This window comes from Acuticoccus kalidii, assembly GCF_021556395.1.
Taxonomy (GTDB): domain Bacteria; phylum Pseudomonadota; class Alphaproteobacteria; order Rhizobiales; family Amorphaceae; genus Acuticoccus; species Acuticoccus kalidii.
Genome location: NZ_JAKGCS010000005.1, coordinates 1 through 56,913, shown reverse-complemented (window position 1 = coordinate 56,913; position 56,913 = coordinate 1). Strand labels below are relative to the sequence as shown.

Annotated in this window: 54 protein-coding genes, 1 tRNA gene and 2 pseudogenes (1 of these 57 only partly in view); 32 read left to right on the top strand and 25 right to left on the bottom strand. The window is 66.4% G+C overall.

What is annotated here, in order from left to right:
- The 6 genes from L1787_RS00530 to L1787_RS00505 all read right to left on the bottom strand — a co-directional run.
- Positions 1-33, bottom strand: the start of a protein-coding gene (locus tag L1787_RS00530; RefSeq protein WP_235706516.1) for a tetratricopeptide repeat protein. The gene continues 594 nt to the left of window position 1, outside the view; 33 of the gene's 627 nt are visible here — the first part of the coding sequence; its start codon is at positions 31-33; the stop codon falls past the left edge of the window.
- A gap of 1 nt (position 34) precedes the next feature.
- Positions 35-2,881 carry an EAL domain-containing protein gene (locus L1787_RS00525; protein ID WP_235706515.1) on the bottom strand — a complete coding sequence of 949 codons (2,847 nt, stop codon included), beginning with the start codon at positions 2,879-2,881 and terminating at the stop codon, positions 35-37.
- Positions 2,878-3,540: a GNAT family N-acetyltransferase gene (locus tag L1787_RS00520; protein ID WP_235706514.1), complete on the bottom strand. Its 663-nt coding sequence runs from the start codon at positions 3,538-3,540 to the stop codon at positions 2,878-2,880. Before L1787_RS00520 ends, L1787_RS00525 begins: the two co-directional genes overlap by 4 nt.
- Positions 3,537-4,811, bottom strand: a complete 1,275-nt coding sequence (locus L1787_RS00515) for a M16 family metallopeptidase (RefSeq protein ID WP_235706513.1) — start codon at positions 4,809-4,811, stop codon at positions 3,537-3,539. The genes L1787_RS00520 and L1787_RS00515 overlap by 4 nt, the downstream gene beginning before the upstream one ends.
- On the bottom strand, positions 4,811-6,208 hold the full coding sequence (gene thrC, locus L1787_RS00510; protein WP_235706512.1) for a threonine synthase: 1,398 nt from the start codon (positions 6,206-6,208) through the stop codon (positions 4,811-4,813). The genes L1787_RS00515 and thrC overlap by 1 nt, the downstream gene beginning before the upstream one ends.
- A gap of 71 nt (positions 6,209-6,279) precedes the next feature.
- Positions 6,280-6,870 carry a YqgE/AlgH family protein gene (locus L1787_RS00505; protein WP_235706511.1) on the bottom strand — a complete coding sequence of 197 codons (591 nt, stop codon included), beginning with the start codon at positions 6,868-6,870 and terminating at the stop codon, positions 6,280-6,282.
- A 128-nt stretch (positions 6,871-6,998) separates the two neighbouring features.
- Between L1787_RS00505 and L1787_RS00500 the strand changes: the two genes are divergently transcribed.
- From L1787_RS00500 to L1787_RS00450, 11 genes are all read left to right on the top strand, one after another.
- Positions 6,999-7,484, top strand: a complete 486-nt coding sequence (locus L1787_RS00500; protein WP_235706510.1) for a peroxiredoxin — start codon at positions 6,999-7,001, stop codon at positions 7,482-7,484.
- A gap of 364 nt (positions 7,485-7,848) precedes the next feature.
- Positions 7,849-10,827, top strand: coding sequence for an isoleucine--tRNA ligase (gene ileS / locus L1787_RS00495; protein WP_235706509.1), 2,979 nt, complete (start codon positions 7,849-7,851; stop codon positions 10,825-10,827).
- On the top strand, positions 10,824-11,318 hold the full coding sequence (lspA, locus tag L1787_RS00490; RefSeq protein ID WP_235706508.1) for a signal peptidase II: 495 nt from the start codon (positions 10,824-10,826) through the stop codon (positions 11,316-11,318). Before ileS ends, lspA begins: the two co-directional genes overlap by 4 nt.
- A gap of 130 nt (positions 11,319-11,448) precedes the next feature.
- Entirely contained in the window at positions 11,449-12,156 is a 708-nt protein-coding gene (locus tag L1787_RS00485) for a hypothetical protein (protein ID WP_235706507.1), read from the top strand.
- Positions 12,157-12,691: 535 nt separating this feature from the next.
- Entirely contained in the window at positions 12,692-14,044 is a 1,353-nt protein-coding gene (locus L1787_RS00480; RefSeq protein ID WP_235706506.1) for a M16 family metallopeptidase, read from the top strand.
- 21 nt (positions 14,045-14,065) lie between these two features.
- Positions 14,066-15,373, top strand: a complete 1,308-nt coding sequence (locus L1787_RS00475; RefSeq protein ID WP_235706505.1) for a M16 family metallopeptidase — start codon at positions 14,066-14,068, stop codon at positions 15,371-15,373.
- Between the two features lie 73 nt (positions 15,374-15,446).
- Positions 15,447-15,650: a YdcH family protein gene (locus L1787_RS00470; RefSeq protein WP_235706504.1), complete on the top strand. Its 204-nt coding sequence runs from the start codon at positions 15,447-15,449 to the stop codon at positions 15,648-15,650.
- Positions 15,651-15,691: 41 nt separating this feature from the next.
- On the top strand, positions 15,692-16,156 hold the full coding sequence (purE, locus tag L1787_RS00465) for a 5-(carboxyamino)imidazole ribonucleotide mutase (protein ID WP_235706680.1): 465 nt from the start codon (positions 15,692-15,694) through the stop codon (positions 16,154-16,156).
- Positions 16,153-17,241, top strand: coding sequence for a 5-(carboxyamino)imidazole ribonucleotide synthase (locus L1787_RS00460; RefSeq protein WP_235706503.1), 1,089 nt, complete (start codon positions 16,153-16,155; stop codon positions 17,239-17,241). The genes purE and L1787_RS00460 overlap by 4 nt, the downstream gene beginning before the upstream one ends.
- A 152-nt stretch (positions 17,242-17,393) precedes the next feature.
- The gene (rpsU, locus tag L1787_RS00455; RefSeq protein WP_075219855.1) at positions 17,394-17,618 is read left to right on the top strand and encodes a 30S ribosomal protein S21; all 225 of its coding nucleotides are present in this window, start codon (positions 17,394-17,396) and stop codon (positions 17,616-17,618) included.
- A 54-nt stretch (positions 17,619-17,672) separates the two neighbouring features.
- The gene (locus L1787_RS00450) at positions 17,673-18,515 is read left to right on the top strand and encodes a tetratricopeptide repeat protein (RefSeq protein WP_235706502.1); all 843 of its coding nucleotides are present in this window, start codon (positions 17,673-17,675) and stop codon (positions 18,513-18,515) included.
- Positions 18,516-18,709: 194 nt separating this feature from the next.
- Here L1787_RS00450 and L1787_RS00445 read toward each other — a convergent pair whose 3' ends face one another.
- On the bottom strand, positions 18,710-19,606 hold the full coding sequence (locus tag L1787_RS00445; protein WP_235706501.1) for a branched-chain amino acid aminotransferase: 897 nt from the start codon (positions 19,604-19,606) through the stop codon (positions 18,710-18,712).
- Between the two features lie 165 nt (positions 19,607-19,771).
- Here L1787_RS00445 and L1787_RS00440 point away from each other — a divergent pair, with 165 nt between their 5' ends.
- The 3 genes from L1787_RS00440 (at position 19,772) to L1787_RS00430 (ending at position 22,377) form a co-directional block, all read left to right on the top strand.
- Positions 19,772-20,263 (top strand): MarR family winged helix-turn-helix transcriptional regulator, encoded by a 492-nt coding sequence (locus L1787_RS00440; RefSeq protein ID WP_235706500.1) that lies wholly within the window; start codon positions 19,772-19,774, stop codon positions 20,261-20,263.
- Positions 20,263-20,988 carry a response regulator gene (locus L1787_RS00435; protein ID WP_235706499.1) on the top strand — a complete coding sequence of 242 codons (726 nt, stop codon included), beginning with the start codon at positions 20,263-20,265 and terminating at the stop codon, positions 20,986-20,988. The genes L1787_RS00440 and L1787_RS00435 overlap by 1 nt, the downstream gene beginning before the upstream one ends.
- An 87-nt stretch (positions 20,989-21,075) precedes the next feature.
- Positions 21,076-22,377 (top strand): ATP-binding protein, encoded by a 1,302-nt coding sequence (locus L1787_RS00430; protein ID WP_255720158.1) that lies wholly within the window; start codon positions 21,076-21,078, stop codon positions 22,375-22,377.
- Between the two features lie 6 nt (positions 22,378-22,383).
- Here L1787_RS00430 and L1787_RS00425 read toward each other — a convergent pair whose 3' ends face one another.
- From L1787_RS00425 to L1787_RS00400, 7 genes and pseudogenes are all read right to left on the bottom strand, one after another.
- Complete coding sequence (locus tag L1787_RS00425; RefSeq protein ID WP_369415040.1) at positions 22,384-22,623, bottom strand: GFA family protein; 240 nt, start codon at positions 22,621-22,623, stop codon at positions 22,384-22,386.
- 109 nt (positions 22,624-22,732) lie between these two features.
- Positions 22,733-22,816, bottom strand: a pseudogene (locus L1787_RS25900) (GFA family protein); the annotation flags it as partial.
- 123 nt (positions 22,817-22,939) lie between these two features.
- Positions 22,940-23,281 carry a tRNA-binding protein gene (locus tag L1787_RS00420; RefSeq protein ID WP_235706497.1) on the bottom strand — a complete coding sequence of 114 codons (342 nt, stop codon included), beginning with the start codon at positions 23,279-23,281 and terminating at the stop codon, positions 22,940-22,942.
- On the bottom strand, positions 23,278-24,063 hold the full coding sequence (locus L1787_RS00415) for a TetR/AcrR family transcriptional regulator (protein ID WP_235706496.1): 786 nt from the start codon (positions 24,061-24,063) through the stop codon (positions 23,278-23,280). The genes L1787_RS00420 and L1787_RS00415 overlap by 4 nt, the downstream gene beginning before the upstream one ends.
- 212 nt (positions 24,064-24,275) lie before the next feature.
- Positions 24,276-25,073 carry a pyrroline-5-carboxylate reductase gene (gene proC / locus L1787_RS00410; protein WP_235706495.1) on the bottom strand — a complete coding sequence of 266 codons (798 nt, stop codon included), beginning with the start codon at positions 25,071-25,073 and terminating at the stop codon, positions 24,276-24,278.
- 5 nt (positions 25,074-25,078) lie between these two features.
- Positions 25,079-25,582, bottom strand: a complete 504-nt coding sequence (locus L1787_RS00405; protein ID WP_235706494.1) for a type III secretion system chaperone family protein — start codon at positions 25,580-25,582, stop codon at positions 25,079-25,081.
- A 163-nt stretch (positions 25,583-25,745) separates the two neighbouring features.
- The gene (locus L1787_RS00400; protein WP_235706493.1) at positions 25,746-26,006 is read right to left on the bottom strand and encodes an accessory factor UbiK family protein; all 261 of its coding nucleotides are present in this window, start codon (positions 26,004-26,006) and stop codon (positions 25,746-25,748) included.
- Between the two features lie 148 nt (positions 26,007-26,154).
- Between L1787_RS00400 and lgt the strand changes: the two genes are divergently transcribed.
- The 6 genes from lgt to L1787_RS00370 all read left to right on the top strand — a co-directional run bounded on the left by lgt (position 26,155) and on the right by L1787_RS00370 (position 31,626).
- Positions 26,155-26,997, top strand: coding sequence for a prolipoprotein diacylglyceryl transferase (lgt, locus tag L1787_RS00395; protein ID WP_235706492.1), 843 nt, complete (start codon positions 26,155-26,157; stop codon positions 26,995-26,997).
- Complete coding sequence (locus tag L1787_RS00390; protein ID WP_235706491.1) at positions 26,994-28,073, top strand: class I SAM-dependent methyltransferase; 1,080 nt, start codon at positions 26,994-26,996, stop codon at positions 28,071-28,073. Before lgt ends, L1787_RS00390 begins: the two co-directional genes overlap by 4 nt.
- Positions 28,074-28,136: 63 nt before the next feature.
- Positions 28,137-28,892 carry a peptidoglycan editing factor PgeF gene (gene pgeF / locus L1787_RS00385; protein WP_439648252.1) on the top strand — a complete coding sequence of 252 codons (756 nt, stop codon included), beginning with the start codon at positions 28,137-28,139 and terminating at the stop codon, positions 28,890-28,892.
- 3 nt (positions 28,893-28,895) lie between these two features.
- A complete protein-coding gene (locus L1787_RS00380; RefSeq protein WP_235706490.1) occupies positions 28,896-30,047 on the top strand; it encodes a M24 family metallopeptidase in 1,152 nt (383 codons plus the stop codon).
- Positions 30,044-30,541 carry a hypothetical protein gene (locus tag L1787_RS00375; protein ID WP_235706489.1) on the top strand — a complete coding sequence of 166 codons (498 nt, stop codon included), beginning with the start codon at positions 30,044-30,046 and terminating at the stop codon, positions 30,539-30,541. Before L1787_RS00380 ends, L1787_RS00375 begins: the two co-directional genes overlap by 4 nt.
- Before the next feature lie 152 nt (positions 30,542-30,693).
- Positions 30,694-31,626: a ribose-phosphate pyrophosphokinase gene (locus L1787_RS00370; RefSeq protein WP_235706488.1), complete on the top strand. Its 933-nt coding sequence runs from the start codon at positions 30,694-30,696 to the stop codon at positions 31,624-31,626.
- Positions 31,627-31,727: 101 nt separating this feature from the next.
- On the opposite strand, the gene L1787_RS00365 is transcribed toward L1787_RS00370, so the two are convergent.
- Positions 31,728-32,102, bottom strand: a complete 375-nt coding sequence (locus tag L1787_RS00365) for a hypothetical protein (RefSeq protein WP_235706487.1) — start codon at positions 32,100-32,102, stop codon at positions 31,728-31,730.
- 361 nt (positions 32,103-32,463) lie between these two features.
- Here L1787_RS00365 and ctrA point away from each other — a divergent pair, with 361 nt between their 5' ends.
- Entirely contained in the window at positions 32,464-33,165 is a 702-nt protein-coding gene (ctrA, locus tag L1787_RS00360) for a response regulator transcription factor CtrA (protein ID WP_235706486.1), read from the top strand.
- A gap of 217 nt (positions 33,166-33,382) precedes the next feature.
- On the opposite strand, the gene L1787_RS00355 is transcribed toward ctrA, so the two are convergent.
- Complete coding sequence (locus tag L1787_RS00355) at positions 33,383-33,982, bottom strand: histidine phosphotransferase family protein (protein ID WP_235706485.1); 600 nt, start codon at positions 33,980-33,982, stop codon at positions 33,383-33,385.
- Positions 33,983-34,061: 79 nt separating this feature from the next.
- On the opposite strand from L1787_RS00355, the gene L1787_RS00350 reads away from it, so the two are divergent.
- Together L1787_RS00350 and L1787_RS00345 are read left to right on the top strand one after the other, a co-directional pair.
- Positions 34,062-34,754 (top strand): DUF1134 domain-containing protein, encoded by a 693-nt coding sequence (locus tag L1787_RS00350; protein WP_235706484.1) that lies wholly within the window; start codon positions 34,062-34,064, stop codon positions 34,752-34,754.
- 91 nt (positions 34,755-34,845) lie between these two features.
- On the top strand, positions 34,846-36,498 hold the full coding sequence (locus tag L1787_RS00345) for a coiled-coil domain-containing protein (protein ID WP_235706483.1): 1,653 nt from the start codon (positions 34,846-34,848) through the stop codon (positions 36,496-36,498).
- A gap of 238 nt (positions 36,499-36,736) precedes the next feature.
- Here L1787_RS00345 and L1787_RS00340 read toward each other — a convergent pair whose 3' ends face one another.
- Entirely contained in the window at positions 36,737-38,107 is a 1,371-nt protein-coding gene (locus L1787_RS00340; RefSeq protein WP_235706482.1) for a glutamate--cysteine ligase, read from the bottom strand.
- 187 nt (positions 38,108-38,294) lie between these two features.
- On the opposite strand from L1787_RS00340, the gene L1787_RS00335 reads away from it, so the two are divergent.
- A complete protein-coding gene (locus L1787_RS00335; RefSeq protein ID WP_235706481.1) occupies positions 38,295-38,453 on the top strand; it encodes a hypothetical protein in 159 nt (52 codons plus the stop codon).
- Here L1787_RS00335 and L1787_RS00330 read toward each other — a convergent pair whose 3' ends face one another.
- Positions 38,454-39,173, bottom strand: coding sequence for a 16S rRNA (uracil(1498)-N(3))-methyltransferase (locus L1787_RS00330; RefSeq protein ID WP_235706480.1), 720 nt, complete (start codon positions 39,171-39,173; stop codon positions 38,454-38,456).
- A gap of 63 nt (positions 39,174-39,236) precedes the next feature.
- Between L1787_RS00330 and xseA the strand changes: the two genes are divergently transcribed.
- A complete protein-coding gene (gene xseA, locus L1787_RS00325) occupies positions 39,237-40,805 on the top strand; it encodes an exodeoxyribonuclease VII large subunit (protein ID WP_235706479.1) in 1,569 nt (522 codons plus the stop codon).
- A gap of 58 nt (positions 40,806-40,863) precedes the next feature.
- On the opposite strand, the gene L1787_RS00320 is transcribed toward xseA, so the two are convergent.
- The 5 genes from L1787_RS00320 to aroA all read right to left on the bottom strand — a co-directional run bounded on the left by L1787_RS00320 (position 40,864) and on the right by aroA (position 47,602).
- Positions 40,864-41,730 carry an RNA polymerase factor sigma-32 gene (locus tag L1787_RS00320; RefSeq protein WP_235706478.1) on the bottom strand — a complete coding sequence of 289 codons (867 nt, stop codon included), beginning with the start codon at positions 41,728-41,730 and terminating at the stop codon, positions 40,864-40,866.
- A 234-nt stretch (positions 41,731-41,964) separates the two neighbouring features.
- A complete protein-coding gene (locus L1787_RS00315; RefSeq protein WP_235706477.1) occupies positions 41,965-43,563 on the bottom strand; it encodes an ABC-F family ATP-binding cassette domain-containing protein in 1,599 nt (532 codons plus the stop codon).
- Positions 43,564-43,728: 165 nt separating this feature from the next.
- Positions 43,729-45,432, bottom strand: coding sequence for a 30S ribosomal protein S1 (gene rpsA, locus L1787_RS00310; RefSeq protein WP_235706476.1), 1,704 nt, complete (start codon positions 45,430-45,432; stop codon positions 43,729-43,731).
- 191 nt (positions 45,433-45,623) lie between these two features.
- On the bottom strand, positions 45,624-46,262 hold the full coding sequence (gene cmk, locus L1787_RS00305) for a (d)CMP kinase (protein ID WP_235706475.1): 639 nt from the start codon (positions 46,260-46,262) through the stop codon (positions 45,624-45,626).
- Positions 46,259-47,602 carry a 3-phosphoshikimate 1-carboxyvinyltransferase gene (gene aroA, locus L1787_RS00300; protein WP_235706474.1) on the bottom strand — a complete coding sequence of 448 codons (1,344 nt, stop codon included), beginning with the start codon at positions 47,600-47,602 and terminating at the stop codon, positions 46,259-46,261. The genes cmk and aroA overlap by 4 nt, the downstream gene beginning before the upstream one ends.
- Before the next feature lie 121 nt (positions 47,603-47,723).
- Here aroA and L1787_RS00295 point away from each other — a divergent pair, with 121 nt between their 5' ends.
- From L1787_RS00295 to L1787_RS26195, 6 genes and pseudogenes are all read left to right on the top strand, one after another.
- On the top strand, positions 47,724-48,110 hold the full coding sequence (locus L1787_RS00295; RefSeq protein WP_235706473.1) for a TIGR02300 family protein: 387 nt from the start codon (positions 47,724-47,726) through the stop codon (positions 48,108-48,110).
- Positions 48,111-48,342: 232 nt separating this feature from the next.
- Positions 48,343-48,418, top strand: a tRNA-Ala gene (locus tag L1787_RS00290).
- A gap of 586 nt (positions 48,419-49,004) precedes the next feature.
- Positions 49,005-49,253: a site-specific integrase gene (locus L1787_RS00285; RefSeq protein ID WP_235706472.1), complete on the top strand. Its 249-nt coding sequence runs from the start codon at positions 49,005-49,007 to the stop codon at positions 49,251-49,253.
- A gap of 141 nt (positions 49,254-49,394) precedes the next feature.
- Complete coding sequence (locus L1787_RS00280; protein WP_235706471.1) at positions 49,395-50,993, top strand: type I restriction-modification system subunit M; 1,599 nt, start codon at positions 49,395-49,397, stop codon at positions 50,991-50,993.
- Positions 50,990-51,280, top strand: a complete 291-nt coding sequence (locus L1787_RS00275) for a restriction endonuclease subunit S domain-containing protein (protein ID WP_235706470.1) — start codon at positions 50,990-50,992, stop codon at positions 51,278-51,280. The genes L1787_RS00280 and L1787_RS00275 overlap by 4 nt, the downstream gene beginning before the upstream one ends.
- A 42-nt stretch (positions 51,281-51,322) precedes the next feature.
- Positions 51,323-51,403, top strand: a pseudogene (locus tag L1787_RS26195) (hypothetical protein); the annotation flags it as partial.
- A 567-nt stretch (positions 51,404-51,970) separates the two neighbouring features.
- Here L1787_RS26195 and L1787_RS26190 read toward each other — a convergent pair.
- The gene (locus L1787_RS26190) at positions 51,971-52,249 is read right to left on the bottom strand and encodes a hypothetical protein (protein WP_439648254.1); all 279 of its coding nucleotides are present in this window, start codon (positions 52,247-52,249) and stop codon (positions 51,971-51,973) included.
- 100 nt (positions 52,250-52,349) lie between these two features.
- Here L1787_RS26190 and L1787_RS00265 point away from each other — a divergent pair, with 100 nt between their 5' ends.
- Positions 52,350-55,655 (top strand): type I restriction endonuclease subunit R, encoded by a 3,306-nt coding sequence (locus L1787_RS00265; RefSeq protein ID WP_439648250.1) that lies wholly within the window; start codon positions 52,350-52,352, stop codon positions 55,653-55,655.
- 87 nt (positions 55,656-55,742) lie between these two features.
- Here the strand turns inward: L1787_RS00265 and L1787_RS00260 are convergent.
- A protein-coding gene (locus L1787_RS00260) for an IS3 family transposase (RefSeq protein ID WP_235706437.1) occupies positions 55,743-56,854 on the bottom strand; the annotation gives its coding sequence in 2 pieces (ribosomal slippage) (positions 55,743-56,599 and positions 56,599-56,854; 1,113 coding nt in all).
- Between the last annotated feature and the right edge of the window lie 59 nt (positions 56,855-56,913).

The following is a 56,913-nucleotide window of genomic DNA, read 5'->3' as shown; positions in this document are numbered from 1 at the left end:
GTGGGCCGAGGGACGGGCGCCTTTGCGCATCATGTCATTCGGCCGCGGCGGCTTGCTCGACCGCGAGGTTGGGGGCGGCCTGCGCCGTCACGGGGCGGCCGAAGGCGGGGCCGACCGCATAGCGGGCGCCGAGCGAATGGAGCTCGGTCGCCTCACGGGCGTTCATCACGCCCCCCACCATGACACGCGCTTCGAGCGCATTGGTCATCGCAAACAGCGCCGACAGCATCTTCTGCTGGCGAATGTCGCCGGAGACGGACGTGAGGCGCTCGTCGAAGCGAATGCCGTCGAGCGCGAAACGATAGAGATTCGGCAGCGCGCTGGTGCGGCGGGCGAAGTCGACGATCCACGTTCCCGCGCCGACATCGCGAAGGCGCGTGAAGAGCTGGACGGCGAACTCCGGATTGTCGGTCACGACGCTTTCGGGAACGCCGATCTGGAGGGCGCCATGATCGAGCCGGTTGCGGGCGATCACCGTCTTCACGTCACCGATCAGCTCGGAGCGGAAGGCGTCGGCGATCGGGAGCGTGAGGAGAAGGGTGAGCGGCTTGCCGCCGGTCCGCCATTGGGCGAGCGTCTGCGCGGCGCGTTCCATCGTCGCGATCGCGAGCTGGACGGCCATGCCCTCCTGCGCGGCGACGTCGAGAAGCTCGGCCCAGTTGAGCGGACCTTGCAGCGGATGGTGCCAGGACGGCATCGCCTCGTAGCCGACGATCCGCTCGTTGAGGAGATCGTGCACCGGGCGGTACTGGATCTTCACCTTGTCTTCGGTGATGGCGCGCTTGAGGTCGCGGGCGAGCGAGCGGCCGCTCATATTGAGGCGGCGCATCAAGGGGTCGAACACCTCGCCCCGATCGCCGCCCTGACGCTTGGCGCGGCGCAGCGCGAGGCCGGCATTCTCGAGGATCTCTTCCGGGCTGTCGGCCTTGAGGTCGATCCCGGCGATCCCGACCGAGACCTTCACCGAGAACTCGCCATCGGCAAATTGGATCGGTGCGCCGACCGTCTCGCGCACGCGGTTCACGAACTCCTCGAGCTTGGTCGGGTCGTGGTAGATGAGGAGGCCGAAACTGTCGCCGTTGAGGCGGGCGACGCTGTCATGGCGCTTCAGCATACGGCCGAGCCGCCGCGCGAGCGTCAGGAGCACCGAATCGCCGACCGACTGGCCGTAGGCGTCGTTGATCTCGGAGAAATCGTCCGGGTTCACGATGACGACGAAGAGGCGCTGCGCGGTCGTCTCGTTCGACCAAGCGCGCGCCATCTCGATCCGGTCGAGGAAGAGATAGCGGTTCGGCAGACCGGTCAGATTGTCGTAGACGCTGTCATGGAGGAGACGCTCCTCGATAGTCTTCGCCTCGGTCATGTCGTTGAGCGTGCCGACACAACGGATGATCTCGCCCGTCGAGCCGATCACCGGCCGGGCGCGCAGGCGGAACCAGCGATAGTGCCCGTCGACGCCGCGAAAGCGGAAGAGATCGCTGATCCGGCCGCGGCGGCGGTCGACCATCGAATCGAGCGTCGCGCGGAAACGGTCACGGTCCTGCGGATGGAGCACCGCGAACCAGTCCTGCGGCGGGCCCTGGAGATCGCCTTTATCGAGGCCGAGCCGATGCTCCGCCTCCGCCCCGCACGAGATGTGGTCGCGCGCGACGTCCCAGTCCCAGACGATGTCGCCGGCCCCCGCGAGGGCGAGCACATCGCGCTCGACGTCCTTTGCCAGCGAGGGGGCGATGGTGGCGCCGGCGAAGGCGTATTGCATCACCGTGAAGCCGATCAGGAGGACGAGCAGGATGAGCCCGCCATTCAGCGCAGGCTGCACGAAATCATTGTCGATCTCGCCCGAGACGGTGAGCGCCGCACCGACGATCCAGGCGATCAACAGCGCCCAGGTCGGCAAGATCAGAATGGCCCGATCATGGCCCCGGATCGCGGAGATCAGGATGGCGAGCAGGCCGAGCCCGGCGACCACCACCAGCGCGCAGCGGGCGATCGTCGCGGTGAGGACCGGATCGTGTACCGCGAGCCAGCCGGCCGCGGCCGCCAGCGGAACGAGAGTGAGGAGCGCATAGTTGTTGCGCACCCGCCAGCGGGTGAAATTCAGATAGGACAGGATGAAGCCCGCGAGCGCGAGGACCAGCATCGCCTCCGCGAAGGCGCGCAACACCGCCTCGTTCGATAATCGGGCCGCTATGACGTCGCCCAGGAAGGCGAAGTCGATGAGGACATAACCGAACGCCACCCAGGCGAGCACCGCCGCCGAGGCGAACATCATCGTGCCCTTGATGACGAAGATCACCAGGAAGAACAGCGCGAGAAGGCCCGAGATGCCGACAACGATCCCCTTGAAGAGGGTGTAGGCGTTCTGGCTGTCGCGATAGGTGCCGGGCTCCCACAGGCGCAGCGTCGGAAGCTGCGGCGAGGCGAGCTCGAGGACGTAGGTGACGGAGGCGCCGGGATCGAGCGTCAGGAGGAAGACGTCGGCGTCCGAACTCGGGATCCGGTTCGGCGGAAAGCCCTCGCTCGGCGTGATGGCGAGAATGCGCTCCGAGCCGAGATCGGGGTCGAGAACGCCCGAATCGGCGAGCCGATGATGCGGCGCGACGAGGAGACGGTCGATCTGCTCATCGCCGGGATTTTGCAGGCCGATCACCGCCCAATAGCGAGTGTCGGGGTTCGTTGCGCGCACTTCGATGCGCTGGACGACGCCGTCGAGATCCGGCGCGGTGGAGACCTGAAGGCTGCCCTCCTGGTCGAGATACATCTCCATGTGCGGCCGAAGGTCGACGACCTGGACCGTGCCGCCGACCGGAACGGCCTCGACCGCATGCGCGGTCGCGCCGCAAAGCGCGAGGATGATGAGAGCAAGAAGGGCGCGGATCATGCCGGTTCCCCGCCTTCCCGACTGACGGCGGCGGCCGCTTCCTTGCCGGCGGCCTCGCCGACCGCGTCACCCGCGCAGAGCGCGAAGAGGACATGGTCGCGCCAGGCCCCATTGATACACAGGAAGCGACGGGCATAGCCCTCTTCGCTGAAGCCGACACGACGCAATAGACGCATGGAACGCTCGTTGTGCGGCAACGTCGCCGCTTCGATCCGGTTGAGGCCGAGCACGTCGAAACAGAACGGAACGATCCGGCGCACCGCATCGCCCATCACACCCTGCCCGGCAAAACGCTCGCCCATCCAGTAGCCGAGCGAACACGACTGGGTGACGCCGCGCTTCACATGCGCAAGGGTCAACCCGCCGGCCAATTGACCATATTTCGCTTCGAACACAAACAGGGCATAGCCCTCGTCGGCGCGGATCTCACGATGATAGCGCCGGATTCGGCGGCGATAGGCCATTCGGGTCAAATCGTCCCGCGGCCAAGTCGGCTCCCAGGGCTTCAGGAAATGCCGGCTTTCGGCGCGCAACTGACTCCACTCGCTATAGTCGTTGGCGAGCGGCATTTTCAGAAAGCACGTCTCGCCGCGCAAAATCGTTCCCTCGTTGAGCGCGGCGGAGCCGCGCACGAGGGAGGAGCGCGGCAGCGCACTCATACACCGGCCTTCCGATCGCGCGGGGCGCCGAAGCGGCCGCGAATGGTGCCCATGGTCGGCATCGTCATCGACCCGATGCCGACGAGGGTCGGCGTCGTCGTCACCATGTCGGCGAGGATGTCGCGCACGTCCTCGGGCGAGACGCGCTCGATCTCGGCGATGCGCTCTTCCTTCGGCACGGGGCGGCCGAAGACGATCGCCTGACGCGCCGCCTGTCCCATCCGGGCATTGCAGCTCTCACGCGACATCAAGAGGCCGGCCTTGAGCTGTGCCTTGGCACGGCCGAGCTCGTCCTCGCTGACGCCGGCGAGCGCGCTCTCGAGCTCGTCGAGGACGACGGTCTCCGCCTCCTCCACCTCGTCGGCCGTGGTCGCGAGGTGGATCGCGAAGACACCGGAATCGGCGAACGCCCAATGAAATGCCGAGGTGTCGTAGACGAGGCCGCGATCCTCCCGCAGCGCCTGGAAGAGGCGCGAGGAGAGCCCGCCGCCCATCACCATCGCGGCGAGGTGCGCCGTCACCGCCTTCGGATCGGTGGCCGGACGCCCTTCGAAGCCGAGGATCCACTGACATTCCGACGAATCTTGCGCCTCCGTCGCGATGCCGCCGGTATAGTGCGCGCCGGGCGGCTCGGGCGCGACGCGGCGCGGCAGCACCTCGAAGGCGCGGGAGACATCGTCGACGAGCCGGTCATGGTCGACATTGCCGGCCGCCGAAACCGTCATTGCGGAGGCGGTATAATGTCCCTCGAAGAAGCGGCGGAGCGAGTCCGCATCGACCGCGCCCACACTGTCGCGCGTGCCGAGAATGCGCCGGCCGAGCGGCTGGCCGTGATAGGCGGCCTCGGGAAAGGCGTCGAACGCGCGGTCTTCCGGCACGTCCTCGGCGGCGCCGATCTCCTGCAGGATGACGTTGCGCTCGCGCTCGACGTCGGCCGGATTGAAGGTCGGCACGGTGAGGATGTCTGACAAAATGTCGAGCGCCAGCGGCAGATCCTCGGAGAGCATCCGCGCATGATAGGCGGTCGTCTCGACGCTGGTCGCGGCGTTGATTTCGCCGCCGACACTCTCGATCGCCTCGGAAATCGCGCGGGCGGAGCGCTTAGCGGTGCCTTTGAAGGCCATATGCTCGAGGAAGTGGGCGATGCCGTGCTCGCCCTCCCCTTCCGAGCGCGCCCCGGTCTTCACCCAGACGCCGAGCGCGGCGGAATCGACGTGGGCCATCGCGTCGCTGACGACGGTGAGACCGCTATCGAGCCTGGTGAGCCGCATCAGGCCGTGACCGCCCGCGAGCGGTCGACGATGTGGCGCGCGACGGCGGCCGTGTCGGCGGCGATCTTGGTCATGCGCTCGGGCGCGTGCATCACCTCGTCGAGCCGTTCGGGCCGGACCGGGCGAACGCCGCAACCGGCCTCCACCGCGTCGGGGAACTTCGCCGGATGGGCGGTGGACAAGGTGATCATCGGCACGCCCTCCGGCAGCGTCGTCTCCCGCGCGGCCTTGAGGCCGACGGCGGTGTGCGGATCGACGATCATGCCGGTCTCGGCGTAGATCTCGCCGATGGTGCGGCGGGTGTCCTCGTCGTCGGCGCGGGCGGAGGAGAACAGCTCGGCCATGGCCGTGCGCTCGCTATTGGTGAGGGCGAAACCGTCGGACAGGTCGGCCATGCGGGCGGCGATCGAGGCGGCGTCACGGCCGGACATGTCGAAGACCAGCCGCTCGAAATTCGACGAGACCTGGATGTCCATCGACGGTGAGGTCGACGGCATGACCCGGCCCGGCGCGTAGCGGCCGGTTTTCGCGGTTCGATCCAAGATATCGTTCTGGTTCGTTGCGATCACGAGGCGCTCGATCGGTAGCCCCATCCGGTGGGCGACATAGCCCGCGAGAATATCGCCAAAATTTCCCGTGGGAACAGAAAACGCAACCTTACGCTCCGGCCCGCCGAGCGCCAGCGCGCCGAACAGATAATAGGTGATCTGCGCCGCGACGCGCGCCCAGTTGATCGAGTTGACGCCGCTCATCGCGACGCGCGTGTTGAAGTCGCGATCGACGAAGAGCGCCTTCACGATGCGCTGACAGTCGTCGAAATCGCCCTCGACGGCGAGGGTGTGGACGTTATCGTCGGCGATCGTCGTCATCTGACGGCGCTGCACCTCGGAGACGCGGCCGTCGGGATAGAGGATGAAGAGGTCGATCGCCGCGCGGCCGCGGAACGCCTCGGCGGCGGCGGCGCCGGTGTCACCCGACGTGGCGGTGACGATCGTCGCGCGGCGGCCGCGTGCGGTGAGGATCCGGTCCATCAGCCGCGCGAGCGTCTGCATCGCGACGTCCTTGAAGGCGAAGGTCGGGCCGTGGAAGAGCTCCATCACATAATCGCGCGGGCCGACCTGGACGAGCGGCGTGCGTGCGGCGTGATTGAAGGTCGCCATGGCGGCGTCGATGTCCGCGCCGAGGGCGTCGGCGTCGAGCTCGTCACCGGCGAAGCGTCTGAGGACGGCGCGTGCCATCGCCTCGAAAGGCTGGGTCGTCAGCGCCGCGAGCTCACCGGGCGCGAAGCGCGGATAGGTCTCGGGGACGAACAAACCGCCATCGGGCGCCAAGCCCGCCAAGGTCGCGTCGCAAAAGCCGAGCGGCGCCGCGCCGCCGCGTGTGGAGATGTACTGCACCCGGTGTCTCCTCCCGTCGAACCGTCACAAGCGCTTCTGGTGGCGCCCTGTCAACAACTCTCCCGCTTCTGTCAGGCATGCCCGGCCGCGGATGAGAGGAGGAGAGGGTCGATCCCCAGCTTCTGAATCGCCCTCTGATATTTCGCTTCGAGGTCTCCATTGAAGAGCAAATCGTGATCGGCCTCGCAATGGAGCCAACCATTGTTCGAAATCTCCTGCTCGAGCTGGCCCGGCGCCCATCCGGCATAGCCGAGCGCGAGGAGCGCCTGGGACGGCCCGTGGCCATTCGCGATCGCCCGCAGGATCTCGACCGTCGCGGTGAGGCAGACGTCGTTTCCGGTCACGAGCGTCGCCTCCTTCAACATGAAATCGGACGTGTGGAGGACGAAGCCGCGACCGGTCTCGACCGGCCCGCCATTGTGGACGGGGACGTTCCGCGCCGATTCGGGAAGGCGAATCGCATTTTCCTCGTCGATCACGTTGAGCTGGGTCAGGAGATCGACGAACGAGATGTTGCGCGCCGGCTTGTTGACGATGATGCCCATCGCCCCCTCCGCCGAATGCGCGCACAGGAAAACGACGGCGCGTTCGAACCGGGTGTCCCCCATCTGAGGCATCGCGATCAGACACTGTCCCTCGAGGTAGCCCTCCATCCGCTCCATCGTCCGCCCTCCTCAAGGTTGGTGATCAGCCTAGCATACCATCAGATAAGACAAAGTCGGGGCTCGTCACCGGCTCCATCGTGGACTAAAACGCCGCGACTATTCCTCCCGATCCCGGAGACCCACCGATGACGATTGCCGTTGGCGACAAGCTTCCCACCGCAACTTTCAAGGTCATGACGGCGGATGGCCCGTCCGAAGTGACGATCGAAGAGCTCACGAAGGGCCGCAAAGTCATCCTGTTCGGGGTGCCCGGCGCATTCACGCCGACGTGCGATCGCAATCATCTTCCCGGCTTCATCGAGAATCTCGACGCCATCAAGGCGAAGGGCGTCGACGAGGTCTGCGTCGTGTCGGTCAACGACATGTTCGTGATGAACGCCTGGGCGAAGGCCTCGGGCGGCGAAGGCAAGATCACCTTCCTCGCCGACGGTTCGGCCCTCTTCACCCGCGCGATCGGCCTCGAGCTCGACGCCTCGGGCTTCGGCATGGGCGTGCGCTCCAAGCGCTATTCGATGCTCGTCGAGGACGGCGTCGTGAAGATCCTCAACATCGAGGAGACGCCCGGCGAGGCGAAGGTTTCCGGCGCGACGGCGATCCTCGAAGCCGTCTGATCGGCGCGCCACAGCGTCACATCCTGGAAAGGGGCGCCTCCGGTCGCCCCTTTTCGCACGCGGACCGGCGGCAATCACGTCTGGGTGCTTTCCGTTCCGCCTCCAATCGTCTAAGCGAACTCGGATCATGAGACGCACGACCTCATACGGCCTGATCGGGATGGCGACCGGGCGAATTTTGGGCCCGTCCGCCGGTGTGAAGCCGTCGGCGGGACGGGGTTCATTCCGCGCCTGAGCGCGTCCCTCGGCTTCTGCAATTTGCGTGCCTGACCCGCACGGGGCGTCCCGTGCGCGCCGTCGGGCGCGATGTCCGTTTCCATGGCACGGCCACCGGGTGCGTGCCGCAATGGCGAAAGTCGATCCGATGAGCGATGTCCAGACGACCCCGAAAGAGGACGAAGCGCGAGACTATTCCGCGACGCTATATCTGCCGAAAACCGAATTCCCGATGCGCGCGGGTCTGCCCAAACGCGAGCCGGGCTGGATCGCCAAATGGGCCGACGAGCAGCTCTATGAGACGCTGCGCGCCGACAGCCGGGGCCGCGAGAAGTTCATCCTCCACGACGGACCGCCCTACGCGAACGGCCACATCCATATCGGTACGGCGCTCAACAAGATCCTGAAGGACTTCGTCGTCCGCTCCCACCAGATGCTCGGCTACGACGCCAATTACGTCCCCGGCTGGGACTGTCACGGCCTGCCGATCGAGTGGAAGGTGGAGGAGAATTTCCGCGCCCAGGGGCGCAACAAAGACGCGATCCCGATCAACGAGTTCCGCCGCGAGTGCCGCGAGTTCGCGACGCACTGGCTCGGCGTCCAGAGCGGCGAGTTCCAACGCCTCGGCGTGATCGGCGACTTCAAGGATCCGTATCTTACGATGAGCTTCCTCGCCGAGGCGCAGATCGCCCGCGAGTTGATGAAGTTCGCCGTTTCTGAGCAGCTCTATCGCGGCTCGAAGCCGGTGATGTGGTCGGTCGTCGAGCGGACCGCCCTCGCCGAGGCCGAGGTCGAGTATCACGACTATCAGTCCGACACGGTGCTCGTCGCCTTCCCGGTCGCCAATGTGAACACCCAGGCGATCAACGCCGTCCGCGACAATCCGTCCGAGCCCGGTTCGCCGGAGGACGACGCGATCGTCACCGACCTCCTCGAGGCCCGGATCGTCATCTGGACGACGACGCCCTGGACGCTGCCCGGCAACCGCGCCATCGCCTACGGCCCCGGTATCTCCTACGGCCTTTATGAAGTGACCGAGGCGCCGGCCGAGAACTGGGCGAAGCCGGGCGAGCTCTTCGTCGTCGCCGATTCCTTGGCCGAACAGGTCTTCAAGGAGGCCCGCGTCGACGCCTATCGGCGGCGTGACGATGTGCCGGCCGCCGTCCTCGCCGGTGTCACGGCGCGCCATCCGCTGCACGGCAAGGGCTATGACTTCGCCGTCCCGCTCCTCGCCGGCGACCATGTGACCGACGATGCCGGTACGGGCTTCGTCCACACCGCACCCGGCCACGGCGTCGAGGACTTCGAGGTGTGGATGGACAACAAGCGCGCCCTCGAGGCCGCCGAGATCGACGCCACGATCCCCTACACCGTCGGCGCCGATGGTCGGTACACCCGCGAGGCGCCGGGCTTCGAGGGGCTCGCCGTTATCACCGACGAGGGCAAGAAGGGCGACGCCAACAAGACCGTGATCGACGCACTGGTCGCGGCCGGCGCGCTGATCGGGCGCGGGCGGCTGAAGCACCAATATCCGCACTCTTGGCGCTCCAAGAAGCCGGTCATCTTCCGCAATACGCCGCAATGGTTCATCGCGATGGACACCGACCTCGGCGACGGGTCGACCCTGCGCACGCGGTCTCTCAAGGCGATCGGCGACACGCAGTTCGTCCCCGCCACCGGCCGCAACCGGCTGCACGGCATGATCGAGCATCGGCCGGACTGGGTCGTCTCGCGCCAGCGGGCCTGGGGCGTGCCGATCACCGTCTTCGTGCACAAGGAGACCGGCGACGTCCTGATCGACGAGGTGGTCAACGAACGGATCGCCGCCGCATTCGAGGCGGAGGGCGCGGACGCCTGGTTCGCCGAAGGCGCGGCCGAGCGCTTTCTCGGTGCGGAGCATGACGCGGCCGACTATGAGAAGGTCGACGACATCCTCGACGTCTGGTTCGATTCGGGCTCGACGCACGCTTTCTGCCTCGCCAAGCGGCCCGACCTCAAATGGCCGGCCGACGTCTATCTCGAGGGCTCCGACCAGCATCGCGGCTGGTTCCACTCCTCGCTCCTCGAATCGTGCGGCACGCGCGGTCGGGCGCCCTATGACACCGTCATCACCCACGGCTTCACGATGGCCGAGGACGGGCGGAAAATGTCGAAATCGCTCGGCAACACCGTCGCCCCGCAAGACATCATCGACCAGTTCGGCGCCGACATCCTGCGCCTGTGGGTCGCGAGCCAGGATTATACCGACGATCAGCGCATCGGCCCGGAAATCCTGAAGGGTGTCGCCGACGCCTACCGCAAGCTGCGCAACTCGATCCGCTGGATGCTGGGCACGCTCGCCCATGACGAGGGCGAGCCGCTCGACGCCGCGACGGCGCCCGAGCTCGAACGGCTGATGCTCCACCGCCTCGCCGAACTCGACGTCGAGGTGCGCGAGGCCTATCGCAAGTTCGATTATGGCCACGTTGCGCACACCCTGATGACGTTCGCCAATGTCGAGCTGTCCGCCTTCTATTTCGACATCCGCAAGGACGCCCTTTATTGCGACGCGCCGTCGAGCGAACGGCGAAAGGCCGCGCTCGCCGTGGTGCGCACGCTGTTCGACGCGCTCGTCGGTTGGCTCGCCCCGCTCCTGCCCTTCACGATGGAAGAGGCGTGGGAAAGCCGGGGGCACACGCGCTCGATCCACCGCGAACCGTTCGCCGCGATCGATCCTGCCTGGCGCGACGATGCGCTCGCCGAGCGGTGGGAGCGGGTGAAGAAGGTCCGCCGCGTCGTCACCGGCGCGCTGGAGGTCGAGCGGCGGGACAAGCGCATCCGCTCCTCGCTCGAAGCCCATCCCGTGGTCCGCATCGCCGACGATTCCCTCCGCGCGGCGGTGGAGGCCGTGCACTTCGACGACGTGGTGATCACGAGCGCCGTCACGATCGAGGCCGGCGCGCCGGACGAGAGCGCCTTCACCCTTCCCGAGGTGCCCGGCGTCTCTGTCCGCATCGGCAAGGCCGAGGGCAAGCGGTGTGCGCGGTCCTGGAAGGTGAGCCCGGACGTCGGCACCGACCCGCGTTATCCGGACCTGTCGCCGCGCGACGCGGCGGCGATGGCCGAGATCGACGCCGGCGCCGCATGAACGATACGGACCGGCGCGGCCGGGGGGCGGCGATCATCCTCGCCGTCACGATCCTCCTCCTCGATCAGGCGACGAAGCTCTTCGTCCTGCACCGGCTCGACTTGTCGCAGGGGCCGATCAACGTGTTGCCGGTGATGGATCTCACCCTCGTCTGGAACAGAGGCATCAGTTACGGCCTCCTTCAGTCGGAGGGGCTGGGGCGGTGGCTCCTCGTCGCCTTCACGGCGGTGGCCGTGGTCGCGCTTTCGGTCTGGCTGTGGCGCACGCAGCGGCCTCTCGTCCAGATCGCGGTCGGGCTGATCATCGGCGGGGCGATCGGCAATCTCATCGACCGGGTCGCCTACGGCGCGGTCGTCGATTTCGTCCACCTCTATTATGCGGGCTTTTCCTGGTACGTCTTCAACGTCGCCGACGCAGCGATCGTGGTCGGCGTGGTCGTCCTGTTGATCGACAGCCTGTTTCCCGGACGAACAGCCCAAACGGATCCTTAACGACGTCCGTGCAAGTGTGCCATTTCGGCATCAGTCTTCATCTGTGCGACGCGTATGGTTGACTGTCGCCTTCGGGCGCGAGAAGGCTGGTGGTTGGTGGCTCAGGCCGCCGAACTGTGGAGTTTGTCCGATGGTCCGTCTCGCCTTGGTGTTGACCGTGCTCGCCCTGACCCTGGGCGGCTGCAACACGGCCTACAATTATTTCGAGGAAGAGAGTGACGCATCCGAGCAGGGTGGCGACTCGACGGCGTTCGGCGCCATCCTGTCGATGACCGGCATGGTCGAAGAGAAAAAGCGTCCGATCCAGTACAAGCCGCGCGCCCCCCTCGCGATCCCCGGATCGACCGACCTTCCGACGCCCGAAGAGACGTCTGCCGCCGAGGCCGCAGTGAACTTCCCCGTCGATCAGGACGAGCGGATCCGCCAGCGCCAGGCCGAACTCGATGCGCGCGGCGCCGAGGCGGCTTATGAGCGCAACGCTGTCGGCGAGATCGGCGTGGCGCGTGTCGGTCCCGATGGCGTCGCGGCCGCGCGGCGCGCGGGCGGCGGGCTCGACCACAAGAAAGATTATCTCCTCGAGGACAGCCGACCCCAGGACTTCCGGCTGACTCGGGAGCAGATGCGCCAGACCTTCACCGGCCGGTCGCAGGAACGCGCCCTCCTCACCGAGGACGGCAAGCCGGCGCCACGCGCCTATCTGATCCAGCCCCCGGCGGATTATCGCACACCGGCCGATTCGGCCGCCCTGCCCGACAAGGGCGACATCGAAAATTCCGAGTGGGCCGAGAAGCGTCTCTATGGCGTGAACGATCGCCGCCCGCCACGCGCGCAAAAGTGACCTGAGCCGTTGGCCTAGCGCCAACCCGGCGAAATCGACAGGCCGTCCGCGTTCTTCCGACGCGGGCGGCCTTTTCGTTTCGGCCCCCAGGCTGACCTTTTGCACAGCGCGGCGCGCCCGCGCCCGGATATTACAAAATCTTCAGTGGCCGCATCGGCCGCCCTCGGCGTAGCGTCCAGCAGCCGAAGTGGGGCGCCGCGCGGCGTCCTTGGCCGAACGCCCCGATGCGGCGTGTCCGGCTGGCGTGCCGCACCCGGCACATGCCCCCTCGGCCACCATCCGGGCAAGGCAGCGGCGCGCTCCAGGCCGCCGGCCCGTCCGGGATCGAAACGACCGCCGCTTTCGCCCGGCCGGGTGGAACGCGCTCGGCCTTCGCCGTCCGTCATTTCGCGCGGCGACGGTCTAGCATATTGATTCAGGGTGGTTTTTCGCCGTCATTATTTCCAAATGATGGCGGGCTGCTCTAGGAATGACAGGGTCACTGCGAATGAAGCCGCTCCGAACCTCTCTCGCCGCGTTAGGATTAGCCGTGCTGATGACGCTACCCGCCGCCGCCGAACCCGTTGATCTCGGCGAACTCACACTCGCGCCGAACGCGTCGTCCTTCACGCTCGATAACGGCCTCCAGGTGGTCGTCATCCCGGACCGGCGGGCACCGATCGTGACACACATGATCTGGTACAAGGTCGGTTCGGCGGACGAGCCGGCCGGCAAATCCGGCATCGCCCACTATCTCGAACACCTGATGTTCAAGGGCACCGAGACGCATCCCGGCAGCGAATTCTCCACGACGGTGGCCCGCGTGGGCGGCAAGGAGAACGCCTTCACCTCGAACGACTATACGGCCTATTTCCAGCAGGTCTCGAAGGAGAACCTCGCCGAGATGATGGGCTTCGAGGCCGACCGGATGAAGAATCTCCAGCTCACGCCGGAGGTGAGCGCGCCCGAGCTCAACGTCGTCCAGGAAGAGCGCCGCGCGCGGATCGAGACGCGCCCCTCCGCCGAACTCGGCGAAGCGCTCGATGCGACACTCTACGTCAATCACCCCTATGGCGACCCGGTCATCGGCTGGCCGGACGAGCTTGCGAACCTCACCTTTGAGGACGCGCTCAACTTCTATCGCTCCTTCTACCGGCCCGGAAACGCCGTTCTCGTCATCGCCGGCGACGTGACGGAGGACGAGATCCGTTCTCTCGCGCAGGACACGTACGGCCAGATCGCCGACGATCTCGGCACCTTCGATCGCGACCGTCCGAAGGCGCAGCATCTGCGAAGCGACCGGCTCGTCGAGCTGCGGGATCCGCGCGTCAGCCAGCCCTCCACGCAGACCGCTTGGCTCGTGCCGAGCTACGCGACCGCAGAGCCCGGTGAGGCCGAAGCCCTCGACATCCTGTCGGAGATCCTCGGCGGCAACAACACGAGCCGCCTCTACACCTCCCTCGTCCGCGAGGAGCCGCTCGCGACCAATGCCGGCGCCTGGTATCAATCGAGCGCGATCGACGACACGCGCTTCATCGTCTACGCGGTGCCGCAGGACGGCGTCCCCCTCGACACGATCGAGACGAAGGCCCGCGCCCTCATCGCCGACATCGCCGAAAACGGCGTCGGTGACGAGGAGATGGCCCGCGCCCGCACGAGCCTCCTCGCCTCGGTGATCTTCGCGCAGGACAGCCAGTCCTCACTCGCCCGGATCTTCGGATCCGCCCTCACCACCGGATCCTCGGTCGAGGACGTGCAGGAATGGCCCACCCGCATCGCCGCGGTGACGGCCGAGGACGTGCAGAACGCGGCGCGGAAATTCCTCGTCGGCGGCGGCGCCGTCACGGGGCGTCTCCTCGTCGCCGATACGGCGCCCGATGCGGCCGCCGCCGCGAACCCCACCGAGTAGCGTCAGGGCAGGGAACAGATCATGTATTACGCACTGAACCGTGCCATCGTCGCCGTCGCATTTTTCGCGGCATCCATTGGGAGCGCCTCCGCCATCGATATTCAAGAAGTCACCACCCCCAAGGGGGTGAGCGCCTGGCTCGTCTCCGACGACACCGTTCCGGTGGTCGCGGTCGATATCGCCTTCAAGAATGCCGGTTCCTCGCAGGATCCGGCGGAGAAGGCGGGCCGGGCGAACCTCCTCGCCGCGACGCTCGACGAAGGCGCCGGCGACCTCGATTCGGTCGCCTTCCAGAACGCGCTCCTGGAAGGGGCCGTGCAGCTTTCCTTCGATTCGAGCCGCGATCACCTCTATGGCGATCTCAGCACCATTTCTTCGAGCGTCGAGCGCGGCTTCGATCTTCTCCATCTCGCCCTCACCCAGCCGCGTTTCGACCAAGAGGCCGTCGACCGGATGAAGGGTCAGATCATCGCCGGCCTGCGCCGCGAGGAGAAGGATCCCGACACCGTGGTCGCCCAGCTCTGGGCCCGGACCGCCTTCCCCGACCATCCATACGGCACGCCAAGCAACGGCATCCCGGAGACGGTCGCCACTCTCACCCGTGATGATCTCGTCGCGGCGACGCGCGGTCTCGCGAAGGACAATCTGATGATCGCCGTCGTCGGCGACATCGACGCCGAAACGCTGATCCCCCTCCTCGACCGTGCCTTCGGCGACCTGCCCGACACGGCCGAGCTGACCGACGTGCCGCCCGTGGAGCCGGAAACCGGCCTCACCGTGTCGGAGACCATCGACACGCCGCAGACCGCGATCCGCTTCGGCGGTCCGGGCCTTGCGCGCGAGGATGACGATTTCATCCCCGCCTTCGTGATGAATCACATTCTTGGCGGCGGCTCCTTCTCCTCCTGGCTCTTTTCGGAGGTTCGGGAGAAGCGCGGTCTCGCCTACTCGGTCTATTCCTACCTCGCCCCGTTCGAGCACGCCGCGATCTTCGGCGGCGGGACGGCAACGCGCAACGACCAGGCCGACGAAGCGCTCGACGTCATCCGCGCCCAGTTCGAGCGGATGGCGAACGAGGGGCCGACCGAAGAAGAACTCGCCGACGCGAAGGCCTACCTCACCGGCTCCTATGCGCTGCGATTCGACTCCTCGAGCGCGATTGCCCGCCAGCTCCTCTTCATCCAGCTCGAAGAGCTCGGAATGGACTATATCGACAAGCGCAACGCGCTCATCGAAGCGGTGACGCTCGACGACGTGAAACGCGCGGCGACCCGCATTTTCGGCGAGGGCGTGCCGACCGTCGCCGTCGTCGGCGCACCAGCCGGCTGAGGATCACGATCCGCCGGCCCTCGACAGCGTTCCGCGGTTCGATGTATTCCGCATCGAACCGCGGTGCATTTTGATGGACAACGAAAACGAAATCCTGCTCGAGCGGCTGAACACGTTGCGGCAAGAGCATCGCGACCTCGATGCCGCCGTCGCCGCCCTCGAATCCTCCGGGTCGACCGATATGTTGCAGATCAAGCGTCTGAAGAAGCGCAAGCTTCAGCTCAAGGACGAGATCCGCCATCTGGCCGACACCATCCTACCGGACATCATCGCGTGACCTTCACCCTCCCCTCGCCCGCCGCTCCGGTCGCGGTGATCATGGGCAGCCAGTCCGACTGGCAGACCATGCGCCACGCCGTCGAGGTGCTCGAAACGCTCGACATCACTCACGACAGGGCGATCGTGTCCGCCCACCGCACGCCGCAGCGGCTCTACGACTTCGCGTCGACCGCCGCCGAGCGCGGCGTCAAGGTGATCATCGCCGGCGCTGGGGGCGCGGCGCACCTTCCGGGCATGGTCGCCTCGCTGACGACCTTGCCGGTCTTCGGTGTTCCGGTCGAAAGCCGGACGCTTTCGGGGTGGGACAGCCTTCTTTCGATCGTTCAGATGCCCGCCGGCGTGCCGGTCGGAACGCTCGCGATCGGCCGCGCGGGGGCGACGAATGCCGGCCTCCTCGCCGCATCGGTCCTCGCTCTCTCCGACGAAGCGCTCGCCAGCCGCCTCGCCGCCTGGCGCGCCGCCCGCACCGACGCCGTCGCCGACGCGCCGGTGGACGAGGCATGAGACTGTCCCCAGGCGACACCGTCGGCATTCTGGGCGGCGGCCAGCTCGGCCGGATGATGGCACTCGCCGCGGCCCGGCTCGGGCTCGAGGTCCATATCTACGCGCCCGACGCCGATTCGCCCGCCTTCACCGTCGCCGGCCGTCACACCGTCGCCCCCTATGACGATATCGCCGCCCTCACCGCCTTCGCGGAAACGGTCGACGTCGTCACCTACGAGTTCGAGAACGTCCCGGTGGAGCCGGTGCGCGCGCTCGGCGCCAAGGTCCGCCCCGGTCCCGACGCACTCGCCGCCGCACAGGACAGGCTCACCGAAAAGTCGTTCCTCGCCGAATGCGGCCTTCCCGTGGCCCGCCATGCCGCGATCGACGGGCCCGACGATCTCGCGGCCGCGCTCGCCGCGATGGGGGCCACCGGCATCCTGAAGACCCGCCGCATGGGCTACGACGGCAAGGGCCAGCTCCGCCTCGACGGTGGAGAGGATCCGGCCGACGCCTTCCGGGCGATCGGCAGCGTCCCCGCGATTCTCGAAGAATTGATCCCCTTCTCGGCCGAGACGTCGACGGTGCTCGCCCGCGCGGCGGATGGGACGGTCGCCGCCTATGATGCGCCGGCCAACGTCCATTCGGCGGGGATCCTGCGCCATTCGTCGCTTCCCGGCCCGATCGATCCGGCGCTCGCCGACCGCGCGAAGGCGATGGTCGCCGATGTCGCGGCGCGGCTCTCATATGTCGGCGTTCTAACCATCGAATGGTTCGTCACAGGCGACCCCGATCGCCCGCTGATCGCCAACGAGATGGCCCCGCGCGTCCACAATACCGGCCATTGGACCGAGGACGGGGCGATCACCAGCCAGTTCGAGAACCACATCCGCGCCGTGGCGGGCTGGCCGCTCGGCGCGACCACGCGACTCGTCGACATCAGGATGGACAATCTGATCGGCGACGATGTCCTCGATTGGCCGCGGCATCTGGACAATCCGGCCGCGCGCCTTCATTTATACGGAAAGCGAGAGGCGCGGCCCGGTCGTAAGATGGGGCACGTAAATTTCGTGGGCCGTCCAGTGGACTCTCCACGCAAGGCCTGATAGCGAGCAACACTCGTGTTTTATCCGGAAGGCTGGTGGGCTTTTGGTCGCCGACCAGCCTATACGCGTATTGGCTCGTGATGGTTCGCCGTCACGAACCCGGCACGACGGTGCAGCCGCAATGCGCCGTGCAACAGAAGGAAGTGAGCCAAGTGCAGGTTCTCGTTCGAGACAACAATGTCGACCAGGCGCTCAAGGCGCTGAAGAAGAAGATGCAGCGTGAAGGCATCTTCCGCGAAATGAAGATGCGTAACCACTACGAAAAGCCCTCCGAGCGCAAGGCGCGCGAGAAGGCCGAGGCCGTTCGCCGCGCTCGTAAGCTTGCGCGCAAGCGCGCTCAGCGCGAAGGTCTGCTTCCGGGCAAGAAGCGCAGCTGATTCGCGCCGATCTTGCATCGTCGCCAGTTGTAAGTCGTGTTGGTGATTATGCCTGTGAACCTCTCCCGTGCGGTGATTCCCGGCGTCGTTCTCTTGGCGACGCTCGTCAGCGGGTGTGTGGTTGATCAGGCCGTCAACACGCCGAGCCGGTTGATCGACCCGAAAGCGGGCTCCTCCACCAACATCGCGTCACTGACCGAAGTTGTGGAAGCCAATCCGTCGGATGCCAGCGCGTTCAATATGCGCGGCACCGCCTACGGTCGCGCGAACAAACTGCGCGACGCTCTCGCCGACTTCGACCGGGCGATCGAGATCGATCCCAATTTCTACCAAGCCTATGGCAATCGGGCGCTCGTCCATCGCCGGATGGACAATCTCGACGCGGCGCTGACCGATTATTCGCAGGCGATCCGGGTCAACCCGAATTACGAGTCCGCCCTCGTCGGACGCGGCAATATCTACCGCCTGAAGGGCCAGAACGAACGCGCGTTGGAGGACTTCAACGCCGCGATTCGCGTCAATTCAGGCGATGCGCGCGCCTATCACAACCGCGCGCTGATCTACCAAGTTCAGAATCTGCACTCTTTCGCGGTCGAGGATTTCGGTGTCGCCATCGGCCTCGATCCGAAAGCGCCCGAGCCCTATAATGGGCGCGGCGTGAGCTATCTCGCGACCGGCGACGTGCAGTCCGCGCTGGACGACTTCAACCAGGCCCTCGCCCTCGATCGCGACTATGCGGACGCCTGGGCCAATCGGGGTCTCGCGCTGGAGACGCAGGGCGATTCCAACAAGGCGCGTGCGGCCTATAACCGGGCCATGCAGCTCAGCCCCGGCTTTCCTCCGGCCAAAGAAGGCATCGCGCGGATCGATTCCGGCAAGCCGCCGGTTCGGATCTGATTCGCCGCCATCGCGGCCGCGGTAAACCCGCCTCCCCCACACAACGCCGCCACGTCCATGGATCCCCTCCGGGCGCCATCGCGGCGGCGTACGGCCGCTCTTCGGGCTCGGCGGGGTTATCCACGAAAAAAGGCGCTGCCCGCGGCAGCGCCTTTCGTTCATCCGGCGGGCATTGCGGCCCGCTCGCTCAACACTCAGGCGACGTGGCGCAGGCTCGCGCCGGCCGGGCGGACCGCCACGGCATATTCGTCGATCAGCGCACGGGTGATCGGGCCGACGGTGAAGTTGTACGGGCCGATCTCACCGACCGGCGTCACCTCAGCGGCAGTACCGGTCAGGAAGCACTCCTCGAACGTCGCGAGCTCGTCCGGCATGATCGCGCGCTCGACGACCTCGATACCGCGCGAGCGGGCGATGCCGATCACGGTGCGGCGGGTGATCCCGTCGAGGAAACAATCGGGCGTCGGCGTGTGCAGCTTGCCGTCCTTCTGGAAGAAGACGTTGGCGCCGGTCGCCTCGGCCACCTGACCGCGATAATCGAGCATCAGCGCGTCGGCATAGCCCTTCGATTCGGCGGCGTGCTTCGACAGCGTGCAGATCATGTAAAGGCCGGCGGCCTTCGCATGGCAGGGCGCGGTCTTCGGATCGGGACGGCGCCAGTCGGCCATCGTGAGGCGGATGCCCTTCTCCCGCGCCGACGGATCGAAATAGCTCGGCCAGGCCCAGGAGGCGATCGCCACATGAATGGTGTTGTGCTGCGCCGAGACGCCCATCATCTCGCTGCCACGCCACGCGATCGGGCGGACATAGGCGTCGGTCAGGCCCATGCGCTTAACCGTTTCGCGCTTGGCCTCGTTGATAACCTCTTTGCTATAGGGGATCTCGAAACCCAGCGTTTCCGCTGACGCAAACAAGCGATTGGTATGCGCCTCGCATTCGAAGATCTCACCGCCATAGGCACGCTCGCCCTCGAACACCGCGCTTGCATAATGCAGCGCGTGCGTGAGGACATGAGCCTTCGCATCCTTCCAAGGCACGAAAGCGCCGTCGTACCAGATCTCACCCTCATGCTGATCGAACGGGACAGCCATCTCATCCTCCTCCCCCGAGACAATTCGCCGGGGGTTCACTCCGTTGCGGCTTCTTCGAATGATTATGCGCCGAAACGAAATATTGTTACGTTAGAAGAGCATATCGCGACACAAATAAGCGACTTGCAGGGTCAAGACGTATGCCTCCTTTCGTGATACGTCAATATGGTTGACGTAAAAAATTCCTCAGCCCCGGATGAGGAGCTTGCGTTCGACCTCATCGAGCGCATTTTCTTCGGCTATCGGGACTTTGTCGGCATCGCCGACGAGGCGCTGGTCAAGACCGGATACGGGCGGGCCCATCACCGCGTTCTGCATTTTGTGGATCGCAATCCGGGCCTGACCGTGGGCGAATTGTTGGCGATCCTAAAGGTCACCAAGCAAGGAGTGGCGCGCGTGTTGCGAACCTTGGTGGATGATGGACTGATCGAAGTGCGACCCGGCGAGCACGACCGGCGCGAGAAGCGCCTCAGCGTGACCACGACGGGGCACGAACTCGCCGTGGAACTCGCCCGGCTCCAAACCAAGCGGATCGAGACGGCGCTCGCCCCGCTCCCGGAAGGATCGCGCGCGATCGTCGCCGCCTTCCTCGCCGGCCTCGTCGACGACAAGGAGCGCAATGCCGTGCTGACGCGCATCCAGGCGGGCCGTTCCTGATGGCCCTCGCCCAACGGATCGACGCGAGCGAGCCGCGTGACGACGACGACGCGCCGCATGTCCTGATCGTCGACGATGATCAGCGGATCCGCTCCCTCCTCGAGCGCTTCCTGCGCAAAGAGGGCTACCGCATCAGCTCGGCCGAGAATGCGAACCAGGCGCGGCGCAAGCTCGAAGGCTTCGTGTTCGACGCCCTCGTCCTCGACGTGATGATGCCCGGCGAAGACGGCTTCTCTCTCCTCGAGACGTTGCGGGCCGACGGCAATGCGACGATGCCGATTTTGATGCTGACCGCCCGCACCGAGCCGGACCAGCGCATTCACGGGCTCGAACTCGGCGCGGACGACTATCTCGGCAAGCCGTTCGAGCCGCGCGAGCTCGCGCTCCGCCTCTCCAATCTGATGCGGCGGCGGCCGGAGACGCATCGTTTCGTCCGCTTCGGGCGCTTCGTGTTCGATGTCCGCCGCGAGGAATTGTCGGCCGACGGCGATCTCGTCCGCCTCACCGATCGCGAGCGGCGCCTGATGCGGCTCTTCGCGAGCCGTCCCGGCGCGACGATCCCCCGGCATGAGCTCGTCGCCGACGAGGATCTCGGCGACCGTGCGATCGACGTTCAGATCAACCGCCTTCGCCGCAAGCTGGAGGACGATCCGGCCGAGCCGAAATATCTGCAAACCATGCGCGGCCTCGGCTACCGCCTTCTTGCCGATCCCGGCGAGACCTGAGGGGCCGTGACGGTCGCCCTCGACGAACAGCGCCCGCGCCGCCCACTGTGGCGGCGCATTCTGCGCTGGATCGGATTGCCGCCGCCGATGGAGCGATGGCTGCGCCGGCGGCTGCCACGCCGTCTCTTCGCGCGTTCGATCCTCATCATCGTCGTGCCGATGATCGTGCTGCAATCGGTCGTCGCGTTCGTCTTCCTCGACCGCCATTGGGAGAACATGACGACGCGCCTTTCGGTCGCGACGGCATCCGAGATCGCGACGATCGTCGACCTGTTGGAGACGCTGCCGGCCGACGCTCGGCCCCAGATCCTCGCCGCGGCGTCCAACAATCTCTTCAGCGATATCAGCCTTCTCGACGGGGACCGGCTGCCCGCGCCGCATCGCAAGTTGTTCTTCTCGCTCCTCGACCGGACCTTGAGCCGTCAGATCTCGATCGCCGTCGGGCGGCCCTTCTGGATCGACACGGTGGAGAGCACCCGCTTCGTCGAGATCCGCATCAAGACTAAAGTCGGCATTCTTCAGATCATCACCCGGCGCAGCCACACCTACGCCTCGAACGCGCATATCACGCTCGTCTGGATGGTCGGCACGTCGCTGGTGCTGATCGCCGTGGCGCTCCTCTTCCTGAAAGGCCAGGTGCGGCCGATCCAAGAGCTCGCCGCCGCCGCCGAGCGCTTCGGGCGCGGCCGTCCGGTCGGCCACTTCCGCCCGCACGGGGCGATCGAGGTGCGGCAAGCGGCCTGGGCGTTCCTCGAGATGCGGCGGCGCATCGAGCGGCAGATCGAGCAGCGCACCGCGATGCTCGCCGGTGTCAGCCACGACCTTCGCACGATGCTGACGCGCTTCCGCCTCGAGGTCGCGCTCCTCCCCGAAACCGAGGACACCGCCGCCTTGGTCGCCGATGTCGACGAGATGCAGGCGATGCTCGAGGATTATCTCACCTTCGCGCGAACCGACACCGACGAGCACGCCGACAATGTGGTGGTGCGCGATCTCGTGACCGAGGCGGTGCGCGGCTATCCGATGGTGAGCGTGCGGGTGGAGCCCGGCCTCACCGCGAACCTACGCCCGAACGCGACGCGCCGGCTCGTGACCAATCTCGTCGCCAACGCCACGACCCACGCGGAAACCGTGGGCGTCGAGGCGACGGGCGGCGACGGCCGGCTCCTCATCCATGTCGACGATGACGGGCCCGGTATTCCCGATGAGGAACGCCATGCGGTGTTCCAGCCATTCTACCGCCTCGACAGCGCCCGCAATCGCGATCATGGCGGCACCGGTCTCGGCCTCACGATCGCGCGGGACATCGCGCGCCGTCAGGGCGGCGAAGTCACCTTGTCCACGAGCCCGCTCGGCGGCCTCAGGGCCACCATTCGCCTGCCGCTCTGACCGGCCTCAACCGCGCGCGGCGGCCAGGGCCGCGTCACGCCGCGCGAGGCTCTCCGCCGGCCAATAGACCTTGCGGTCATAATATTCCGGAACGACCGGGACGCCGGGCGGCAGCGTCAGCCAAGGCTGCTTCGATTGGGTGAAAATGTGGATGTCCGGCCCGAAATGGTCCGGCTCGTCGAGCGAACCGACCCGCACGAAGCGGATCAACGCGCCGGCGCCGGCATAATTGCTCCACAGCGCCACCTGACAGTGCGGACAGCGGGTGATGCGCTGCCCTCTCCCCGCTGGCGCTCGGCGTGTCGACGACATGCGGCGCGCCGGAGAGGAGCCGCACGCGGTCGGCCTCGATCATCGCATTGAGGGCGAAGGCGGTGCCACTTTCGCGCTGGCACCACCGACAGTGACACGCGTGCACGAAGAGCGGCCGCGACGTCATCACATAGCGCACCGCGCGGCACGTGCAGCCGCCCGAAAATCCGTCCATCGCACAGCACCTTCGCCCATCGAGAGCGCGAGGGTGGCGCAACACGGACGACCGCGCAATCCGCGCGGCAGAGGCTCACATCAGGCGGGAGCCGTTCGGCACGTCCTTGTCGGGCACGGCGAGGACGATGGCGCCGTCATCGTCGGCGAAGCCGAGCGTCAGCACCTCGGACATGAACGGGCCGATCTGGCGCGGCGGGAAATTCACGACGGCCATCACCTTCCGGCCGACGAGCGCTTCCGGCGTATAATGCACGGTGACCTGGGCCGAGGAGCGCTTCTCGCCGATTTCGGGGCCGAAATCGATGCGCAACTTGATCGCCGGTTTGCGCGCTTCCGGGAAAGGCTCGGCGGAGACGACGGTGCCGACACGGATGTCGACCGCCAGGAAATCGTCAAAACTGATGGTATCGGTCACGGAGTGGGATTTCGGTTCGCTTGATCGTCGGAGGGTGTGTCCTCGCCGGTAGCATGATCCGCGCCGCCTGGCGACATCCGATCGGCCTCATCGGCCGGCCCGTCTGCCGCGCTATCCGCCGCGGCGGCGTCCTCGGGCCATCGATCGGCGGACGCCGAGGCGATGTCAGGGGCGGCCTCCGCCTCAGCCGCGGGCGATTGGGCGACGGCGCTGCCGAACACACGGGCGAACCGGCGATGCCGGCGCTCGGCCTCACGCAGCTCCTTGTCGAGCACCGCCATCGTCCGCGGCAGCCCGGCATCGTCCTCCTCGACGAAGGTGCGCAGGACGCGCGCGAACGCCACCGCGAGGCCCTGGAGAACCACGCGGCCGCGCCACCCGGTCGCCTGGATGCCGGCGGCGGCGAGCATCCACGACTGGGAGCGGACCTCCATCGCGTTGAGCCCCATCGCGAGCGAGGGATCGCGCAGCGCCGAGCGCATCAGCGACTTCATCGCGGCCCGATAGGGGCGCAGCGCGTCGAGACGGCTCATCAAAACGTCGAACAGGCGCTCGCGCGGCGGCTCGTCCGCCATATCGGAGAAATCGCCGGCCAGCACCGCGCGGTCGATGCGGCGGGCAAAACCGTCGAGAATCTCGCCGCGGGTGCCGAAATGCTCGGCCATCTCGGCAAGGCCGACGCCCGAGGCATCGGCGATCCGCCCCACCGTCACCTCATCGAACGGATGCTCGGCGAGGAGGCGCATGGTGGCATCGATGATGCGATCGGCGGCTTCGGCCAAAACGGCGTCCTCCTTCACGGGGCGGCGGCCCCGGTTCCCGCCGGCGCGCGTTTCGCGGCCGACATCGATCCAAATGGCGACGAGAGCCGCCCAAATCCAGTGCCGCGGAGCGGACGCCGCCGGAGTGGAGCGCGACGTCACGACCCGCACGCCGCCAGCCGCCAGCCGCCAGCGCGAGGCGCCCGGCGGGCCGGTGCCGCGTCGGCGCTTTGCTAGCTGCCGAGCTCGTCGGAGCGGACGCGGGCGGCGTGGACCGCGCGTTTCATCAAGGCTTCGAGCGCGCCCTCCTCCATCAGCACGTCGAGCGCGGCGGCGGTCGTCCCGCCGGGGGAGGTCACGTTGCGCCGCAGGGTCGCCGGATCGAGCGAGCTGCGATCGAGCAGCGCGCCGGCGCCGATGATCGTGTTGCGGGCGAGCGATGCCGCGACGTCGGCCGGCAGGCCCTCGGCGATCCCCGCTTCGGTAAGGGCCTCGACCATCAGGAAAACATAGGCCGGGCCGGAGCCGGAGACCGCCGTTGCGGCGTCGATCAGCGCCTCGTCCTCGACCCATTCGACGGCGCCGAAGCCGCGCAGGAGCTTGTCGGCGAGCCCGAGCTGGGCTTCCGAGAGCCCCGAGCCGACCGCCGCCGTCATCCCTTTGCCGACCGATGAGGGCGTGTTGGGGATCGAGCGCACGATGGGACCGGGCCCAAGCGTGCCGAGCGTTGCGATCGTGATCCCCGCGGCGATCGAGACGACGAGCGTCTCGCCGTCCCGCAAGCGGGAAAGGCTCGGCAGCACGTCGCCGAACATCTGCGGCTTGATCGCGAGGACCAGCGTATCGGCGACGAGCGCCGGCGGTTCGGAGACAACGCGCAAGCCCGGCGTCTGCAGCGGCTGCGTGTCGGACGGGTTGGGCTCGATCACGACAATCGTGCGGGGGTCGATCCCGGACGCCAGCCATCCCTCGAGCATGGCGCCGCCCATCTTGCCGGCGCCCACGAGGACGAGCGGCCGATCAGGTGTCATGTGGTTCAAGCCTCTCCGGCGGTTTCAAACAGCGCACTCTCCAGCGCGTCGGCCGCCGACTTTCCGGCCCAGACGACGAACTGGAACGCCTGATAGTGACTGTCACAGGTCTCGACCGCGTGGGAGAGCAATGCCTGGACGTGAGCCGTCGCCGGCACGTCGTCCCCCGCGAGAAGCTGGGTGTGCCGGAAGATGACGACGCCCTCCTTGCTCCACAGGTCGAAATGCCCCATCCACATCCGCTCGTTCACGAGTGCGAGAAGACGGACGACCTCTGTATAACGCGGCTCGGTCACCTTGAGGTCGAAGGCGACGGCGATATGAAGCGAATCGAACTCCTCCATGTGCGTAAACGCGACATGATAGGCGCTCCAGCGGCCGGATACGGAAATGGTGATTTCATCGTCGCCGGCGCGCTCGTACGTCCAATCGTTGCCGTTGGCCACCTCTTCGATACGGTCGATGGGATTGGCGGAGACAGTGAATTCGTCGTAGTCGATCAAGCTCATCGCTGATCCTTTCAGGCCCGCAGGTGCGTGCCCCCGGAGAGGCACCCCGCGCTTGCGACGACGCTGTTACGCCAGACTGGAACGAATCCGGCGGCGCCGCCGATAGGAGATCAAATAAGGTGCAGGGAGAAAAGGTGCGGCGGCGCGCGGTCCACGGCCGGCTTCACACGTTTTCCTTCGCGCGCTCGGCCTCCAGCGCCTCGACCCGCGCCCTGAGGCGCTCCGCCTCGTCGGCCGCGCGCGTCGCAATCGCTTTCACGGCCTCGAATTCGTCCCTATGGACGACATTCGCCTCGGACAAGAGGTTTTCGATTTGAGAGCGGACGACGGTCTCCACTTCACGGCGGGCGCCTTGCGCGACGGCGGCAGCGTCCGTCGCGAGGCGTGCGATTTCATCGATGAGGCGATTGTTCGTTTGGGTCATAACCCTCTCCGTCTAGCACGGCGACAACACAAGCCATGCATAGCAATCACTATGGTTCCGCCAGGCGAGCCACACAAGTGAGGCTGCCGGTTCCCCTCTCTTCGCCCGCAAGCGATAGAGGATCCTCTTCCTTCGAGCGAGTCGCCCGATGTCCCTCGTCCTGACCTTCCCGACCTTCGATCCGGTGGCGATCTCACTCGGTCCCGTCGCCATCCGGTGGTACGCGCTTGCCTATATTGCCGGCATCCTGATTGGCTGGATGCTCGCCCGGCGCATCGTTTCCCGACCGAGTCTGTGGGGCGCCCGCCCCCATCCCACGGTCCGCGACATCGACGATTTGGTGACCTGGGTCACGGTTGGCGTCGTGATCGGCGGGCGACTCGGCTTCGTTCTCGTCTACAACCCCGCGTACTATCTCGCACATCCCGGTGAAGCTTTGATGCTATGGCAGGGCGGTATGTCCTTCCATGGCGGGCTCACCGGCGTCGTCGTCGCGGTGCTCCTTTTTTCCCGGGTGCGACACATTTCGCCGGTCGCTGTCCTCGATGTTCTCTCCGGCGTCGTACCAGTTGGTTTATTTTTCGGACGAATCGCAAATTTTATCAACGGCGAGTTGTGGGGGCGCCCGTCCGACGCGCCTTGGGCGATGGTGTTTCCGGGCGCCGGCCCCGAACCGCGCCATCCGAGCCAGCTTTATCAGGCGCTTCTCGAAGGGTTGGTCCTTTATATCGTGATTGCGATCGCGATTCGTATGGGGGCGCTGCGTCGGCCCGGCCTCGCACTGGGGCTGTTCGGCGGGGGCTACGGAATCGTGCGGATCATCGGCGAGTTTTTCCGTATGCCGGATGCGCAAATCGGTTTTCTCTGGGGCCACGTCACGATGGGCATGATCCTTTCGCTGCCGATGGTGCTGATCGGCGCGGTCATCGTGGCGATCGCACTGATGCGGCCCGCCGTGCCACCGGCCCTTGAGGGCGAGACGAAGGCGTGACGCCGGTTGAGGAACGCCTTTTGCGGCGGATCGCGATCACCGGGCCGATCACGATCGCCGAGTTCATGGCCGCCTGCCTCACCGACCCGGACGGCTATTATGCGACGAACGAGCCGTTCGGCGTCGCCGGCGACTTCATCACCGCGCCGGAAATCTCGCAGATGTTCGGCGAGCTGATCGGCGCCTTCCTGCTCGACCGCTGGCACGCCGACGGCCGGCCGGATGCGGTCGATCTCGTCGAGCTCGGGCCGGGTCGCGGCACCTTGATGGGTGACATCCTGCGTGTCGCCGCGCGCGATTCGGGCTTCCTCGCCGCGAGCCGGGTGGTCCTCGTCGAGGCCTCGCCGCGATTGCGGGAGCGGCAGGAGGCGGCGCTCGCCCCGCTCCACCCCCGCATCGAGTGGCGCGAGGCGATCCCGTCCGACCGGCCGATCTATCTCGTCGCCAACGAGTTTTTCGACGCGCTGCCGATCCGTCAGTTCGTCCACCAAGGTGGCCGCTGGTTCGAGCGCACCGTCGGGCGTGACGGCGACCGCCTGACATTCGGCCTCAGCCCCTTCCCGGCGGCGATGGCCGCAGAGGCGCCGGACGGCGGCGTGCGCGAAATCCGCCCGGCGGCGAGCGCCGCGATCGGCGAGATCGCCTCCACGATCGCCCGGCACCGGGCCGGGACCGCCCTCGTGATCGATTACGGCTATGCGACCGACGGTTTCGGCGAGACGCTCCAGGCCGTCCGCGATCATCGCCCATGCGACGTTCTGGATCGCCCCGGCGAGGCCGATCTGTCCGCCCATGTCGATTTTCGCGCGCTGGCGCAAGCGGCGAAGGCGGCCGGCGCGTCCGTCCATGGGCCGATCGGCCAGGGCGACTTTCTCCTCGGCCTCGGCCTTCTGGAACGGGCCGGCAGCCTGGGCGCCGGGGCTTCGCGCGAGGTGCAGGCCCGCCTTCATGGCGAGGTCTCGCGCCTTGCCGGAGACGGGCCGAACGAGATGGGCGAGCTCTTTAAAGCGCTCGCGATCACCGCAAACCCGACTACGCTACCGGGATTTGATATTGTCGGACGCGATTGCGGCTGATAATCGCGAAGCCGGGTTCGTTATTCGACGGGGTCGCCTATCCTCGACCAATCGCCAAATGCCATCGCGGCGGACGCACTCACCCGTCAGGGTCTGCGTCACGCCTTCTTCACCCGGCAAGGCGGCGTGTCGGATGGCATCTATCATTCGCTGAATGCCGGCCGCGGCTCCGCCGATGCCCCGGATAAGGTGGACGAGAATCGCAAGCGTATCGCGAGCGCGATGGGCGTTGCGGTCGATCGCCTCGTCACGATGCATCAGGTCCATTCGCGCGACGTCCTCACCGTGACCGACATTCCGGCCGAGCGGCCGAAGCTCGATGCGATGGTGACGGCGCGGCCCGGTCTCGCGCTCGGCGTTCTGACGGCCGATTGCGCGCCGATCCTCTTCGCCGATCCACAGGCCGGGGTGATCGGTGCGGCCCATTCCGGGTGGCGCGGCGCGACGTCCGGCATCCTCGAGGCGACGCTCGAGGCGATGATCGCGCTCGGCGCGCGGGCGAGCGACACGATCGCGGTCATCGGGCCGACCATCGCCCAGGCCTCCTATGAAGTCGGGCCCGAGTTCATCGACGGCGTGGTCGCCGCGCGGCCCGACACGGCCGACCTCTTCCGCCCCTCGACCCGGCCCGACCATCATCTTTTCGATCTGCCGGCCTATATCGACCGGCGGGCCCACGCCGCCGGGATCGGCACGGTCGTGGACCTCGCCCTCGACACCTATGCCGACGAGGCGCGTTTCTTCTCTTATCGCCGGGCGACGCACCGCGGCGAGCCGGACTATGGCCGGTTGATTTCAGCGATCGTTCTGGAGGGTTGAGCCATGGCCATTCATTTCGAGCGTGACGAATATGAAGCGCGCATGGACCGCCTGCAGGAGGCGATGGCCGAGCGCAAGCTCGACGCGATGCTCCTCTTCTCCCAGGAGAGCATGTACTGGCTGACGGGCTACGATTCGTTCGGCTTCGTCTTCTTCCAGTGCCTCGTGGTGTCGAACAAGCGGCGGATGGCGCTGATCACCCGCTCGGCCGACCTTCGCCAGGCGCGCGCCACCTCCATCATCGATGAGATCATCGTCTGGGCCGACCGGGCCGACGCCAATCCGACCAAGGCGCTGAAAGAGCATCTGTTCGAGATGGACCTTCTCGGCTGCCGCATCGGCATCGAGTACGACACGCCGGGTCTGACGGCCGCGAACGGCCGCGCCCTCGACGACCAGCTCACGAGCTTCGCCGCCGCGGAGGACGCCTCGCAGCTCGTCCCGCGCCTGCGCAGCGTGAAGAGCCCGGCCGAGCTCGTCTATGTGCGCGAGGCCGCACGGCTCGGCGACGCCGCCTGGCACGCCGGGATGGAGCGCGTCGGCGCCGGCGCGGACGAGGGCGAGATCCTCGCCGCGATGCAGAGCGCCGTCCTCGCCGGCGGGGGCGACTATCCGGCAAACGAGTTCGTCATCGGCTCCGACAAGGACGCGGTGCTGGTGCGCTCGCACACCGGACGGCGCACGCTGAGCGTGGACGACCAGCTCACGCTGGAGTTCGCCGGCGCCTATCGCCGCTATCATGCCGCGATGATGGAAACCGTGGTGATCGGCACCCCGCGCCCGCGCCATCAGGAGATGTACGAGGCCGTCGGCGAACAGCTCGCCGTGGTCGAAGAAGCGATGCGCCCGGGCAACACCTTCGGCGATGTGTTCGCCGCCTACGCCCGCGTGGCGCAGGAGCGTGGTATGAACACCTGGAAGCTGAACGCGTGCGGCTATTCGCTCGGCGCGTCGTTTCAGCCGTCCTGGATGGAATGGCCGATGTTCTACCAAGCCAACCCGGCCGAAATCGTGCCGAACATGGTGCTTTTCGCGCACATGGTGCTGCTCGATTCGGAGACCCACACGGCGATGTCGCTCGGCCGCACCTATCTGACCACCGAGGGCGCGCCCGAAATGCTGTCCACCATCGCGCCGTCCTTCCTCACGCGATGATCAAACGCGCCGGCCTCCTCCTTCTCCTGCCCCTCGTCCTCGCGGGTTGCGACGCGCCGCAGCTCACCGGCATCGCGGCCGGCTTCGAGAAGAACATGTCGGCGCCGCAGCGCCCGTTGACCGATCCGGCGACGGCGACCTTCGCGTTCGAGCCTTTCCCCGGCATTCCCGGCAATGTCGGCGACGATCTGTTGCGCCGGATCTGGCTCCATGCGGAGCGCGAGGGCATCCAGGTCGTCAAGCGGCCGGGCGGACCGGCACGCTTCCATGTCCAGGGGACGCTGACCGCGGTGTCGAACGACACCAACTCGCTCGTCATCTATGTCTTCGATATCAAGGACGTGACGGGCCGCAGGCTCCACCGCATTTCCGGCCGGCAACGCTCCAATGATTCGCAAGGCGATCCGTGGTCGAGCATCGAGTCGGGTGATCTCGACCTGATCGCGGTGCGGCTCACCGCGTTGATCAACGCCTGGCTGCACGCCGACGCCTGATCGGTGTCGTGTGCGTCCGTCCGTGACACAAAAGTCGCGTAATCCGGCCCAAAGGCGTCACAAGGCTGTGGCATCGGGCATCGTCTTCACGCTAAGGACAGGGCGTTAACGCCTCAGGCGCTCCCTCAAATGCCGTTCCCAGGACGTAAGCCATGAAGCTCGTTGCCGGAAACTCCAACCGCGCGCTGGCGGAGGCGATTTCCTCCTATCTCGACCTCCCCCTCACCCAGTGCGTCGTGCGCCGCTTCGCCGACCAGGAGGTCTTCGTCGAAATCAAAGAGAATGTCCGTGGCGCGGACGTCTTCGTCATCCAGTCGACCAGCTATCCGGCGAACGACAATCTGATGGAGCTTCTCATCATCATCGACGCGCTGGTGCGCGCCTCGGCGCGGCGCATCACGGCGGTGATCCCCTATTTCGGCTACGCCCGGCAGGACCGGAAGATGGGCGGGCGCACGCCGATCTCGGCCAAGCTCGTCGCGAACCTCATCACCCGCGCCGGGGCCGACCGCGTCCTCACGCTCGACCTCCATGCCGGCCAGATCCAGGGCTTCTTCGACATCCCGACGGACAATCTCTACGTCGCCCCGGTGATGACGCGGGATATTAAAGAGCGCTACTCGCTCGAAAATCTGATGGTCGTGTCGCCGGACGTCGGCGGCGTGGTCCGCGCCCGCGACCTCGCCAAGCGGATCGACGCCCCGCTCGCGATCGTCGACAAGCGGCGCGAGCGGCCGGGCGAATCGGAAGTGATGAACATCATCGGCGACGTGTCCGGGCGGGACTGCCTGCTGTTCGACGACATCGTCGATTCCGGCGGGACGCTCTGCAACGCGGCCGAGGCGCTGCTCGCGGCGAACGCCAATCGCGTGTCGGCCTATATCACCCACGGGGTTTTGTCGGGCGGCGCGGTCGCGCGAATCGAGGCCTCGAAGCTCGACGAGCTGGTCATTTCGGACTCGATCGAGCCCACCGAGGCGATGGTCGCCGCAAATACATTGCGTGTTGTGTCAATTGCGCCACTCATCGGCGAGGCGATCGCCCGAACGGCACTCGAAAAATCGGTGTCGAGCCTGTTCGACTGAACAAAAAACGCCGCAAATTGCGGCGTTTTTTGTTGAACTGTCCCACCAAAAGCGGGCTTCGACAGCGGCGCCCCGCCCGAAGGCGGAGCCGCCAGATCGGATCAAGCGTGGGCGTGGCGCAGATGGCGTGCGCCCTGGTCGGTCTCCACCATCAGATCGCCGGCATTCGTCAACGCGTCGAAGAAGCCGTCGATTTCGTTGAGCGATTCCACCACTCGGGCGCGGCGCTCGCTCATATCGGCGATTGTCGCGCTCAAATTCCGACGGCGCTCGCGGGCGGCCCGCGCGACTGTGGAATAGGCGTAATTCGCCGGGTCGTTCACGCCGCTGCGGCGCTCTTCGCCCTCGATCTGCTTACCGAGTTCGACCCGGATCACCTCGAGATCCGCGATCATCCGATCGAATTGCGCCAACTGGCGTCGCAGGGCGCTCGCTTGGAATTCCTTGGCTTGGATCGTGCTCTCGCGCGGCTTCATAACGCATGCCTCTCATCGCTTGTGAGGCCACTCTAACGGCGAGGCGTTGCAATTTGGTTCGACCGGTCTCGGCAACTGACATTCCGTCGTTAACCAAAAACGGGCAACCTCTTACCCACCTCTTTCGCTCACCAGCGAATCACATACGGGCGTTCTTAAACAATCGTTTACCGCCTCCGCTCATGTTGGTTACCAGCTCATGAGGGCGACGGGCGAAACGTGAGGACAACCGCGTGAGCCGTCTCCGAGCCGTCTGCCGATTTGGTAACAATAGCTTTGCTGATTCGCAGACACCGTTGGGTCAAATGACCGTCAGACGAGACAGAATCCGCCGCTTTGCGGATCGCATGAGAGGAAACGCATGCGCGTTCTATTGATCGAGGACGACAGCGCCACCGCACAAAGTATCGTGCTCATGCTGCACTCGGAACGGTTCAACGTCTATACGACGAACCTTGGCGAGGAAGGCATCGACCTCGGCAAGCTGTACGACTACGACATCATCCTCCTCGATATTAACCTGCCGGACATGTCCGGTTACGAGGTGCTTCGGGCGCTGCGCGTGTCGAAGATCGAAACGCCGATCCTGATCCTGTCGGGTCTCGGCAATATCGAGGACAAAGTCAGGGGTCTCGGCTTCGGCGCCGACGACTATCTGACCAAGCCGTTCCACAAGGATGAGCTGGTCGCCCGGATCAACGCGATCGTCCGCCGCTCCAAGGGGCACGCGGAATCGATCATCCGCACGGGCGAGCTCGCGGTGAACCTCGACACCAAGACCGTCGATGTCGACGGGCAGCGTGTCCACCTCACGGGCAAGGAGTACCAGATGCTGGAACTCCTCTCGCTGCGGAAGGGCACGACGCTCACCAAGGAGATGTTCCTCAACCATCTCTATGGCGGCATGGACGAGCCGGAGTTGAAGATCATCGACGTCTTCATCTGCAAATTGCGCAAGAAGCTGTCCGCCGCCACCGGAGGGCGCAACTATATCGAGACCGTCTGGGGTCGAGGCTATGTGTTGCGTGAACCGGACACCGAGGCGCGGCGGGAACTCGCCTGAGACGGTGCGCTCCGGCGCATCGGCCCGTCGGGGCGTTCGTCCCGGCGCCGGAATGGATTCCCGTCTTTCCATCGAGATGACATGCGCGTCCGGGGCCTCTCGCTCCGGCGCACGTCGTTTTGCCCGGACGCGGCGCAGCCTCGCGCCGATCCGGACGATCGCGTCCCCTGAACAGGCCGACGCCGAGCGACCATGCGGCCGCTCGCGGCCGTCCGCCCTAGCGGGGCTCGGTGCGGAAGGTCATGGCGCCGTCTTCGCTGTCGACGGCGATCCGCCAGCCGACGCTCGCGGCGAGTCTCTCGACGCACAGCGGCTGGATGGCGCGCGGATCGGTGATCTCGCCGCCGTCGGTCAGCACCTCCAGGAAGGGGGGCACCCGCAATTGCGCGCCGGTGGCCTCGACGGTCAGCGTCTCGTCCTCATAACGGACCGTGACCGTTCCGCCGCGCGGCACACAGCCCAGCGCATAGGTCGCGATCAACATCGCGAGCTTGATCGGCACGCGTGGGACGGCCGGGCCGCCCCACTGCCAGTCCAGCGCCGCTCGCTCTCCGGCGAACACGCCGGCGGTCAAGCGACCGGCCTCACCGGGGTCGATCACTTCGGCTCCACCTGCCGCCCCGTAGGCCATGCGGGCAAATTGCAGCTTGGCCGTCGCCTGGGCGGCGCTCTTCTTGATGAGCTCCAGCGCCATCTCGGCCATGGATTCATCCTCGGCCATCAATTCCAGACCGTTCTGGATGGCTCCCACTGGTCCCACCACGTCGTGGCACAGGCGGGATGCGAGGAGACTCGCAAGGTCGAGATCGCTGGGCATCGTTCGTCCGTCAAAGCGCGTCATGCCCGACCGTCGCACGCGCCCCCCCGAATTTGAAGTCAGTTCCGTGAGGTGTCCCATGTTGCGTTATCTGCGACACGCTCTTCGCACCGCCGTCACCACGGCGGGCGCACTCGCTCTACCCGCCGCGGCGGCACTCGCATTGGTGCCGCTCGCCGCGCCGGTCTCGTTCGCAGCGAACCCGGCCTACCCCTCCCCCCAAGGCCCGCCGAGCGGCGCCGCGGGCGGCTACGAATCAGCCCCCGGCGGCTCCGAGACGCAGCTCTCCTCCACCTACAATCAGGAGGAGCTGCTTGAGGCCGGTCATACCTTTTTCGGGCAGACCTCCGGCGGTCTCGCCCAGATGATCGAGAATCTGCTCTCCCGCTTCGGCGAGCCCAACGCCTATATTCTCGGCGAGGAGGCGTCCGGCGCCATCTTCGGCGGGCTTCGTTATGGCGAGGGAACGCTCAGCACCCGCACGATGGGCAACCAGACCATTTATTGGCAGGGTCCGTCCATGGGATGGGATCTCGGCGGGGCCGGCAGCCGGGTCATGATGCTCGTCTACGATCTGCCGTCCACCTCCGCGCTCATGCAACGCTTCACGGGGGTCGACGGATCGGCTTATCTCGTGGGCGGGCTGTCGATGACGGTGATGGCCGCCGATTCGACCTACCTCATCCCGGTGCGCACCGGCGTCGGCGCGCGGCTGGGGGTCAGTCTCGGCTATTTGAAATTCACCTCGCAGCCGACCTGGAATCCCTTCTAAGCTAGGCCCGTGACAGGGCCGTAGGACGAGCACTATGAGACACGTCGGGACACTTGCTCCCATTTCGCAGTCCGGACCTGTGGATCCCAACGTGAGTGTAAGCGCCATGACAATGCCCGATACGCTGAGTATGCCGGCCGTCATCGCCCTCGTCCTTCTCGGCCTCATTCTCGTCGTCTGGCTGATCAAGGGACTGTCCGGCGGTCGACGCGAGCGCGCGAACCGGCCGCAGGGCGGCGGCCGAGCGCGCCCGCGCGACACCGCGCAGATGATCGCCGCCGTACAGGCGGAGCGCGACGTCCTGCGCGCCAATCACGCGGTCGAAATCGCGACGCTCGAAGGCAAGCTCGCGGACGCGCACAAGCGCGTCCAGACCAATCTCGACGCCGAGTTGAAGCTGAAGGCCGCCGAGCGTCAGCTTGCCGACGCCAAGGCCACGATCGCCCGCCTCGAATCGGAGCGCGGCAGCGAAACGAGCCGCCTCGAAGCCCTCTCCAAGGAGCGTGACGGTCTCGTCGAGCGGGTCCACTCCGTTCCGCAGCTGATGTCCGAGCGGGATCGGGCGAACGGCGAGATCGCCCGCCAATCGGAGATCATCTCGGGTCTGCGCAACGAGCTGCAGGAGACGATCGCCAAGCTCTCCCGCGCCACCGCCGACAGCACCAATCAAGGCGGCGCGGTCGACACCCTCACCCGCGAGCGCGACATGGCGCGCGAGGAGGCGGCCCGGCTCGTCGGCACCGTCGGCGACTTGCGCCGCGACCTGCAGATTGCCCACGCCAAGCTCGAAGAGAACGACAATGCCCGTGACGCCCACGGCACGCTCGCAAAGGAGCACGACGAGATCAAGGATCGGGTCGAGATCCTGCGCCGCACGGTGAAGGAGCGCGACGCCACCATCGCCGAACTCCGCGCCGCGATGGGACGGCAGGAGCCCGTCGCGGACACCGGCGAGATCGACCGACTGAAGGGCCTACTCGAGGCCGCCGAGGCGCGTGAGAAGACCGCCAATGACAGCCTCTCCCGCCTCGCCTATGACCGGGACGGCCTGCAGAACCGCCTCGCCGGCCTCGAACGCGCCGAAAGCGGCTCGAAGGCCGAGATCGAGAAACGCGAGGCCCTCCTCGAACTGCGCCTGCAGAAGATCTATGAGCTCGAAGCTCGCCTACGCGACCAGCACACGCAGCTTCGCGAGGCCCAACGTCGCGCCGAAATGGCGGAAGAGAGCGTCACTGCCCTCGCCTCGGCCGGCGCCACGGAAGACAGCGCCGAGGGTCTCTCGCCGGAGGCCCAGGCCGCCCTCGTGCAGGTGACGAGCGCCGCCAATGACGCCCGGATCGAGCGTCTCCAGACCAAGCTTGACCAGGTGCGCAACGAGAATGGCACGCTTCTCGACGAACTCGAGGCGCTCCGCGTCGCCGCGACGGCGGACGCCGCGTCGAGCGAAGGCGGCGACGTCGATACGATGCGCGCCGGCCTCACCGCCGAGCTTCAGACCGCCCGCGAGGCGATGGCGGCGCTGGAGGCGGAGAATGCGCGGCTGAAGGCCGCCGTCGACGCCGGCAACGCGTTCGGACAGGACGAGATCGCCGAGCTGAAGGCGAAGCTGCGCGATCTCGCCACCCGGTTCATGAACGAGGCGGCGCCGGACGTGGAGGAGGAGCCGGCCGAGCCGACCCTTGCCGACCGGATCCGCGCCTTCAAGGCCGCGCGCGCCGCCACGACCGCGAACGGCGGCGCCTGAGCCCGCCAACGTGAGGACGCTGGCGGCGGTGCCAGCGCCTTCGCGCCGGTCGGACCGCTCGCCTCTTGCAGGGGCCGGCCGCGGGGGCATAATCCTCGACCAGCGAGCGGAACACGCGCCCGAGGCCTAGCCGCGGGACGCTCTCCCGGCGCTCAGCCAGCGGAAGGCGCGCCGGCGAGCGCCGACCCCGCGAAGGTCGTTCGCGACGGCTAAGCGACGCGGTTCGCGTAAACCCGGCCTAGAACGCGTTGGTCTCGAAAACCTTGCGGATATCGCCCTTCCAGGGGCCGTTATAGGCGGCGAGAAGCTCGTCCGCCGGGGCGCGGCCGGAGTGGGCGGCGTCCTCCAGCGGGGTGAGGAAGCCGCGTTCGTCGCTCGCCTCGCCGCTCGCCTTGCCGCGGCGCTTCAGCCCCTCGGACGCCAACGAAAGCACGTCTTTGGCGATCGCTTGCACCGTGCGCCCCTTCACCGTCGTTTGAAGCCCCTCATAGGGCACCGTGCGCCACAGATGGTGCCGGTGCTCGGCGTCGAACTCGTTGATCAGGGCTTCGGCCTGCGCAAGCACGCCGCTGTCATAAAGGAGGCCCACCCAGAAGGCGGGAAGCGCGCAGATCCGGTTCCACGGCCCGCCATCGGCGCCCCGCATTTCGAGGAAGCGCTTGAGCCGCACCTCGGGGAACACGGTCGACAAATGGTTGACCCAGTCCCCCATCGTCGGCCGCTCGCCTTCCAGAGGGGTGAACTTACCGGCCATGAAGTCGGCGAAGGTGAAGCCCGTCGCGTCGATATAGGCATCGCCGCGCTTCACGAAGTACATCGGGACGTCGATCACCCAGTCGGCATAGCGCTCGTAGCCGAAGCCGTCCTCGAACACGAAGGGGATCGGGCCGGACCGCTGAAGATCGACGTCGAGCCAGACCGCCGCGCGGTTGGAGCGGAGCCCGTTGGGCTTGCCGTCGATGAAGGGAGAGTTCGCGAAAAGCGCCGTCGCGATCGGCTGGAGGGCGAGGCCGACGCGCATTTTGCGCACCATGTCCGCCTCGTCCGAGAAATCGAGATTCACCTGGATCGTGGTGGTTCGATACATCATGTCGAGGCCGCGGGTGCCGACCTTCGGCATGTAGTCCGTCATGATCTGATAGCGCTGCTTGGGCATGATCGGCATCTCGTCGCGCGACCAGGTCGGCGCGACGCCGAGGCCCAGGAAGCCGAGGCCGAGCGACTTTGCGATCTCCCGCACCTGGGCGAGGTGGCCGTTGGCTTCGATACAGGTCTGATGCAGCGTTTCAAGCGGCGCGCCCGACAACTCGAACTGCCCGCCCGGCTCGAGGCTGATCGCCCCGCCGCCTTCCGGATCGGCAAGGCCGATGACGTTGCCGCGCTCGGCGATCACGTCCCACCCCGTCAGCACCTGAAGTTCGGAAAGAACCGCATTGATGCCGCGCTCGCCCGCATAAGGAACGGGCGACAGATCCGACAGATTGAACGGAAATTTCTCGTGCTCGGTCCCGATCCGAAATTGATCGACCGGCTTCTCCCCTTTGCGGAGATGTTCAATGAGCTCCGCGCGATCTACGATCGGGGTCTCGTCAAGGGTATCGCGCGCCATAAGCTCCTCGCTTCGAGCCGCGGACCATAGGCGGACTGCTCCTCGGACGCAATCATGTGTCATGACACGTTCCGGCCGTCGAGCGACGCCGATCACCGTGTCGTGGTTTGAATGCGGCACCCGCTCTTTGCACCATGGTCTCGCCGCTCTCGAAGCGGGCGAAAGGCTCGACCGAAGGGGTATCGTGATGACGGCGAATTTCCAACGAGACGTGGCGCTTAGCGTGTTGTTTTTCTTCGGCGTCCTGCTGTCGGGCTGCACCACAGCCGACAGTCAGTATAAGGATCTTCCGGTCGAGGATTGGCCCTCGCAACAGACGATCCGCTCGATCGGCAAGGACAACTGATCAGGCCGAGGGAAACGCCGCCTCGACGAGGGCGAGCAGCGCCACCGCCGCCGTGTCGGCGCGCAGCACCCGCGGGCCGAGCGAAACGCGGTGCGAGCGGGGCAGGAAGAGCGCCCTCTCCTCCTCCGAAAAGCCGCCCTCCGGACCGACGAGCACCGCGAGCGGCTGCCCCGCCGCGCGGATCGTCGCAATCGGGTCCCCCTCTTCGCCGGCGATCGCCTCGTCGGCGACCACGAGCGCGCGCCCATCGAGGCTGCCGAGGAAGGTGGCGAGGGGCATGGGGTCGACGATTTCCGGCACGGACAGGATGCCGCACTGCTCGCACGCCTCGACGATATTGGCGGTCAGCCGGTCCCGGTTGATACGCCGGACCTGGCCGTGCTGGGTCAGCACCGGGACGAGACGGCCCGCCCCCATCTCCGCCGCCTTCTCGACCATATAGTCGAGCCGGGCCTGTTTCAGCGGGGCGAAGGCGTACCAGAGCGACGGACGCTTCGTCTGGGGGCGCAATTTCTCCTCGCCGACCGCCTCGCCCGCCTTCTTGCCGAGCCCGCCGATCAGCGCGCGATATTCGCCGTCCCGCCCGTTGAAGACGATGATCGTGTCGCCCGCTTTGAGGCGCATCACATTCTTCAGATAATTGGTCTGGCGCTGATCGAAGCTGATGGGGCCGGGCAGGTCATCGTCGACGAAGAGGCGTGGAGCGTTGAAATCGGACACGGACCATGTGTTCCAGAGGACGGGAGTTTTGCCTATTGTAGCGGAATGAGCGCACCGTTTGCCATGGATGACGCGGACCCGCCGCGCTCCAATGCCGCCGAATTCACCGTCTCGGAGCTCTCGCGGGCGGTCAAGCGCACCGTCGAGGACGGGTTCGGCCATGTCCGCGTGCGGGGCGAGATTTCCGGCTTTCGCGGGCGCCATTCCTCTGGCCACTGCTATTTTTCGCTGAAGGACGTCGACGCCTCGATTGACGCTGTCGTCTGGCGCGGCTCCTATGCCCGCCTCGGCGTAAAGCCTGAGGAAGGGCTCGAGGTGATCGCCTCCGGCCGCCTCACCACCTTCGCCAAGAAATCGAGCTATCAACTCGTCGTCGACCAGCTCGAACATGCCGGTCTCGGGGCGCTGATGAAGCTCCTCGAGGAGCGGCGCAAGAAGCTCGCCGCCGAGGGCCTCTTCGACGAAGCGCGCAAGCGTCCGCTGCCGACGCTGCCGCGCGTGATCGGCGTCGTCACGTCCCCGACCGGAGCCGTCATTCGCGACATTCTCCACCGGGTGGCCGACCGTTTCCCGACCCATGTCGTCGTCTGGCCCGTGCGCGTTCAGGGCGAGACGTCAGGCGCCGAGGTCGCGGCCGCGGTCGAGGGGTTCGCCGGTGCCTATGGCGGGCCGCGGCCCGACGTCATCATCGTCGCCCGCGGCGGTGGCAGCGTCGAAGATCTGTGGGGCTACAACGACGAAGCCGTCGTGCGCGCCGTCGTCGCCTCGCCGATCCCGGTCGTCTCCGCCGTCGGCCATGAGACCGACTGGACGTTGATCGATCACGCCGCCGACCACCGCGCTCCGACGCCGACGGGCGCGGCCGAGCGCGTGGTTCCGGTCCGCTCCGAATGCCTCGCCACGCTGTCCGACCGGGCGCGGCGGCTCGATGTCGCGATGGCGACGCTCCTCAATCGCCGCTCTGCCGATCTGCGGCTTCTGGCGCGCGGCCTGCCGGTCGGCCCGGCCCTCCTCCAGACGCCCCGCCAGCGGCTCGATATGAGCGCGGACAAGCTCGTCGGCGCCCTCTTCAAGGCGACGGCAGAAGCGCGCCGGCGCTATCTCGGGACCGCCTCGCGCCTTTCCCCTCACACCGCGCGGCGACCGCTCGTCCACGCAGCGGACCGCCTGTCCCACACCGCGCATAGGCTGACGCGCGCGGCCGATGCCGTCCTCACCGAACGGCGTGGCCATGCGCTGCGCACCGGCGCGCGGCTGCATCCCCTCCTTCTCGAACGCCGCCTCGTGGAGGCGAAGGCCGAGACGAGGCGGCTTGTGGTCCGCCGCGACCGGGCGATCGCAGCGCTCCTCACGGCGGAGCGAAGCCGCCTCGATGGGTCGATGAAACTGTTGACGGCGGTGTCTTACACGGCCGTCCTGTCGCGCGGGTTCGCGCTGGTGCGGCGCGAGAACGACGATCCCGTCCACGCCGCGGCCGATATCGCGCCGGGCGAGGCGCTGGAACTCGAATTCGCGGACGGGCGGGTGCGTGTGGTCGAGGGAACGAGCGGGGCGCGGCCGGCCATGGCGCGCATCCGCCCCGTCCGCCGTTCCAAGAAGGCGGACGACGACACGCAAGGCGATCTCTTCTAGATCCGCGCGGCGGTCAGCCGGGGCCACGACACGCGGCGCGCTGAGCGCCGCGCCGTCGTCAGTTCACGAAGACGGCGCGCTCATGGTCGCGCAGAAGCGCGGAGCGGAGCTTCTGCAGCGCGCGGTTCTCGATCTGGCGCACGCGCTCCTTCGAGATGCCGAGCTTCTCACCGAGCGATTCCAGCGTCGCACCGTCCTCGGTCAGGCGGCGTTCCCGCACGATCCGCAATTCACGCTCGTTCAACTCGTTGAGCGCCACGTGGAGCCAGCGGGTGCGCCGGTCGGTGTCGATCGTCTCGGAGACCGTCTGATCCTGCAAAGGCTGCGGGCACGGGAGGAAATCCTGCCGGTCCGCCGCCGCCGCGTCGCTCTCGATCACCGGGGCGTTGAGTGAGGTATCGGGCGCGGACAGACGCGAGTTCATCAGCTCGACGTCCGCCTTCGAAACGCCGATGGCGCTCGCGATCTCCTCGTACATCGCCGGATCCGGCGAGCCGCTGCCATTGCGCGCCATCTTGGCCCGCAGACGGCGCAGATTGAAGAACAGCGCCTTTTGCGTCGAGGACGTGCCGCCGCGCACGATCGACCAGTTCCGCAGGATATAATCCTGGATCGAGGCGCGGATCCACCAGGTCGCATAGGTCGAGAAGCGGACATTGCGCTCCGGCTCGAAGCGCGCAGCCGCCTCCAGCAGGCCGACATGGCCCTCCTGGATCAGATCCCCCATCGGAAGCCCGAAATGACGGAAACGTGAGGCGATCGAAATGACGAGCCGCATATGGGACGCGGCGAGACGCGCGAGCGCCTTTTCGTCGTGGTCCGTGCGCCAGCTGACCGCGAGATCGTGCTCTTCCTCTCTTTCGAGATAGGGCGCGGCCATCGCCGCCTTGACGAAGTGACGCGGTGATCCAGTTTCAAGTGACATAAGCACCCCATCCGAGCCCGGAAACGTGTGGCGTTCAAAACAAGTGCTCTGACGCGCAATTCGTTCCCGGCGCGGGCGCGCCTGCGATGCATTTTTTGCCTAGATTAAACAGTTCGATCGGCATTCGATGCTGATCCGCGACCGCTCGCCGAACAAATTCGGACGAGAAACGCCGCGGATCGCATTGGTTTTTCAGATTCCATCGCGATGGAGCGCGTCGCGCGGGGTGTGCGATTAGGGCGCACCTTGCGCCGCGGCAAGGTCGATCTCCCGATCCGGCGCGAGGCTCGCGAGGAAATGCCGATCGTGGCTGACCACGATCAGCGCGCCGTCATAGCCCGCGAGCGCCGCTTCGAGCGCCTCGACCGCGTCGAGGTCGAGATGGTTGGTCGGCTCGTCGAGGATCAGCAGCGCGGGCGGCTCGGCCCGTCCGATGGTGCAGGCGAGACCGGCGCGCAGTCGCTCACCACCGCTCAACCGTCCGGCGAGCCGCAGCGCGTCGTCTGCGCGAAAGCGGAAGCGCGCGAGGGCGGCGCGGCCCTCGGTCTGCGTCGCATCGAGGTTGAGGCGGTGAAAATTGTCCCGCAGCGATTGGTCCGGGGCGAGAATGCTGACGTGCTGATCGAGATAGGCGGTGGAAACGCGCCGTTCGACCGTCCCCGCGAATGGGGCGAGCCGGCCAGTGATCAGCGCGAGCAGTGTCGTCTTGCCGCTGCCGTTCGGGCCGGTGACGGCGACACGCTCGGGGCCGGTCAGGGTGAGGGAAAGGTCGCGGATCGTCGGCCGGCGCGGGTCGTGCCCACCGCTGACGGCATCGAGCCGCAGCACGGTCTTTGTGGTGGAAAGTCCCGTCGTCGGCATGTCCATGGTCAGCGGATCGATGATCTCGACCTTTTCGCGTGCTGCCGAGACGGCCTCATCCGCCATCGCGGATCGAGTGTCGCGCAGACGTGCGCCCGCACCGGCTGAGGCTTCGGCCCGCTCCTTCGCCAAATCCATGATGATCTTCGGATGCCCACCCTTCGCGCGGTCCTTGCGGCCGCGACCGTCACGGCGCGCCTTGCGCTCGGCGGCCTGTTGCGCCCTCCGCCGAACGGCGGTGCGGGACTTCTCCGCATCGGCGAGGTCGCGATGGGCGGCGTCGATCTCGCGCATTTTGTGCGCCCGGTAGGCGGAGTAATTCCCGCCATATCGCGCGGCACTGAGGCCGGACAGCTCGACGATGGTGTCCATCTCGTCGAGCAGCGCGCGATCGTGGCTCACCACGATGGCGGCGCGCCGCCAGCCGCCGAGGATCTCGGAGACGGCGCGGCGTCCGTCCGCGTCGAGATTGTTGGTCGGCTCGTCGAGGAGGAGGATATCGGGCTCGGCGAAGACGAGCGCGGCGAGACCGGCCCGCGTGCGCTCCCCGCCCGAGAGCGCGGCGAGCGGCGCCCGCGGATCGAGCGCGAGCCCGCAGCGGGCGAGTGCCTCCTCGATCCGCGTCGGAAGCGTCCAGTCGATGGCGGCGATCTCCGCAACGGTCGCGCGCCCGGCCTCGGCGCGGTCGATGAGGGCGAGGGTATCCGACGCGCCGAAGAGATCGGAGACGGTTTCGCCCCGGCTCGTCGGCATGTCCTGACGGAGGATGCCGAGCGTGCCGCGAACCTCGACATGGCCGGCGCCGGGTGACAGTTCGCCGGCGATCAGGCGCAGCAGCGTCGTCTTGCCGGTGCCGTTGCGGCCGACGAGCCCCGTGCGTTCGTTGCCGAAGGCAAGATCGAGATCGGAGAGGACGGCGGCGCCGTCAGGCGCGGTCCAAGTCAGGGCGGAGAGGGTAACGGAACGGGGCATAAGACGACACTTCTCGCTGGAACACCGGGCGGGCGAACGTGGCGAGGGTCTTGTCCATGCTGAGGGCTCCGATCGTGATGGCTGGACATGGTGGAGGCGCCCGCATGGGGCGCCTCCAATCCCGAGACGGGATGAAGAAGGGCGCCGCGCGGGCGCCCCTCCGTGTTACTCCTGGCTGTTGCGAGCGCGGAGCGCTGCACCCAGAATGTCGCCGAGCGACGCACCGGAGTCGGACGAACCATACTGCTCGACCGCTTCCTTCTCCTCGGCGATTTCGAGCGCCTTGATCGAGACGGCGACGCGGCGAGCCTTGCGGTCGAACTGCGTGACGCGGGCGTCGAACTTGTCGCCCACGGAGAAGCGGTCCGGACGCTGGTCGTTGCGGTCGCGCGCAAGCTCGGAGCGACGGATGAAGGTCGACAGCTCGGTGCCGACGATGGCGACCTCGAGACCGGCTTCCTTCACTTCCTTCACCTCGACGGTGATGATCGCACCGCGACGGACCTCGGCGCCGTCGGCCGCTTCCGTGAACGGATCGGAGCCGAGCTGCTTGATGCCGAGCGAGATACGCTCCTTCTCCGGGTCGACTTCGAGCACGACGGCGCGAACCGTCTCGCCCTTGTTGTAGTCGTCCATGACTTCCTCGCCCGGACGATTCCAGTCGAGGTCGGAGAGGTGGACCATACCGTCGATATCGTTCTCGAGGCCGATGAAGAGACCGAATTCGGTCTTGTTCTTGACCTCGCCTTCGACGACCGTCCCCGGAGGATTGGCCTCCAGGAAGGCCTCCCACGGGTTGTCCATGACCTGCTTGAGGCCGAGCGAGATGCGGCGCTTCGCAGCGTCGACCTCGAGGATCATCACGGTCACTTCCTGCGAAGTCGCGACGATCTTGCCCGGATGGACGTTCTTCTTCGTCCACGACATCTCGGAGACGTGGATCAGACCCTCGATGCCGGGCTCGAGCTCAACGAACGCACCATAGTCGGTGATGTTCGTGACGCGGCCGGTGAAGCGGGCGTCGATCGGGTACTTCGCCTCGATGCCTTCCCACGGGTCGGCCTGAAGCTGCTTCATGCCCAAGGAGATGCGGTGCGTCTCCTGGTTCACCCGGATGACCTGAACCTTCACGGACTGGCCGATGGAGAGGATCTCGGTCGGGTGATTGACACGGCGCCAGGCCATGTCGGTGACGTGAAGCAGACCGTCGATGCCGCCGAGGTCGACGAACGCACCATAGTCGGTGATGTTCTTGACCACGCCTTCGATGATCTGGCCTTCCTCGAGGGACTGCACGATCTCGTGACGCTGCTCGGCGCGGGTCTCTTCAAGGACGACGCGGCGGGACACGACGATGTTGCCGCGGCGCTTGTCCATCTTGAGGATCTGGAAGGGCTGCGGCGTGTTCATCAGCGGAGACACGTCGCGCACCGGGCGGATGTCGACCTGCGAGCGCGGCAGGAACGCCACCGCACCGTCGAGATCGACGGTGAAGCCACCCTTCACCTGATTGAAGATCTTGCCGGTGACCTTCTCGTTCTTCTCGAACGCGGCTTCCAGGCGAACCCACGATTCTTCACGACGCGCCTTCTCGCGCGAAAGGACGGCCTCGCCGAGCGCGTTCTCGACGCGCTCAAGGTAGACCTCCACCTCATCGCCGATGGCGATGTTCTCTTCGCCGGGGCGACCGCCGAATTCCTTCAGCGGGATGCGGCCTTCGACCTTCAGGCCGACATCGATGACCGCCAGATCCTTCTCGAAGCCGACCACGGTCCCTTTGACGACGGACCCTTCGACCATTTCGGTCTGGTTCAGCGACGCTTCGAGCAGAGCCGCGAAATCTTCACGGGTTGGGGTTGATAAAGACATTCGTTCTCCGAAAGAGGCGCTTCTCAGCGCAGCGGCGTAGGTTGGTGTTGACCTTGGTGCGCCCTTTGCGACGGCTCGCCGCCCGCCGCCGCGTGGGAACGCAAAGTTCAAGTGCATGAAGGCTGCAAAATTTAAGCGAACATGCACCAAAAGCGGGGTCGGCTCGCCGATCCCCGTTATGGCGCGGAAACCTAAGGCTTCATGGCCTTGTCCACAAGCCTCGTCGCCTCGAAAAACGCGGCGTCTGCGGACATTTGGGTCGTGTCTAAAATATAGGCATCGGCGGCCGGCTTCAGCGGGCTCGCCGCACGGCTCGAATCCCGCTCGTCCCGTTGCCGCAGATTCGCGAGCAACGCCTCGTAGCGCGGGCCGTCCGCCTCGCCATAGACCTCGAGCGAACGGCGGCGCGCCCGCTCGGCCGGCGAGGCCGTGATGAAGAGCTTCACCGTCGCGTCGGGGAAGACGACCGTGCCGATATCGCGCCCGTCGAGGACGGCACCATGGCCTTGCGCGGCGGCGTCCTTGGCGAAAGCGCGCTGACGCGCCACGAGCGCGGCCCGGAGGTCCGGGATCACGGCGATGCGCGAGGCGCCCTCACCGATCTCGGGCGAGCCGAGATCGGGCGAATCGAGGCGCGTGAAGTCGAGACCGTGCGCGGTCTTCACCGCCGCCGCTTCGTCGTCGAGCGAGAATCCGGCGGCGGTCATCGCCGCAGCCACCGCCCGATAAGTCCGCCCGGTATCGAGATGAAAGAGCCCATAATGGGCCGCGAGGCGCTTGGCGAGCGTGCCCTTGCCCGACGCCGCGGGTCCGTCGACTGCGATGATCACGCCGTCTCCAGCGCGATCTCGGCCCCGGCATCGCGCATCAGCGCCATGAAGTTCGGAAAACTCGTCTGGATCGTCTTATGGTCGTCGACGGTCACCGCCCGATCGGCGGCGAGGCCGAGGACGAGGAAGCTCATCGCGATGCGGTGATCGAGGTGCGTCGTCACGGTTCCACCGCCGATCGAGCCGGTGCGGCCCTCGACGCGCAGCCAGTCCCGGCCGGCTTCGTGCACGACGCCGTTCGCCTCGAGCCCGGCCGCCACGGCGGCGAGCCGGTCGCTCTCCTTCACGCGCAGCTCGTCGAGCCCCTCCATCATCGTCGCCCCTTCCGCGAAGGCCGCGGCGACGGCGAGGACGGGATATTCGTCGATCATCGAGGGCGCGCGCGAGCCTGGCACCGTCACCCCGACGAGGCGGCTTTCCTTGACGCGAATGTCGCCGATCTCTTCTCCGCCGGCATTGCGGATATTCTCGATCGTCAGATCGGCGCCCATCTCCTGCAACGTGGTGATGAGACCGGTGCGCGACGGGTTCAGCATCACGTCCTCGACGACGAGCTCGGAGCCCGGCACGATGAGGCCCGCGACAATCGCGAACGCCGCCGAGCTCGGATCCGCCGGCACGATCACGTCACATGGGCGGAGCGGATGGCGGCCCGCGACGGTGATGCGCATCCCCTCGCCGTCTGCGTTCGCCTCACGGCGGATCTCGGCGCCGAAGGCGGTGAGCATCCGCTCGGTATGGTCGCGCGTCGCGACCGGCTCGATCACCGTCGTCTCGCCCGGCGCGTTGAGGCCGGCGAACAGGATCGCCGATTTCACCTGCGCCGACGCCACCGGCAAACGGTAGACGATCGGCGCCAGCGTCCGCGGCCCCTTGATCGACAGCGGCAGCCTGTCGCCCTCGCGGGCGATCACCGTGACGCCCATTTCGCGCAGCGGATCGAGGACGCGCCCCATCGGCCGACGCGACAAAGAGGCGTCCCCCACGAAGGTCGCCGCGATCGGGTGGCCGCCGACGATGCCCATCGTGAGGCGCGATCCGGTGCCGGCATTGCCGAAATCGAGAACGCCCTCCGGTTCGGCGAGCGCGCCGAGGCCGACGCCGTCGATCACCACGTCGCCCTCCGGCCCGGTCGTGATCGTCGCCCCGAGCTGTCGCATCGCCGCGCCGGTGGCCATCACGTCCTCGGCGGTCAACAGACCCGAGACGCGCGAACGGCCGACGGCGAGACTGGCCAGCATCAGCGAACGATGCGATATCGATTTGTCACCCGGAACCCGCACTCTTCCCGTCAACGGACCGCTTGGTGAGGCGGTGGCGGCTTGACGCGTCTCTGACATGGAACAACCTTCTTGACCGGCGCGCGCTGTCATAGAAGAGCTGCAGCGCTGACACCAGCTTTACAGTGGCACTCGCAATGTGCCATCCGACCTCGCCTTTTTTGTTCTGACGGAGCGCTCTGTGGCGAAACCCGAACTCGGCCTGAAGCGGTTATGCCCCAATTGCGGCGCCAAGTACTACGACTTGAACCGCGATCCCATCATCTGCCCGAAATGCAACGCGCTTTTTGCAACGGGCTCCATCTCCTCGGTCCGCCCTGAGACGGCGAAAGACGAGGAGGACGATACCGACACCGATGACGAAGACGACGGTGTCGATCTCGTGCCCCTCGAGGAGGCGGAAGAAACCACCTCCGACGATGGCGACGAAGAGGACGACGGAATCGTCGTCGCCGACAGCGACGACGAAGTCGATGTCGACGCCGACGACGACGCCCTGATCGACGACGACGACGACGAGGTGAGCGATGTCGTTCGCCCGGCGGACGACGACGAAGACGAACGCTGAGACCACGCGCCGCCCGGCTCCGTCGGACGGCAAGGCGGCGTGACACGACCGGACGGACGGCGGGTGAATTCTGCCGTTTCGCGCCCGCATGGCGGGCGGCCGCAACCCCATAAGACCAGCCGCCACGCGCCTTTTTCGCCTCGTCCTGTGGATCGCCGAGAACTTGATCCACCAATTTTGCGGAAGGGGTTTGCAATTCGCCGAAGATAGTCTATCTCCGCGACACGACCGGGGGGCCATAGCTCAGTTGGGAGAGCGCTTGAATGGCATTCAAGAGGTCAGGGGTTCGACTCCCCTTGGCTCCACCACCCCCAGAAGTTTCCAGGACTTAGACGCGTCGCCACCAAGTGTGCCACACGAGTGAGGCACATGGATGAAGCTGGACGCTTACCTGTCCCACTCCATCAGCCGCCGACCGCAGCGCCCGACCAACTGTTCGACTCTCATTGCGACCCCGCTGCTCGAAGGATGCTAGCCAACTCGCTCCGACCGAGCCACTGTTCGCGGGAATGAGGGCCGGAAAGGCCGCGTCGACCGCCCCGGGTGCCATGCAGGCGATCTATCGTGAGCTGATTCACAACCAGTCCGGCCTCGTGCGCAAAGAGAGCCACAAGTGGGCCAGTTTGATCGGCATGTTCAGCGGCGCTCGCCTCAACGAGATCTGCCAGCTCGACGTGAAGGACGTGCGACAGCGGGTCGGTATCTGGCTCTTCGACATCACCGACGAAGGCGACGAGACCAAGCGCCTGAAGACCGCAGCCGGAAAGCTCAAGGTCCCGGTGCACCACGAACTGCTGCGTCGTCTCGGGCTGCCGGACTTCGTGGACCGTGGGCCCGCCGGGGCCGGCTGTTTCCCGGCTATATCTTTTGCCCGCAGAACGTCACGGCCGCTCGTTGAGCCGCTGGTTCAACCAGCAGTTCACCAAGGGCGTCGGCATCAAGAGCAAGAGCCACGTCTTTCACAGCTTCCGCCACACGATGGTGACGCGCCTCGCCCAAGCCGGTGTGGCCGAACCCGTCCACCTGTCGCTCGTCGGACACGAGCGGCAGGGCGTGACGCAGCAAGTCTACCTGAGGGAAGGGTTCACGCTGCGGCAGCTTAAGGACGCGATCGACCGCTTCGATTGGGCCGCCGGAGCGTAGCCCGCAGATCGGTACCGGCCGGCATCGTCACGAACGGCAGGCGATACGCGATCCGATGCGGTTTATCGGCAGACCGGATGCTTGTACGCTGTTCCCCTCGGCGCCTCGCGGTGGAGGTGCCCAAGGGACAGTAGCGACGACGTGCTCACATCGGAACTTCGCGGCAAGATCGACGCCGTTTGGAACGCCTTCTGGTCCGGCGGGGTGTCCAACCCGCTGGAGGTGATCGAGCAGATCACCAACCTCCTCTTCATCCGCGGGCTCGACGACATCGAGATCCGGGAGGAGAACAAGGCCAACATGCTGGGCCGGCCACAGGCGCGGCGGATCTTCCCCGAGGGCAGAGACGGGATCGAGCGCACCGGCGGCATCGGCGAGGGCGAAGGCGGGATCGACTACCAACGCCTCCGCTGGTCGCGGTTCCGCAACGAGGGCAGCCCCGCCGCGATGTACGAGATCGTCGGCGAGCACGTGTTCCCCTTCATCCGCCGGATGGCCGGCGCCGACACCGCCGTCGGCGCCCACATGAAGGACGCCCGGTTCACGATCCCCACCCCCGCCCTCCTCGCCAAGGTGGTGGACCTCATCGCCGACATTCCGATGGAGGACCGCGACACCAAGGGCGACCTCTACGAGTACATGCTCGCCAAAATCGCCACGAGCGGCCAGAACGGGCAGTTCCGCACGCCCCGGCACATCATCGCCATGATGGTGGAGATGATGGCGCCGACGCCGAAGGACACCATTTGCGATCCCGCCGCCGGCACGTGCGGGTTTCTGGTGGCCGCGGGTGAATATCTGCGGGACAACCACCCCGGCCTCTTCCGGGACGATGCGCTCAGGGAGCACTTCCACCGCCGCATGTTCCACGGGTTCGACTTCGACGGGACGATGTTGCGGATCGGCTCGATGAACATGATCCTCCACGGCGTGGAGGAGCCGGACATCCGTTACAAGGATACCCTCGCCGAGGAGCATGCCGGCGACGCGGAAGCCTACAGCCTGGTGCTCGCCAATCCGCCGTTCGCGGGGTCGCTGGATTACGACACGACGGCCAAGGACCTCCAGCGGATCGTCAAGACCAAGAAGACGGAGCTTCTGTTCCTCGCCCTATTCCTGCGGCTCCTGAAGCCCGGCGGGCGGGCGGCGGTGATCGTGCCGGACGGGGTGCTGTTCGGCTCCTCCAAGGCGCACAAGGGGCTGCGGCGGATGCTGGTGGAGGACCACAAGCTCGACGGGATCGTGAAGCTGCCCTCGGGGGTGTTCCGGCCCTATGCGGGGGTGTCGACGGCGATCCTCCTTTTCACCAAGACGAACTCGGGCGGGACGGACCACGTGTGGTTCTACGACGTGACCGCCGACGGCTTCTCGCTCGACGACAAGCGCACGCCGCTCCTGCCGGCCGAGAAGCTGGGCCCGGTGCCGGGCCGGCGCGAGCGCGGCCACTTCGTCGCCGAGACCTTGAGCGACGACGAGGCGGCGAAGAACAGCCTGCCCGACGTGGTGACCCGCTGGGCCGAGCGGACGGGGACGGAGCGGGACCGGGCCCGCACGGAGGCGAGTTTTTGCGTCCCCCGCGAGGAGATCGCGGCGGCGGACTACGACCTCTCCATCAACCGCTACAAGGAGATGGTGCACGAGGCCGCCGAGCACCGCCCGCCGAAGGAGATCATTGCCGAGCTGAAGGCGTTGGAGCGGGAGATCACCGAGGGGCTGGACGAGCTGGAGGGGATGCTATGAACTTCCTCTCTCGTCCTCCAGTGGTGCCATTTGAAGAAGTCGTCGCTGACGTCTCAGCGGGCAACTTGAAAGTGCAAAGAGGCGACTACGCTGACTCGGGCGCCTACCCGGTTATCGACCAGGGCGCCGACTTCGTCGGCGGGTACTCGGATGATGCCGCCAATCTCGTTCGCGGCGACGGTCCCTGGATTGTCTTTGGTGATCATACCCGCGCTGTGAAGTATGTCGACTTCCCCTTTTGCATGGGAGCTGACGGCACCAAAGTCCTCAAGCCGAAAACCGGATAACTCGACCCGAAATATCTGTACCGGTTTCTTGAAGCGAACGAATTGCCGAGTGCCGGGTACAGTCGCCATTTTAAGTTCCTGAAGCGACTGACGATCCCGCTGCCGCCGCTTGAGGAGCAGCGGCGGATCGCGGCGATCCTGGACAAGGCGGACCAGCTGCGAGCCAAACGCAAACGCGCCCTCGCCCTCCTCGACACCCTCACCCAGTCCATCTTCCTGGAGATGTTCGGGGATCCGGTGACGAACCCACATCGCTTCCCCGAAGTGAAGTTTGGGGAGGTGGGCCGCCTTGATCGCGGAGTATCAAAGCATCGCCCCCGCAACGATCCCGTCCTTCTTGGAGGACCATACCCCCTCATTCAAACTGGCGACGTCAGCAATAGCCGCGGATACATCACCTCTTTCAGCTCGACGTACTCTGATGCGGGATTGCGTCAAAGCAGGATGTGGCCAGCGGGAACGCTATGCATTACGATTGCGGCTAATATTGCACAGACTGGCATACTAACTCTCCCAGCGTGCTTTCCGGATAGTGTTGTGGGCTTCACGCACGAGAGTCGCGGCATGGTTCAGTATGTTCGGGTTTGGTTATCGTTCCTGCAGGCCACCCTCGAACGCTCCGCACCGACGGTAGCTCAGAAGAACATCAACCTGCAGATCCTGCGAAGCCTTCCCATGCCTTGCCCCCCTCTAGAACTGGTCGAGGAATACGGCGAGGCACTGGATCGTCAGCTTGCGGTACGGGACCACGGGCGAGCTAGCCTCGCGGACGTTGAAGCCCTTTTCACCTCCCTCCAATCCCAAGCCTTCACCGGCCAACTCTAGCCATTTGCCCATGTCCAATTTCGCCTTCCTCGCCGCCGAGTTCCCCGCCGTCCATGAGGCGGCCCGCGACGCGGAGAAGTACGCGAAGGACAACCCCACCGCCGCCGCCTTCTTCGCCGGCAAGGCGGTGGAGGTCGCGGTCAAGTGGGCCTTCCGCAACGACCCGGGCCTCACCCTCCCCTACCAGGACCAGATCAACGCCCTCCTTCACGAGCCGACGTTCCGCCGCGTCGCCGGGCAAGCCGTGTTCGAGAAGGCCCGCCTCATCAACCGCCTCCGCAACCGGGCGGTGCACGAGGAACGCACGATCACCGACCGCGACGCCCTCGGCGCCGTCACCGAACTCTTCCACGTCACCTTCTGGCTTGCCCGCACCTACGCCCGCCGCGCGCGCCCCGCCGACGGCCTCGCCTTCGACCCGGCGAAGATCCCCACCGTCCGCGGCCAGCTCGCCCTCGGCCTCTCCCAGCTGAAGCGGATGCAGGCCGAGCTGGAGGCGAGGGACGGCGAGGTCAGACGGGCCGTCGAGGAGGCGACCGCCGCCGAAGCCCGGGCCCGTGCCGCCGAGGACGAAGCGGCCGCCAAGATCCGGGCCGCCGAGGCCCGCGCCGCCACTGCCGAGGAAGAGGCCGCCGCCCGTCTCAAGGCCCTCGACAACGAACTCGCCAGAACCCGCGCCGAGATCGCCGCCGTCCGCGCCGCGAACCAGGCCACCCCCGACACCCACGACTACAACGAGGCGGAAACCCGCGACCGCTTCATCGACCTCCTCCTAAAAGAAGCCGGCTGGACCCTCGACGGCCCGAACGATCTGGAGTTCGAGGTGGACGGCATGCCCACCACCACGGGCAAGGGCTATGTCGACTATGTCCTGTGGGGCGCCGACGGCCTGCCGCTCGGTCTCGTGGAGGCCAAGCGGACGAAGAACAGCGCCGGGCAGGGCCAGCAGCAGGCGAAGCTCTACGCCGACCGCCTCGAAGCCCGCTACGGCCGGCGCCCGGTGATCTTCCTCTCCAACGGTTACGAGCACTGGATCTGGAACGACGTCACGGGCGAGGGCACCGGCCACCCGCCCCACCAGATCGGCGGCTTCTACAAGCGGGACGAGCTGGAGCTCGCCATCCAGCGCCGCACCACCCGCAAGCCCCTCCCCGACATCCGCATCGACCGCGACATCGCCGGACGCACCTACCAGATGCGGGCCATCGGCAACATCAAGAAGGCCTTCCAGAACGGCGAGCGGAAGGCCCTCCTCGTGATGGCGACGGGCTCGGGCAAGACCCGCACCGTGATCGCGCTGGTGGACGTCCTGATGCGGGCCGGATGGGTGAAGCGGTGCCTCTTCCTCGCCGACCGCACCAGCCTCGTGAAGCAGGCCACCAACGCCTTCAAGGCCCACCTGCCGGACTGTGCCCCGGTCAACCTCGTCACCGAACGCACCGCCGAGGGCCGGGTCTTCCTCTCCACCTACCCGACGATGATGAACCTCATCGACGGCAAGGGTGGCCGCGCCAAGCCCTTCGGCCCCGGCCACTTCGACCTCGTGGTGATCGACGAGGCCCACCGCTCCGTCTACCAGCGCTACCGGGCGATCTTCGACTACTTCGACAGCTATCTGGTGGGTCTGACGGCCACCCCGAAGGAAGAGATCGACCGCAACACCTACTCCTTGTTCGACCTGGAGGACGGCGTCCCCACCGACGCCTACACGCTGAAGGAGGCCGTGCGCGACGGCCACCTGGTGCCGCCGCACTCCATCTCGGTCCCGCTGAAGATCGTCCAGAGGGGCCTCAAATACGAGGACCTGTCGGACGAGGAGAAAGATCAATGGGACGCGCTCGAATGGGGCGAGGACGAGATCCCCGACCACGTCGACCCGGCCGAGGTGAACAAACGCCTCTTCAACGAGGACACGGTCGACCGGGTGATCGCCCACGTGATGGAGCGGGGGATCAAGGTCGAAGGCGGCGACCGGCTCGGCAAGACGATCATCTTCGCCAAGAACCAGGACCATGCCGAGTACATCGAACGGCGGTTCAACGCGGCCTACCCGCACCTCGCCGGTCACTTCGCCCGCGTCATCACCCACAAGACCGACCACGCCCAGAGCCTCATCGACGAGTTCTCGATCAAGGACGCCAACCCGCACATCGCCATCTCGGTGGACATGCTGGACACCGGCATCGACGTGCCGGAGGTCGTGAACCTCGTGTTCTTCAAGCTCGTGCGGTCCAAGACGAAGTTCTGGCAGATGATGGGCCGCGGCACCCGGCTGTGCCCCGACCTCTTCGGCCCCGGCCAACGCAAGAGCGAGTTCCGCGTCATCGACTATTGCGGAAACCTGGAGTTCTTCGGCTCGGACCCGGAGCTTCGGGATGATCCCGTCGGCCGCTCCCTCAAGGCCCGCGTCTTCGCCGCCCGGGTGGACCTTTTGCGAGCCCTAGGGAGGCGGCAGACAGCCGACGACCCCACCGGTCTGAAGGAGGATGGCCCCCCGTTCGAGGCCGGCCTGCATGCCCCACCCGAGACAGAGCGGGCCGTCGGCCGCTCTCTCCTCGCCGCGTTGCAGGATGACGTTGCGGGCATGAACCCCGAGAGCTTCGTCGTGCGGCAGAAGAGACGGCTCGTCGAGAAATACGTGGATCCAAAGGCTTGGTTATCCCTCGATGACCACGACCGTGAGGAACTTGTGGAAGAGGTTGCCCCACTGCCGTCCGCGCGGCGTGAAGGGTCCGAAGGCGCCAAACGATTCGACCTGCTGATGTACCAGCTCACCCTCGCCCTTCTCGATCGCACGAAGGCTTACGACGCCCTCCGCAAGCGCCTGATCGAGATCGCGGAGGCCCTGGAGATGCAGACCGCTATCCCGGCAGTGGCCCGCCATGCCGAGCTCATTGAAGCCATCCAGACGGAGATCTGGTGGGAAGGCCTTACCGTCCCGACGCTAGAGCTCGTCCGGTTGAGGCTCCGAAACGTGGTCGAGCACATCGACCGCAGCTCGAAAAACATCGTCTATACAGACTTCGCGGACGAGATCGGAACGGAAGTCGAGCATGATCTCCCTGCCGTCGGCGACGTCGACTTTGAACGCTTCAAGCGGAAGGCTCGAGACTTCCTTCGCACTCAGGAGGACACGGTCGCCCTCCAGAAGCTGAAGAGAGGGCTGCCACTGACGCAGGCCGACCTCGACTCACTCGCCACAATGCTTGTGGACGCGGGGATCGGCGACGCCATGACGATCAACGCAGCCACGCAAGTCGCTGACGGTTTCGGGCTCTTCATTCGGGGCCTCGTGGGGCTCGAACGGAATGCGGTCGAGCAAGCCTTCTCCGACCTAGTGGCCGATGGAGCCGCCTCGCCAGACCAACTGGAGTTTATCGGCCTCGTAATCGACCATCTGACCGATCGCGGCACGATGGACCCGGCCCTGCTCTACGAGAGCCCGTTCACCGACATCGCACCGCACGGACCGGATCAGGTGTTCGATATCAACCGAGCAGGTCGCATCGTTCAGACGATTCAAACGTTCAATAACAGTGCGGTTGCTTGAACCAAAAGGCGACAGATACGCGAGCGTAGGGCAGCCGCCTTTCTATCAGTTCGATCAGGGTTGACGTTGCCCCCGAAGTGTCCCCGCTCATAGCTGGACTCTGTTCGTGTTGTGGTCCTGTCGGGACCGGGTTGCAAACTCGTTCGGGGTGAGGCCGCCGAGGCTGGTGTGCGGGCGGTCGTGATTGTAGTCGGCCCGCCATTCCTCGATGAGGCGGCGAGCAGCCGGCAGGCTGCGGAAGAGGTGCTCGTTCAGGCACTCGTCTCGGAACCGGCCATTCAGGCTCTCGACGAACCCGTTCTGCATCGGCTTGCCGGGGGCAATGTAATGCCACTCGACGCGGCGATCCTCCTGCCATTCGAGGATGGCGCGGGAGGTCAGTTCCGTGCCGTTGTCGCTAACGACCATCAGCGGTTTGCCACGCTGGGCGATGAGGCTGTCGAGCTCTCGCGCCACCCGGGCGCCCGACAAGGACGTGTCGACGACCAGCGCCAGACACTCGCGGGTGAAGTCATCGACCACGACCAGCACACGGAAGCGACGCCCGTCGCTGAGTTGGTCGGAGACGAAGTCGAGGCTCCAGCGCTGGTTCGGTCCCTGCGGCAGCGTCATCGGCGAGCGTGTTCCGATCGCACGTTTGCGGCCGCCCCGGCGCCGCACGGTCAGCCGTTCCTCCCGATACACGCGGAACAGCTTCTTGTGGTTCACCTCGATGCCTTCGCGTCGCAACAGGATGTGCAGCCGCCGATAGCCGAACCGGCGCCGCTCGTTCGCTAGCGCCTTCAGCCGTTCGCGCATGGCCGCGTCGTCCGACCGCTGCGACTGGTAGAGGTAGGTCCTGGGATGCATCCCGATCAGCGCACAGGCGCGCCGCTGGGAATATCCCTTCGTCTCAATAGCCCAGCTCACGAAGCCTCTCCGCGCGCCGGGCGTCAGAAGTTTTGTCCCAGAGCGTCTTTCAGCGTCGCGACATCGAGCATCTGTTCGGCGAGAAGCTTCTTGAGGCGAGCGTTCTCATCCTCCAGCGCCTTCAGTCGCCTAGCGTCCGAGACCTCCATGCCGCCGTAACGCTTGCGCCAGGTGTAGAAGGTCGCATCGCTGATCCCGTGCTTGCGGCACAGCTCTGTCACGCCGATCCCCGCCGAATGCTCCTTCAGCACCGCGATGATCTGCTCCTCACTGAAGCGACTCTTCTTCATCTCCGTCTCCTTCCGACGGAGTCCAGTTCAGACCGAGGACACTTCAGGGGGCAACGTCA

What these genes read in the sequence shown, in the direction of transcription:
- L1787_RS00380 (WP_235706490.1), top strand. Translation starts at nt 28,896, where the DNA reads ATGGCCATTCATTTCGAGCGTGACGAATATGAAGCGCGCATGGACCGC.
- L1787_RS00340 (WP_235706482.1), bottom strand. Translation starts at nt 38,107, where the DNA reads ATGGCGCGCGATACCCTTGACGAGACCCCGATCGTAGATCGCGCGGAG.
- L1787_RS00430 (WP_255720158.1), top strand. Translation starts at nt 21,076, where the DNA reads ATGGAGCGATGGCTGCGCCGGCGGCTGCCACGCCGTCTCTTCGCGCGT.
- L1787_RS00405 (WP_235706494.1), bottom strand. Translation starts at nt 25,582, where the DNA reads ATGAGCTTGATCGACTACGACGAATTCACTGTCTCCGCCAATCCCATC.
- L1787_RS00320 (WP_235706478.1), bottom strand. Translation starts at nt 41,730, where the DNA reads ATGTCACTTGAAACTGGATCACCGCGTCACTTCGTCAAGGCGGCGATG.
- L1787_RS00475 (WP_235706505.1), top strand. Translation starts at nt 14,066, where the DNA reads ATGTATTACGCACTGAACCGTGCCATCGTCGCCGTCGCATTTTTCGCG.
- lspA (WP_235706508.1), top strand. Translation starts at nt 10,824, where the DNA reads ATGAACGATACGGACCGGCGCGGCCGGGGGGCGGCGATCATCCTCGCC.
- L1787_RS00315 (WP_235706477.1), bottom strand. Translation starts at nt 43,563, where the DNA reads ATGCCCCGTTCCGTTACCCTCTCCGCCCTGACTTGGACCGCGCCTGAC.
- xseA (WP_235706479.1), top strand. Translation starts at nt 39,237, where the DNA reads ATGGATGACGCGGACCCGCCGCGCTCCAATGCCGCCGAATTCACCGTC.
- L1787_RS00445 (WP_235706501.1), bottom strand. Translation starts at nt 19,606, where the DNA reads ATGGCTGTCCCGTTCGATCAGCATGAGGGTGAGATCTGGTACGACGGC.
- purE (WP_235706680.1), top strand. Translation starts at nt 15,692, where the DNA reads ATGGGCAGCCAGTCCGACTGGCAGACCATGCGCCACGCCGTCGAGGTG.
- proC (WP_235706495.1), bottom strand. Translation starts at nt 25,073, where the DNA reads ATGACACCTGATCGGCCGCTCGTCCTCGTGGGCGCCGGCAAGATGGGC.
- ctrA (WP_235706486.1), top strand. Translation starts at nt 32,464, where the DNA reads ATGCGCGTTCTATTGATCGAGGACGACAGCGCCACCGCACAAAGTATC.
- L1787_RS00400 (WP_235706493.1), bottom strand. Translation starts at nt 26,006, where the DNA reads ATGACCCAAACGAACAATCGCCTCATCGATGAAATCGCACGCCTCGCG.
- L1787_RS00500 (WP_235706510.1), top strand. Translation starts at nt 6,999, where the DNA reads ATGACGATTGCCGTTGGCGACAAGCTTCCCACCGCAACTTTCAAGGTC.
- L1787_RS00370 (WP_235706488.1), top strand. Translation starts at nt 30,694, where the DNA reads ATGAAGCTCGTTGCCGGAAACTCCAACCGCGCGCTGGCGGAGGCGATT.
- L1787_RS00520 (WP_235706514.1), bottom strand. Translation starts at nt 3,540, where the DNA reads ATGAGTGCGCTGCCGCGCTCCTCCCTCGTGCGCGGCTCCGCCGCGCTC.
- L1787_RS00365 (WP_235706487.1), bottom strand. Translation starts at nt 32,102, where the DNA reads ATGAAGCCGCGCGAGAGCACGATCCAAGCCAAGGAATTCCAAGCGAGC.
- L1787_RS00515 (WP_235706513.1), bottom strand. Translation starts at nt 4,811, where the DNA reads ATGCGGCTCACCAGGCTCGATAGCGGTCTCACCGTCGTCAGCGACGCG.
- L1787_RS00460 (WP_235706503.1), top strand. Translation starts at nt 16,153, where the DNA reads ATGAGACTGTCCCCAGGCGACACCGTCGGCATTCTGGGCGGCGGCCAG.
- L1787_RS00440 (WP_235706500.1), top strand. Translation starts at nt 19,772, where the DNA reads ATGGTTGACGTAAAAAATTCCTCAGCCCCGGATGAGGAGCTTGCGTTC.
- L1787_RS00480 (WP_235706506.1), top strand. Translation starts at nt 12,692, where the DNA reads ATGACGCTACCCGCCGCCGCCGAACCCGTTGATCTCGGCGAACTCACA.
- lgt (WP_235706492.1), top strand. Translation starts at nt 26,155, where the DNA reads ATGTCCCTCGTCCTGACCTTCCCGACCTTCGATCCGGTGGCGATCTCA.
- L1787_RS00375 (WP_235706489.1), top strand. Translation starts at nt 30,044, where the DNA reads ATGATCAAACGCGCCGGCCTCCTCCTTCTCCTGCCCCTCGTCCTCGCG.
- L1787_RS00355 (WP_235706485.1), bottom strand. Translation starts at nt 33,982, where the DNA reads ATGCCCAGCGATCTCGACCTTGCGAGTCTCCTCGCATCCCGCCTGTGC.
- aroA (WP_235706474.1), bottom strand. Translation starts at nt 47,602, where the DNA reads ATGTCAGAGACGCGTCAAGCCGCCACCGCCTCACCAAGCGGTCCGTTG.
- L1787_RS00505 (WP_235706511.1), bottom strand. Translation starts at nt 6,870, where the DNA reads ATGGAGCGGATGGAGGGCTACCTCGAGGGACAGTGTCTGATCGCGATG.
- rpsA (WP_235706476.1), bottom strand. Translation starts at nt 45,432, where the DNA reads ATGTCTTTATCAACCCCAACCCGTGAAGATTTCGCGGCTCTGCTCGAA.
- L1787_RS00335 (WP_235706481.1), top strand. Translation starts at nt 38,295, where the DNA reads ATGACGGCGAATTTCCAACGAGACGTGGCGCTTAGCGTGTTGTTTTTC.
- ileS (WP_235706509.1), top strand. Translation starts at nt 7,849, where the DNA reads ATGAGCGATGTCCAGACGACCCCGAAAGAGGACGAAGCGCGAGACTAT.
- L1787_RS00435 (WP_235706499.1), top strand. Translation starts at nt 20,263, where the DNA reads ATGGCCCTCGCCCAACGGATCGACGCGAGCGAGCCGCGTGACGACGAC.
- L1787_RS00470 (WP_235706504.1), top strand. Translation starts at nt 15,447, where the DNA reads ATGGACAACGAAAACGAAATCCTGCTCGAGCGGCTGAACACGTTGCGG.
- L1787_RS00525 (WP_235706515.1), bottom strand. Translation starts at nt 2,881, where the DNA reads ATGATCCGCGCCCTTCTTGCTCTCATCATCCTCGCGCTTTGCGGCGCG.
- L1787_RS00350 (WP_235706484.1), top strand. Translation starts at nt 34,062, where the DNA reads ATGTTGCGTTATCTGCGACACGCTCTTCGCACCGCCGTCACCACGGCG.
- L1787_RS00275 (WP_235706470.1), top strand. Translation starts at nt 50,990, where the DNA reads ATGAACTTCCTCTCTCGTCCTCCAGTGGTGCCATTTGAAGAAGTCGTC.
- L1787_RS00485 (WP_235706507.1), top strand. Translation starts at nt 11,449, where the DNA reads ATGGTCCGTCTCGCCTTGGTGTTGACCGTGCTCGCCCTGACCCTGGGC.